This is a genomic window from Hyphomonas sp. KY3 (assembly GCF_017309975.1).
Classification (GTDB): Bacteria; Pseudomonadota; Alphaproteobacteria; order Caulobacterales; family Hyphomonadaceae; genus Hyphomonas.
In genome coordinates this window covers 2,954,136-3,009,529 of record NZ_CP022271.1, presented here as the reverse complement: position 1 = coordinate 3,009,529, position 55,394 = coordinate 2,954,136, and the positions used below count along the sequence as shown (strand labels likewise).

Here is a 55,394-nt window from a genome sequence, read left to right as displayed (position 1 = left end):
GAAAGTTCTGAGTGATCGCGGCATTCCGATGATCGGTACCCGCAGCGTTGCCGAAATCGTCGCGGGTCTGCGCGGAAAGGCGGCGGTGCATGCCGCAGGTGGTGTGCCGGAGGCGGCGCGGGCAGCGCTGTCTGACCTTGCCGGTGTGAACTGCCCTGCAGGGGAGGCGGCTGACGTGCTTGCCACCATCAGTGACAAACACGGGCTCGCGGCCATATCCTCCGTAATCGAACGGGTTGCCCGCCGAATGGAGGCGATCCTGTCTGCAGTGCCGGGCGTCGCCAGCGAGGCGCGCTTCCGGTCCGGCTTCGGTCGGCGGTTTACGTATTATGATGGCTTTGTCTTCGAATCGTTCGGTGAGAATTTGACCTCCCGCCAGCCGCTCGCCTCGGGCGGGCGCTATGATGGCCTGATCGAAGGCCTGTCCCGGTCCAGGGCCTCGGCGTCAGGTATTGGCGGCGTGGTCCGGCCAGATCGCATCCTGCGTGCAAAAGGAGAGGCGGCATGAGCGTTCTGTCACTTGCGATCCCCTCCAAGGGACGGTTGAAGGAGAAATCCGAGGAGTGGCTGAAAGCCCGTGGATTTGAAGTGCGCCAGATTGGTGGCGAGCGCGGCTACCAGGCGGAAATCTCGGGATTGGGCGAAGTCGATATGCGGCTTCTCTCCGCGCGCGAGATCGCACAGGGGCTGATCGATGGCAGTATCCATGCGGGCGTGACGGGTGAAGATTTGTTGCAGGACCTCGCGCCGACGGGGCCAGAGGATTTCCATGTGTTGGAACGACTCGGCTTTGGTGGTGCAGATGTGATCGTCGCCGTGCCGCAGGCCTGGATTGATGTGGACACGATGTCTGATCTGGAAGCTGCCGGGGCTGCATTCCGCAAGGCGCATCATCGCCGTCTCAGGGTAGCCACCAAATATATGCGGCTGACACGGCGCTTCTTCGCCGCCAAGTCCGTGGGTGAATATCGGCTCGTCGAAAGCGCGGGGGCAACCGAAGCAGCGCCGGCCACTGGCGCAGCGGACGTGATTGTCGACATCACTTCGACCGGCGCGACGCTCAAGGCGAACGGGCTCAAAATTGTTTCAGATGGAATAATATTGAAAAGCGAGGCCGTTCTGGCGGTGTCTGCAAATTCGTCATGGAGTCAGGCTGCTCTGAAGTCCCTGTCACTATTGGGCGGTGCAGCAAATGTTGAAGAATTGCTCATATTGAAAAATTTGAATTCACAATCTTGACACACGCAATAAAGCGCGGCCATATGACACGGCAAGTTTCTGGGAGGAAACGCTGCAAACGGTGGAAGGCGCGGAAGCTGGTGGAAGCTCTCCGCGCCTTTTTTCATTTCCGAAAAAATTCAGGTCCACCAGGACGGTCCGGAGCAACGGCTCAGGTGAGGTAGGGGGCGTTTTGGACATCACCCCGGTCCGTCTTGGCTTCCTGATTATCAATAAGGGATTATCGATAAACGTCAATCATAATTATCGTTTTTCGATTAAACTTTTTTCATGATGCGGATCAGTACAGCTTAATCGTCAGCTTGTAGCGGGCGTGCACCAGCCCGTGAGTTGACTTCGCCCATCGGCGCGGCCAAGCGTGGACCAAACAGGATTTTGCGCACGCAAGGAGTTATCATGAGCGATCCGCGCCAGCACATCATGCCGGTCTACAGGCCGCCAGAGCAGGTTTTCGAGAAGGGGGAGGGCGTCTGCCTCTTCACCGAGGACGGCACGCGATATCTCGATTTCATCGCCGGCATCGCCGTGAACGCGCTGGGCCACGCTCATCCCGCCATGGTCGAGGCCCTGCAGGAGCAGGCCGGCAAGCTGTGGCACACTTCCAACATGTTCCGCGTGCGCGGCGCCGAAGAACTGTCCGACAAGATCTGCCGCGATACATTCGCTGACCGCGTCTTCTTCACCAATTCCGGCACCGAAGCCGTCGAATGCGCCATCAAGTCCGCCCGCAAATACCACTGGGCGAATGGCAATGAAGCGCGCATCGACATCATTACGTTCACCGGTGCATTCCACGGTCGCTCGCTCGGCGCGATCAATGCCGGTGGCAATCCGAAATATCTCGAAGGCTTTGGTCCGAAATTGCCGGGCTTTGTGCACCTTGAATGGGGCGACCATGACGCTTTGAAGACGGCAGCGGCCCAGCCGACCACAGCTGCCATTTTCGTTGAGCCTGTCCAGGGTGAGGGTGGCGTACGTGCCATGCCCGACGCCTGTCTGATCGGGCTGCGTGAGCTTTGCGACGAGCACGGCATCCTGCTGATCTATGATGAAGTCCAGTGCGGCATGGGCCGGACAGGAAAACTGTTCGCTCACGAATGGGTTGAAGGCGCCGCGCCGGATATCCTGTGCTCGGCCAAGGGCATTGGCGGCGGTTTCCCTTTTGGCGCCTGCCTGACGACCGAAGCGGTCGGCGAACATATGCAGCCCGGCAGCCATGGATCGACCTATGGCGGCAACCCGCTCGCCATGGCGGTCGGCAATGTCGTCTGGGACATCATTTCCAGCGAAGACTTCCTGGCTGAAGTGCGCCGGGTCTCCGGCACACTGGCGCAGGGCCTGAAAAGCCTTGCTGACAGCCATCCGGACAAGGTCGAAGCGGTGACCGGCAAAGGGCTGCTCACCGGTCTCAAGATGAAGTCCGATCCGAAGAGCCTGCAAGGCGTCTGCCGTGACAAGAACCTCCTGGTCGGTGTGGCCGGGAACATGGTCCTGCGTCTCGCGCCGCCACTTGTCATCACGGATGATAATGTGCGTGAAGCCACCGGCATCATCGACGCTGCGCTGTCAGAATGGGAAGGCTGAAGCCAAAATATCTCCTGGCGGCCCTATTGGTGTCAGGGTGTACGCCCGATGCCCCTGTGACCGACCTGTCGCAGGAAACTCTGGCTGATGCAGCAGAGCTCTGTGAGCTCGTCCGTACCGACTATGCCTATTACCCGGACCGGCAGGAAAATTGGGAGGCCGCATGTGCAGGCTTCGCCGGCATGCTCGGCCCCGTCACGACTAAGCCGGAACAATTGCGCGCGCTCGAAACACTGGTCGATGCGCTTTACGATCCACATGCGACGTTCGGTACGCATTCCGGCATGTCGCCGCGTGTCGTGCCGTCAGGGTCCGACTATTGGCTCGAAGGTGACCGCGTCACGGCTGTGCGGCCGGGCAGCGCCGCGGCGCGAGCGGGTCTCGTAGTGGGTGACCAGATTGTCGCCATCAATGGTCGCCCACTGGCCGATGCGATAGTTACGCGCCTCCACCCCAAGAATGCTTCCTCTAGCGAGACCCAGAAGGCCTGGGCGCTGAACGCGGCGGCGGCGGGCTACCGCGATGAGCCCCGCTCGGTGACCATCTCGCGCATTTCCGAGTCTGAGACGCTGTCTCTTGATGGCTATGTCACTGACGCGCAGCAGGTGCCGCTGTCGTCCCGGATTCTGGACGGGAATGTCGCGTATATCCGCCTGCATGACTCGCTCGGGGATTCGCGGACGGTCGCCGCCTTCGATGCCGCGATGGACACGATGCGAGAGGCAAATTCATGGATCGTCGATCTGCGCGACACACCCGGCGGTGGCGACACGAACGTGGCAGAACCCATACTGGGCCGCTTCCTGTCGAAGGCGGCGGAATATCAACAAATCCGTCCGACGGACGCGCCGGAATGGGTGAAGACCGCAGAGCCCCATGGAGACTGGACGGCGAAAGGCCCGGTTGCTGTTCTGGTCGGTCGCTGGACAGGCAGCATGGGCGAAGGGCTGGCCATTGGCTTTGACGGCATCGAGCGGGGCGAGGTGTTTGGCAGCGACATGGCGCGCCTGGCTGGAGGCGTTGAAGATTACCGGCTCAGCCAGACCGGCTTCCCCATCCGCCTACCCGCTTACGACCTTGCCCATTTGAATGGTACGCCGCGCCATGAATGGTCTCCGCCCTATCAGGTTGTGGCCGATAATGGCGACGGACCTGACCTTGCGCTAGCAGCCGCACTCGACTGGTTCGGCAGGCTAGAGGATTGAGGCTGGCATGGCTGCGCGGCTGCGTTAGAATGAACATATGAGCAAAGTAAGAGTTGCCGGTGTCCAGATGCGGTCTGGGGTGGAGATCGCACCTAATATTGCTGCGGCTTCCGGCCTGATCCGCGATGCGGCGCGGCAGGGCGCGCAACTGGTGGCAACCCCGGAGATGACGAACCTGCTGGACATACGTCCCGGCAAGGCACGGCCAAAGATTGTTCCGGAGGCGGATGACCAGACGCTCGGGGCAATGCGCGGGCTGGCGGCTGAGCTTGGCATCTGGGTGCTGATCGGCTCGATCGCCGTGACTCTCGAAGGCGAGGACCGGCTGGCCAATCGGTCTGTCCTGATCGCGCCGGATGGCAGCGTCCGGGCCCGCTATGACAAGATCCACATGTTCGATGTCGAAGTGGGCGACGGGCAGAGCTATCGCGAAAGCCGCGCCTACCGGCCGGGCGAGCGCGCCGTGCTGGCGGAGACCGAGTTCGGCAAGCTGGGGATGACCATCTGCTATGATGTTCGCTTCCCGCATCTCTATCGCAAGCTTGCGCAGGCGGGCGCAGGCATCCTGACGATCCCGGCAGCGTTCACGCGCGTGACGGGCAAGGCGCACTGGCATGTCCTCGTCCGGGCGCGCGCCATCGAGACCGGCAGCTTCGTCATCGCCCCCGCGCAGGGCGGCAAGCATGAAGACGGCCGCGAGACCTTCGGCCACTCTCTGATCGTCTCCCCCTGGGGCGAGGTGTTGGCGGAGAAGGCGGATGATGAACCGGGTGTGATCCTTGCCGATCTGGATCTGGACGCTGTGGCGAAAGCGCGGCGCCGCATTCCCTCGCTCGGGAATGATCAGGACATTCGCTTCAAGGACTGACGATCAGCGTCCCAGACGCCGACGGAATTCCTCATAGCCGAAATCGGACAGGCTCTCGATGATGCCGTCTTCCCAGCGGACCGCCAGATTTGCCAGCGGCGTGCCGTTGAACGTGTTCGTCTTGACGAAGGAATAATGCATCTGGTCGGTGAAGATGATCGTGTCGCCAGGCTTCAGGGGCGCGTCAAAGGAGTATTCGCCGATCACGTCACCCGTCATGCAGGTCTTGCCGCCGAAACGATAGGTGTGTGCCTTCTGGCCGGGCTGGCCCGCGCCGATCACGTCCGGCCGGTAGGGCACTTCCAGCACGTCCGGCATATGGGTCGAGGCGGAGGCATCGAGAATCGCCAGATCCACCTCGTTCCAGTGCAGCGCCAGCACGGTCGCATACAGCTCGCCCGTGTTCACGACGAGGCCCGCGCCCGGCTCCAGCACGACTTCCACGCCAAAGCGCGTCTTGAACGCTTTGATGGCCGCGATCAGCGCGTCGACGTCATAGCCTTCCTTGTTCAGGAAATGGCCACCGCCGAAATTCACCGTGTTCACCTGCTCGATATACTGGCCGAAATTGTCGGCGACGAATTCGATCAGGCCGACCGAGCCCTCGTGCAGGCTCTCGCACAGGGCGTGGACATGGAAGATGTCGATGCCGGACCAGTCGACCTGGTCGAGCTTTGACGGCACTTCGCCAAACCGGCTGCCTGGTGCGCACGGATTGTAGAGGTCGCCGCCCACGGTTGCATTGGAATAGCCGGGATTGACGCGCAGGCCGATCTTGGCGCCGCCGTCACGGGCAATGTCGCCAAAGCGCTCCAGTTGTTCGAGGGAATTGAAATAGATGTGTTCGGCCACCTCGGTCAGGCGGCGCACTTCGGCTTCGGTATAGGCCGGGGAATAGACATGAACTTCCTTGCCGAAGCTTTCATGCCCCATAATGGCTTCCTGCTCGCCGCTGGCTGTGGTGCCGTCGAGATAATCGGTCATCAACGGGAAGGCCGCCGGCAGCGAGAAGGCCTTGGTCGCCAGCAAGATCTTGCACCCGACCGCCTCGCGCACGCGCTGGGCCGTTTCCAGATTTGCGCGCAGGCGCGCCGCGTCCAGCACGAAGACGGGCGTCGGGATATGATCGGGCAGGGCGGGTGGGGTCATGGTGTCTGGTCCTTGGGTGCCCGCTTATGCCTCATCAACGGGCCTTGAGCGAACATTATTAGCGGCGCGCACGTTCCGGCTTTTGCGGAGTGTGCAGCGCAGATAGGATGCGGGTCGAATGACGGTAACATCTTCCCTGTATATGCGAGTCGCCACGCTGGACGACATTCCGGCGATTGAGGCGCTGATGGCGGAGTCCATGGCGCGACTCCTGCCACACTTCCTTGATTCAAAACAGGTCGAGCGCTCCAGCGAGAGCATGGGTGTCGATACGCTGCTTGTCGCGGATGGCACCTATTTTCTCGTCTTCGAGGGCGACGCGCTGGCCGGATGCGGGGGCTGGTCGCGGCGGCGCACGCTTTATGGCGGCAACACGACCGCCGGCCGGGACGATTCCCCGGCGGACCCCAAGGCCGAGCCGGCCAAGATTCGCGCCATGTATACCCATCCGGATTTCGTCCGGCGCGGCATTGGCCGCATGTTGCTCGACGCCAGCGAAGCTGCCGCGCGGGCCGAAGGGTTCTCTGCCATGGAGATGGGCTCAACCGCGACCGGCGTGCCACTCTATGAGGCGTGCGGCTATCGGCTCGTCGAAGACCTCTCCAGGCCCAGCGAGGATGGCACCATCGTGCCGATCCTGCGCATGAGGAAAGAGCTGGCCTAGGTCTCCACCGCGAACAAGTCTTCCTGATCACCACCATCAACGTCGATGACATGCCAGGGCAGGCCGCGTTTGGCGACGTCTTCGAGGAAGGGCTTGGACGGGAATTGCTCGACATTGAATACGCCGTGGCCGGACCATTCCCCGCGGAAGAACATCGCCGCGCCTGAAACGGGCGGCACGCCGGTCGTATAGGAAACGGCCTGCGCGGAGACCTCTTCATTGGTCTTGGCATGGTCGGACACGTTGTAGATCATCTTTGCCTGTGGCTGGCCGTCCTTTGTGCCCCGCACGATCACGCCAATGCTGGTCTTGCCGGTATAGCCTTCGGCCAGGGATGACGGGACGGGCAGGAGGTCCTTCAGGAACTCCATCGGGATGATGTCCATGCCCTTGTGCTTGATCGGTTCGAGGCCGATCAGGCCGATCGATTTGAACACTTCGAGGTGCTTGATATAGGCTTCGCCAAAGGTCATCCAGAAACGGATCTGTTTCAGGCCCTTGATGTGCTTGACGAGGCTTTCCTCTTCCTCGTGATAGATCAGGTAGGAAGCTTTCGGGCCGACTTCCGGATAGTCGATCATCGTCTTGATCGACAGGGCAGGGATTTCCACCCACTCGCCGTCCTTCCAGTATTTGCCGTCCTGGGTCACTTCGCGGAGATTGATTTCCGGGTTGAAGTTCGTGGCGAAGGTCTTGCCATGATCGCCGGCATTGCAGTCGACAATGTCGATATACTCGATCTCGTCGAACAGGAATTCCTGCGCATAGGCGCAATAGATATTCGTCACGCCCGGATCGAAGCCGCAGCCGAGAATGGCCGTGATGCCCTTGTCCTTGAACTTGTCCTGATAGGCCCACTGCCAGGAATATTCGAACTTCGCGACATCGCGCGGCTCGTAGTTCGCCGTGTCCATATAATTGCAGCCCGTTTCCAGGCAGGCATCCATGATCGGCAGGTCCTGATAAGGCAGGGCCATGTTGATCAGCAGATCCGGCTTCACCTTGTTGATGAGCGCGACGACCTCCGCAACATTGTCGGCGTCGACCTGGCTGATCTCGATCGGTGTCTGGCACAGCTTGGCGACCTTCTCGCAGCTTTCCAGTCGGCGCGAGGCAAGGTGGATATGCTTGAACGTGTCGCGGTCCATGGCGCATTTCTGCGCGACGACGGATCCGGCGGCACCGGCACCGATGATGAGAACATTGTCCATGAGTGATGAAGCTCCCTGGCTGGATGGGCACTGATGTGCCCGTGACATAGGGCAATCACGTCATCTTCGCCAGTATCGATCTGCGGGGGAGTTTCGGAAAGGAATTGCCGCAACGCAGGTGAGCGTATGGGAGGAAACGAGGTGGGCAAAACCTCGCCCTGCGTTGCGGCAAAGGGGTATCAGGCAGCGCGCCGGGGCGTATCCAGGCGGGATATTTCTTCGCTCAACCATGTGTAGTGCTGCTCCACACGATTGATCATCGTGTCGGTAGTGTCCGGGCGGCAAGTCAGCTCGTTTCGCCAGGCTTCCAGAACCGTCATCTGGCTCTTCAGCCAGCAAAGCATAGCGGTATCATCAATTGGCAGACACATGGGGCGCTCCTGTTGATTTGCGACTCGTTCTCAACTTATGTATTTCATGCCTGTCGGATGTTTGCAAGTCATTCTCAATTAGAATTTATTCATCTTGTCCAAAAGCTGGTGCAATCGCCCGGCCTGACTGGAATAATTGTCTGAAACAGGCTATCTGCCCCGCTTTCCCGCCCGCCTCAGGAGTATCTCCGGATGACAAGCTCAACCGCCCCGCGCCATTTCATCGACCTCTGGCATCTGGAGTCCGCCGAACTGCGCGAGATCCTGGATATGGCTCATGTGATGAAGAAAGCACGTGCGGGTTGGCCAAAGGGACGGGTGGACACGGGGGCCCCGCTGGAAGGCCATACGCTGGCAATGGTCTTCGAGAAATCCTCAACCCGGACGCGCTTTTCCTTCGACATGGCGATGCGCCAGCTGGGCGGCTCGTCGATCACCGCGACATCAAATGACATGCAGCTGGGACGGGGTGAAACGGTGGAAGACACTGCGCGCGTCCTGTCGCGCTTCGTCGATGCGGTGATGATCCGCGCCAATGATCATTCCGATGTCGAGACCTTTGCCGAGCATGCCACCGTGCCGGTCATCAACGGCCTGACAGATCGTTCACATCCCTGCCAGATCATGGCGGACCTCCAGACACTGGAAGAGCATGGCTTCACACTTGAAGGTGCGCGGCTGGCCTGGGTTGGCGATGGCAACAACGTTTGCGCCAGCCTGATCCATGCCGCGCCGAAGTTTGGCTATTCTCTCGCCATTGGCACGCCTGCGCGCTTCGCGCCGGATGATGAGGATATTGAAATCGCCCGCGACCTGCAGGGCCGGATCGACCTCTATGAAACTGCGGAAGAAGCCGTGGCCGGCGCCGACGTCGTGATTGCCGACACATTTGTCTCCATGGGCGATGCAGACGCTGAACGCCGCCTTGAAATTCTTGAGCCATATGCGGTGACCGAAGAATTGATGGAGATGGCCGCTGGCGGTGCGAAATTCCTGCATTGTCTGCCAGCGCATCGGGGCGAAGAGGTCGACGCCGAAGTCATTGACGGGCCACAGAGCCTTGTCTTTGACGAGGCCGAGAACCGCATGCACGCCCAGAAGGCCATCCTGCGCTGGTGCCTCGATAAATAGGCGTCAGCGCTCCTGCACTTCCTCAAGACCCATGGCGACCGGAATGGCGAGCGCGCTCATAACGGCGAGCAAGCCGAGGACCGCTGCTTCTCCTGCCATGTGCGCAACGATGCTGAACCCGCCACCTAGAATGAGCAGCGTGCCGATGATCGTGTTGGAAAGGGCGGTATAGGCCGCACGGTTGTCCTGGCTCGCCATATCCACCAGATGCGTGGAACGACCAAGGCGCACGCCCTGATAGGCTATCATCAAAACGAACAGAACAAGCGGGAGTGCCCAGACATCCTGCAGTCGCCCCGCCGCATTCAGGCCGAGTGTCGTCAACAGGGCAAGCGTTGCTGCGGCCGCTGTCAGGATCAGCACTTTCCGGCTCGACCGGTCAGCAAGCCGGCCCCAGACATAGGAGCTGAGCAGGCCTGCGCCCGCAGATGCAATAACGAGCAAGCCGAGTCCCCCAAGCATTTGGTCAGCTTCTTTGTTCCTTGCGCCCATCGCGACCATGAAGGGCGGAGCAAGTGCAGTTGAGATCAACAGGCCACGGGCCAGGATGAAACGGCGCAACTGCTGGTCTTCAGCGAGCAGCTTGAAGTTGTCCCGGAAGGATTCGATGGGGTTGCCTCCGCCTTCGGTCGATCCCGGTTCTTCTTCCAATGTCATGAAAAGCGCTGCGCCCGTCATCCAGAGCCCACCCGCGAGCAACAGCCCGCCAATCACGAGGCTCATCCGGTCGACCCAACCGACGGCCAGGAGCGCGCCATAGATCAGGACCGCTGCAGCGCCGACCGTGCTGGCCGCGCCGGTTGCTGTTCCGCGTCGGGATTTGGAGACCGTCTTGCCCAGAACGTCCTTGTAGGTGACCGAGCAGACCGACCGCGCGAGCGCGAGAACCGCCAGCGCGCCAAGGATGGCGTAACCCGCCGCCTTACCCTCCAGGAAAAACGCTGCGAGCCCCATACTGGCCGCTGACAATCCCTGGACTGCCGAGCCGACTGACCAGGCCCACTTGCGCTGGGGCAGGCGGCGCAGCGCGGCGGCCGTGAACAATTGCGGCAACAGCGCTCCCGCCTCGCGTATGGGGACAAGCAGGCCGATCATCCAGCCCGGTGCGCCCAGCGTGGTCATCAACCAGCTCAATACAAGCTTGGGGTCGATCAGCCCATCCGAGATCTTGCTGGTCGACAGGCTGGCAACATGGGTGAAGAAATTGCCGGCCTCTTCGCGACAGGCGCTGTCGGGAATGTCTCTGCACACCCGGCCATCATCGCCTGAGGTGAGCATTTCGAACACTTGCTGCTGGGTGGTTTCAGACATGACGGCCAAACTAGCGCTCACGACGAGTACGGCAATCTTCACGTTAGGGTGTGCTGCTGCAAAACCGCTGGAAGCGCCGCCGGATCGCGCTAAACGTAGATGAATGGCCGATAGTGATTATACCCCGACGAAATTTTCTGACCCGAACGTGACGGCGAAGGGCGAGACCCGCGCCAGCGTCGGATGGACGGGCTTGAAGACGCTCTGGTTGAACACCGGAACGCTGTGCAACATTGAATGCACCAATTGCTACATTCAAAGTTCACCCCGCAATGACCGACTGGTTTATCTCAGCCGATCTGATGTGCGGCAGTTCCTCGACGAGATCGACCAGCCCATCGAGATCGGCATTACGGGCGGCGAGCCCTTCATGTGCCCGGATATTCTCCACATCATGGAAGACGTTTTGTCGGATGGGCATAGCCTGCTCCTGCTGACCAATGCCATGCGCCCGATGATGCGGCCGCGCATCCAGCAGGGTCTAGACCGGCTGGCGGCGCACTATGGCGAACGGATGGTGCTGCGTGTCTCGCTGGATTCCCATGATCCGGCCATTCATGACGCTGAACGCGGAGAAGGGGCCTTCGAAGAGGCCTGCAAGGGCCTGAAATGGTTGGGAGAACGCGCCGTACAGGTGGCCATTGCCGGACGTCAGGCCCTCAATGAGGATGATGCCGAGGCCCGCGCAGCTTATGGCGCGCTTGCTGGCGCACTGGGTCTGTCGATAGATCCCACCAATACAAAGCAACTCGTCCTGTTCCCTGAAATGATCGCCCGGGACGACCCACCAGAAATCACTACGGATTGCTGGGGCATTCTGAACAAGTCCCCTGACGACATCATGTGCGCCAACCAGCGCATGGTGATCCGCCGCAAGGGTGCCGGCAGGGCGACCGTGACAGCCTGCACGCTATTGGTGGACGATCCGACCTTCGAACTGGGCGCCACACTTGCCGAGGCGACAGCCAATCCGGTCAAGCTGAACCATCCCTGGTGCGCCAGCTTCTGCGTGCTCGGCGGAGGTAGCTGCTCGGCCTGATCCCCCGTCTAACAGGTGGCCCTCTTGCGATAGGCGCATGCCGCTGCCACATGGGGGCACCTAATCGAGGTATTCTCCCATGACCGACGCTGCTTACGCCGTCACCGACTTTGTCACGAATTTCCAGATCGTGGACCGTCCCATTCGCGGGCGTGCCGTTCGTATGGGCGAGGGCAGCCTGTCGGGCATCCTGCAACGGCATGACTATCCGAAGAATTTGGCGCGCATCCTTGGCGAAGCCGTGACGCTTGCGACGCTGGTAGGCGCGTCGCTGAAATTCGAGGGGCGTCTGCTGGTTCAGGCCGAAGGTGATGGTCCCGTGTCGATGCTGGTCGGTGAGTACCGCTCTGATGGCGGTGTGCGCGGCTATGCCAAATTTGATGCCGAAGCCTGGGCGCAACTGGACAAGGTGAACAAGGGCGACGCTCCGCACATGCCTCAACTGTTCGGCCCGAGCGGGCGTCTGGCCCTGATCATCATCCAGGACAATCCGGCGATCCAGCCCTATCAGGGAATCGTGCCTCTTTCGAAAGGGACTCTGAGTGAATGCGCTGAGGACTATTTCGAGATGTCGGAACAGGTGCCGACGCGCCTCAAACTGTCGGTCGCCGAACTGGACCGGAAAGACGGGCATCCGGTTTGGGTGTCTGGCGGCATGATGGTGCAGAGGATTGCGGCAGATGATGCGCGCGGAGAGACCGAAGAGCCTTGGTGTGAAGCCGAGGCCCTGTTTGCCACGCTGACCGATGCCGAACTGGCCGATCCGGACCTTCCAATGGAAGAACTGCTCTATCGCCTGTTCCACGAACAGGGTGTGACGATGGAAACGCCACAAGCGCTGGATGACCGGTGCACCTGTAATCAGGAGCGCCTCGTTGAGACTCTGAAACAGATGCCGGACGAGTCCCTGCGTGAGATGACCGAAGAAGATGGTACGCTGGGTATCGACTGCCAGTTCTGCAATCGCCATTACGACGTCGCGATCGAGGATGTAACCGGCGATACCAACTAATGAGACTTTCGCCTCTCAACCTGTAGGGCGGGGGGGAGGCGAGAGGCTCCACAGTTTCATGATTGCGCGGGCGCGCGGGCGCTGGCACAGGTGACAGCCATGAATTTCAAATGGCTCCCCAATGCGTTGACCATCGCCCGCTGTGTGTTTGCCGGGTTTGTGCTGGTCGGTTTCTGGCAGGCTATGCGCCTCAGCCCGTTGCCGAATGGACTTGATGCCGACGCCGTGTCCCGGCAGATCACGCTGCAACAGCTCTGGTTCCAGTTTGCCTTCCTTGCTTTCCTGGCCGGGGCAATCACGGATTTCCTGGATGGCTGGCTTGCCCGCAAGCTGGACGCGCACAGTCGGTTCGGGGTCTGGCTGGACCCCATCGCCGACAAGTTGCTGATCGCGGCGGCCCTGCTGGGTCTGGGGCTGAAATTCCAGACCTGGCTAATCTATGTGCCGGCGGCCATGATTATTGCACGCGATGTGTTTATGACCTGGTTCCGCGCCACGCCGCGCGGACGCTCTGCCATCGTGCCCTCTAATCTGGCGAAGTGGAAAACAGGGTTTGAGATGGCGGCGATCATCGGCCTTATGTTGCCGCTGGCTGTCTTGCGCCCGGATGCCGGGGGCGAAGTCTCCACGGGAACGTCAGTCTTGGCGATTGTGGCCACGGTCGCCGTTGTCGGACTGCTCTGGACGGCGGCGGTTCTGTCCTGGTGGACGGCCGGACAATATATGAGAGCAGCCGGCCGGGTGAAATAGAACGCTGGCCCCAAGGGGCAGAGCCAGCGTTCCGCATTTCAATTCGCGAGCGCAAGGATGAGGGGCAACCTTGGCGCCCGGAAGGGCCGTTCATGCGATGGGGCGTGTCTGCTTTCGTGTCCCACCACGCATTTACAATCATCCGCGATGGCAAAAGTTCCGTTAAAACTTGTGGCACCAATGGGGCAGCAAAATCACGAACTTTCCGGCGAATGGCCCGCATTGAGACTTAATGACGGCAGACAAGGAGTGGATGAGATCACGCACCACTCCCACGACCCGTCTGGTCATTGTCGCGCTGGCGGCGCTGATGTTCCTGTGCCTGCCAGCCTTCCTCGCAATGGCGGGTGCCTGAACTCAGCGTTTTAAGCCGGTCCAATACGGGCTGAGGGGTGCTTTCCCGTAGAATTCTACCAGTCTCTGGCGCGTCCCGTTGGTTGTTCCGTCAGGCAAGTCATCCGGCGAGCACCATCGCGTTTCGGCAATCTCGGCGACTGCCGTTGCCTTGCCTTGCGTCCATATTCCCGAAGGAATGTGATAGAGCAGGACATGGTCATTCGGGAAAGATGCGTGATTGGAGAACATCCCGACCAGGCTCGGGGTCCCGTTCAGCAGAATGCCGCCTTCTTCCTCCACTTCCCGGCGGAGCGACTCGATGCAGGGCTCGCCCCGCTCCACACCGCCGCCGGGCATGTGCCAGCCTGCAATATACGTGTGACGTACCAGCAGGATCTTTCCGTCTGGATTCTCGACGAGGCCGCGCACGCCCAGAGTCATGGGACGGCGAAGGCGGGCATAGATGTGGAACAACCTGGTTCTGAGGGAAGGCATGCGGTGTCCTGACACTATGGGAGGAGCGCGTCCAATATGAAAAATTACGCAAAGAGAGGCCAAACTTCCTGCCGTTTGAGGCTCGCCAAGCCGTGCAACGCACGCTATTAGCGGTGCAAAGCATGGAAATGCTCAAGAAAACAACAGCGAGACGGCACCATGATCCATCCTTCTCTGATCGCCATTGCCTCCATAGTGGTCGTGTTCGGCATCCTGAATTTCATTGAATACAAGCGCCTCGACTAGAAGCGAGCCTGGCGAATGCCTGAATTAACCCTGATCGCCGCCCTGATCGGGGGGCTTGTTATTATGGCGTTTGCGGGGGATTTCCTGGTAAACGGCGCGGTTGCCGTTGCCCGACGCCTTGGCGTTTCTCCCCTGATTGCCGGTATCTTCATTGTCGGTTTCGGCACGTCGGCCCCTGAAATGGTCGTTTCGCTGAATGCGGCTCTGGAAGACCGGGCCGGTCTCGCGTTGGGCAATATTGTCGGCTCCAACATTGCCAACATCTTTCTCGTCCTGGGGATTCCGGCGCTGATCATGCCGTTCGTGGCCGGTGGTCACGGGCAGGGCCGCGCGCTGACGGCGATGCTCGTTGCCACAGCCGTCTGGATCCTGCTGACCGGAATGGGCCCCCTGACTGTATTAGGCGGTATTCTGTTCCTGGCCATTCTGATCGCTTATTGTGTTGTCACTTTCTACATGGCGCGCAAGGCCGTTGCGACGGGCGAAGATCCCGGCGTGGAACTGGAAGAGGCGCCAAAACTCAGCCTGCCGCGCTCTCTGGCCTATATCGTTCTCGGCATTGGTGGCCTCGTGCTGGGTGCGCACCTGATCATTGCCGGCGGCGTTGGAATCGCCGAGTTCTACCACGTGCCGCAGGAATGGATCGGCCTGACCTTGCTGGCGATCGGGACCTCCCTGCCGGAGATCGGCGCGGCCATTGCCGCCGCCCTGCGCCGCCATGGCGAGGTCGCTATCGGCAACGTACTAGGCTCCAATGTTTTCAACATCCTCGGGGCGGGCGGCATCATCTCGCTCTTCGGGCCGATTGAGATTGCACCGACTTTCACCCATTATGACCACTGGGTCATGGCCTTTGCCGCGCTGTTGATTGGTGGGTTCATCCTGACCCGCGCGCGGCTTGGTCGCCTGATGGGGATATTGATGCTGCTGATCTATGCGGTCTACATCTACGGACTGGTGAACGGGTTCGACATATTGGGCCTGTTCCTGACCCCTCCGGCATGAGGCCGGGCGCGGCGCTTGTCACCGGCGCGGGCGCGCGAGTGGGGCGGGCCATGGCCGAAGCGCTGGGCGCAGATGGCTGGCAGGTCATCGTCCATTACAATTCCTCCGCTGATGGCGCCGAAGAGACCGCCAAGGCCATTCGTGCGGCAGGTGGCGCGGCGATCACGCTTCAGGCCGACCTCTCGGATGAGACTGCAACTGGCGATCTGATCCTGCACGCCGCGGAGAAGCTCGGCCAGCCGGTGACATTGCTGGTCAATTCCGCCTCCGTTTTCGATGAAGACACGGTTTCCAGCCATACGCGCGAGAGCTGGGACACGCACATGAACGCAAATCTGCGCGCGCCGGTCCACCTGGCGCAGGCCTTTGCCGATGCGCTGCCGAAAGGGGAGAAGGGGCTGGTCGTGAACATGATTGACCAGCGGGTCTGGAAACTGACACCGAACTTCTTCACCTACACGCTTTCCAAGGCCGCGCTCTGGCAGGCAACGCAGACCTTGGCGCAAGCTCTCGCGCCGGATATTCGCGTCAATGGCATCGGGCCAGGGCCGACGCTGCGGTCTAAACACCAAAGCGAAGAAGAGTTCGCTGCCGAGAAAGCCGCGACTTTGACCCAGGAAGGCTCCAGCCCGGAAGAGATCATCAAGGCTTTGCGCTATTTCATTTCCGCCAACAGCGTGACCGGCCAGATGATCGCCAGTGATGGTGGCCAGCATCTGATGTGGCAGACTCCGGACACGCAAATCTGATGAATTTCTCTTCCGACACATCCGCGCCAGCCCATCCGAATGTGCTGAAGGCGCTCGCCGCCGCGAATACGGGACTGGAGGCGAGTTACGGGAATGACGCCGTCACGCAGCGTTTGCGTCCCATACTGGCGGATGTGTTCAGTACGGATGATTTCGACTATTGGCTGACCGCCTCCGGCACAGCGTCGAACGCCTTGGCACTGTCCTGCTTTTGTCCGCCTACCGGCGCTGTGCTTTGCCATGCCGGGGCGCATATCGCCGTGGACGAGCGCGGCGCGCCGGAATTTTTCTCTGGCGGTGGTAAGTTGCATTTGTTGCGGGGGCCAGATGGAAAGATCGGCGCGGCGCAACTGGACGAGGCACTGGCTCGCATCAATCATGATTTCGTGCATGAGACGCCGGCGCATGTCCTTTCACTGACGAATTTAACGGAGAACGGCACAGCTTACAGCGTCGCGGAAGTTTCAGACTATGCCGCAAAGGCGCATGCGACGGGTTTGGTGGTTCATCTGGACGGCGCGCGGCTGGGAAATGCGTTGGTCGCGACCGGGGCCAGTGCAGCCGAGATAAGCTGGAAGGCAGGCGTCGATGTGCTCACCTTCGGCTTGACCAAGACCGGCGCGATGGGCTGTGAGGTCATTCTGCTGTTCGGCGAGGCGCGGCAGAAGAAACGTGAACTCGAAGCGCGCGCCAAGCGCTCCGGCCACATGCCGCCCAAGATGCGTTATCTGGCTGCGCAGGCCGAAGCGATGCTGGCGGATCGGCTGTGGCTAGACCTTGCGACGCATGCGAACGAGATGGCGCGGCGCATGGCTGAGGGCTTGCGGCGGCAAGGCGTGGACTTGGCTTTCGAGCCACAAGGCAACGAAGTCTTCGCGCTGCTAAGCGAGGCGCAAGTCTCGGTACTCCACAATGCAGGTGCGGTGTTTTATCCCTGGATGGGCGGCAGCCAGCGGCTGGTCTGTTCCTGGGCCACAACGCCTGAGGAAGTTGATGCCTTCCTTGGTGTGCTGAAGGGCTGAAGGCGGACCTGTTCATAGCCCGCCTTCGCCAGATGGTAACTCAGATTGGGGTCAGTTGCCCCAAAGCTTTTGCCACCAGTTCTTTTTCTCTTTCGGCTCGACGCTGACATTGTTCAGGATCGCGTCGGAATAGCCGAGCGATGCCATTTTGGTCTTGATGGCATCGAAGTCGCGGCCGGTCAGCTTGGCGAGCTGATTTGCTTCGTCGTCCCAGCGCTCGACCAGATTTACGGCATAGTCGCCGGCTGCTTCACACTCACCATAGTCGCCGCGCCAAGGGTGACGCAGGACGTAGCGACCTTGGTAATTGGAGCGGTCGCCGGTAACCTGGAATTCCAGATCTTCCGGGAATGTCTCGGCGTCATAGCGCACATGAAGGCGAGTCACGAATGCATCGACCGGCTGGGGACCGAAGCCGGGGCGCATGTCATCATCGGTGTCTTCGTCCAGCCACATCACGCCGAGTTCGCGCAGTTCCGAGCGAGAGAGCGGCTCGGCCGCACACGGATCGCACCAGGACATGTCCCAGGCATATTCCATGAACACGGCCTTGCCGTTTTGCTTTTCGACCTGATGGGCGAACATGTCCTTATAGAAATCGGCAAACTCGTCCTTGATATAGATCGGCACATCCATGTCAGAGGGTAGTTTCACGGTGCGGTAGTTCTTGGTTTCCACACGGCCTTCGCGAGTCAGGGCGAAGACGAACAATTCCTGCTTGCCTTCAGCGTTCACTGTGCCGAGACGGATCGGCAACATGAAGTCCTCATCCTCATAGGCAACCTGAAGCGGACGCAGCATGGACGAGCCGTCATGGCGTTCGAGGTTTACCTTGGCGACGAAGAATTTCATTCCGCGCTTGAGGTAGGCACCTACGGTTTCTTCTGCGCCATCCGGAATCTTGTAGCCATTATTGTTCAACCAGGTGATCAGTCCATCGGACTCCTCTGCTGACAGGATCAAGATATCATATTCGCCAACCTCGTACTCGGCTTCAATGGTGACACCGAGCTCTTCGGCCTCTTCCATCATGCCGGCGGCGGTTGGCGCAGGCATCATTGCCATGTCTTCCATCATCTTCTGGCGACGCGCGATCTCGCAGGGGTTCTCGTCGTAATATTCGACAAGACGCGGGGCAGTGTAGGCGTCGATATGGTCGATCAAGGCCGGGTTGGCGACGTGGATCTGTTCTTCGGTCGGAATATCGACCACGGGCACGACCATCGCGAATTCGGAAACATCACCGCGAAAGTCGGACGCCATCGTGATGACAGTGCGTTTGCCGTCACGGGCGAGCACGACCTTGGAGGCGTCGTTGAAGAGGTCGGTATCCGCCTTGGCGACATAGAAGCCGCAAAAGGCCGAAGCCGGCGCTGCGAAGGCGAGGCCGAGCGCGGGCAACGCCAAGGCTGCGGCTAGCGATTTGAGTCTCATGGGTGTGTCTCCTTTGTCCCCTGAAGTGGCATGAGCGAATAGTTCAACTGTTTGGGCGAAGCGGCCGACCGTGGCTGGCTCCACTGGAAGCGGTGGGCGGGCAGAAACCGGTCCAGAACCGGTGTGGACCAGGCGAGGGCGGCCAGCGCCATCAGCGGGGCGCCGCGCACATTCGGGCCGATTGTGAACCAGGCGGCGAGGCCGGCGACCATCAGCGCGAAGAGAATGCGGCCAAGGCGGCTGTCTGGGGTGGAGCGCGGATCAGTGATCATGAAAAAGGCAAAGATCAGCAAAGCGCCGGAACTCATCTGGTGCATCGGGATCACCATCGGGTCGCCGAGCCAGGCCGCGCGGACAAACAGGATTGCGGCAAACCCGAGCAGGAAGCCGAGGGCGATATCGAGTCGTTTGGCGCTGGACAGGGTCAGTGCGGCCAGCGCCATCGCATAGCCGGCGACCAGGGGTGCCTGACCCCATTGACCGGGCGAGACCCACGCCTTGTTGCCGAGCAGAAGCATCATGATGACGATGCCGATGCAGCCGGGATTGAAAATGTGCTTGCCATCAATGCGCACGAGAAATTTCAGGGCAATGCCGACAAAGCCCGCCGCGAACCAGATCCACGGATCGGCCGCACGTAGTAGGAGTGTGATTCCAAGTGCTGTGATCAGGGCAGACTTCCATTCGAAGCGATACAGGAAGGGATTGCCGTCTCGGGCATTCGATAATGTGGTGCCGAGCAGTTGCGCGATCATGGCTCCGGTAAATGAGAGGCACAGGGTCGGCAGGGTGACGCCGAAATCGCTGGTCATCCAACTGAGCGTGAAAAGTCCGCCCAAGGCCGCGACCTGCCAATGGCGCGGATCGGCGTCCATCTGTCGGTAGAGGCGGAAGGGAAATCGAGCCACGGCGTCCATAGGATTCAGAACATACAGCAAATGCGATCACATTACGGCAGGGTCATGAAACCTTTTTGCCCGCGCAACTGGACGGATCGGGCGACGCACGGCAAACAGGGGCGATTGAATTCACGGGGAAGGGGTTTCGTGTCCATCATGTCCAGTCGTCTACACGCTGCAATGCTCGCAGCAGCTCTCGCCACGTCCACACTATCTGCTTGCTCGACCGCCTATTACGGCGCGATGGAGCAGTTCGGATACCAGAAGCGAGATTTGCTCGTGTCCAGGGTCAATGATGCAGCGGATGCCCAGGCGGATGCAAAGACGGAGTTTTCCAATGCGCTGGAAGCCTTCCGGTCGGTTGTGGCGTTTGATGCTGGCGAACTGGAAGCGTCTTACGACTCCCTGAATCGCGCCTATGAACGGTCCGAGGAGAAGGCGGATCGCGTGCGCGAACGCATCAAGGACATGAAACAAGTCTCCCGCGACCTGTTTGTGGAATGGCGCAAGGAACTGGAAGAATATTCCGATCCGGGCCTGCGCCGTGCCTCGGCCGAGCAATTGGAGGCGACACGCGACCGCTATGCCGTGCTGGTCGAAAAGATGGACCGGGCTGCCGCGTCGATGGATCCGGTGCTGGCCGTGTTCAAGGACCGGGTCCTGTTTCTCAAACACAATCTGAATGCGCGCGCGATCGCGGCGCTGGGCGATGAGACACGTAATATCGAGACCGATGTCGCGGCCCTGATTGCCGAGATGGAGCGTTCCATCGCCGATGCGGATGCCTTCATCCAGGAAATGCAGGCCGGTTCGGTCTAGCGCATTTTCAACGGGAAACTTGTTCAGACAATGGGGCCAGATGGCCCCATTGTTGTATCGTGCTTTGAATGCTGCACAAATGACGCCGGAAAAGGCGCTTTTTTTGGGAACCTAATTGTGGGGCGCGAGTTCTGTTCAGGTCTCTGGCAGGGGCAAGCTCACCGAAGTCTGCTCATTCCGGTCTCGGCCGGAATCTGGAATTGAGGGGACACATATTTCAATTCCAGGCCTCGAATGCGTTCGGGGTGAGCAGATACCGCCCCGCTCGGGTTCAAATCCTGACATGGCTGCAAGAAATGCCCGCGAAGGCGCAAAGCTGAGCGGGTCAGCTTTGGCTGTGCCCGGCATATCACCAATGACCGCGATATGGACCGCGCCGGACGACGTGATTTGCACCAGCATCTGCCGCGCATCCCTGCGAACATGGCGCACAAAGAAAGTCAGCACCACAATCTGCACCCATATCCAGAACCGATGGGTCTGGAGATGGGGCGGCAGATTTCGCAATGTGGCGAAGGCGTCAGTCATGTGCGCAGTGTAGGCACGGCCATGGGTGCGTCGGATAAGTTTCTGGTCAGATCAATGGCGACACAGGGGCCGGACTCGGCATGTGTGGGATAATTCCTCTGGGCAAGGTAGGATAAGGCGGGCTCCGGCAGGTTGCCGGGCAAGAGGGAGAAATAGCTGATGACTTATGTCGATTGTTTCATGGCGGCCGTGCCGGAGGCGAACAAGGCGGCCTACCTGGCGCAGGCGAAGATGATGGCCGGCCTGATGAAGGAATACGGCGCGCTGAGCGTCACCGAATGCTGGGGCGTGGATGTGCCGGAGGGCAAGAAGACATCCATGCATCTGGCGGTCATGCGCGAAGCGGACGAAGGGATCGTGTTTTCCTGGGTGACCTGGCCGTCAAAGACGGTGCGTGATGCGGCCTGGGCGAAGCTGGAGAGTGATGAACGGATGCAGGGCATGGAGATGCCGTTCGATGGTGCGCGCCTGATCTTTGGCGGGTTCGAGACGATGCTGGAGGCTTAGGCAGCGTCTCAGGGGCATTTCATATCTTTTCATGGGGTTTCATATGCGGGGGGCAGTGCGTGCACATTGCGTCTCGCTTCCCGGCCATTGATTCTCGGGCAGGAGACCAGCCCTTGCTTGCGCTGCGGGCCTCTTCTTCCTTCATTCGATCTTCGATCAAATGCTGCCGTATGGCGGCACCGGGAAGTAAGACCAGACGGCCTGTAAGCCGGGTTCTGTTCGCCGTGTTGCCACGGTCTGGCAGCCATTCCTCTGGGATGCCTGTTGCCAGGCACCTCACGCGACACACCCGGGGCACGGGCGTGAAACAGCCCATATGTGCCCCCTATTCGGTCTTGCTCCGGGCGGGGTTTACCGTGCCAGTCCTGTCGCCAGGCCTGCGGTGGGCTCTTACCCCACCCTTTCACCCTTACCTCTCCCGAAGGGGAGGCGGTTTGCTTTCTGTGGCACTTTCCCTCGGCTCACGCCGGGCGGCCGTTAGCCGTCGCCCTGTTTCCCTGGAGCCCGGACTTTCCTCCAGTACGCAGTTGCCCGCGCACCAGCGGCTGCCCGGCCGTCTGGTCTAGAGGGGGATATAGGCGGAAAACCTGCTCGGCGCCAGTCATGCTTCAGTCGCCCGAGAAGTCGGGGGTGCGCTTTTCGAGGAAGGCGCGGATTGCTTCGGCCTGGTCATTCGACTGGCTGGCGAGCAGGAATTGATCGCGGTCCATGTAACTGGTGGCAAAGGCAAGGGGCTGGGCGGCGGTGTCGATGGCCTGCTTGGTCATGCGCAGCGCGATCGGGGGCAGGGCCGCATAGTCGCGGGCGAGACGGGTGGCAGCTGTGAGCGTCTTGCCGGACGCGGCAATCTCGTCGACGAGGCCCCAGTCCAGCGCCGTCTGGGCGTTCAGTTTCCGGCCCAGCATGATGAGTTGCTTGGCGCGCGATGGCCCCATCAGGGCGACGAGCCGGGGGACCGAGCGCCAGCTCATATTCATGCCGAGCGGGACTTCCGGCAGGCGAAATTCCGCCGTGTCCGAACAGACCCGGTGGTCACAGGATGCGACGAGCGCCAGACCGCCGCCTATGCAGAAGCCTTCAATGGCGGCGATGGTGACCTGTTCAAGATCGGCCCAGGCCTGGCACATGTCCGGGCCGAGCCGGACGGCGCTGCGTTGCTGCAGCAGGGTCATCTCGTCACGGCCCTTGCGGTCGGGATCCTTCAGGTCTGCCCCGGCGGAGAAGACAGATGTGCCGGTCAGGACAATAATGGAACTGGAATCATCGTCTGCCAGTGCCCGCGCCACATCCCGCAGTTCGGTCATGCCCCGGATGGAGAGCGCATTCAGCCCGTCGCCGCGATCATACGTGACGGTGACGAGGCGGCCTGCGCGTTCCAGCGAAACGAAGTCGCCAAAGCGCTCTGTCGTGGTTGTGTCCGGCATAAACCCTCCCGTCCGGCTGGCCGCCTTTCCGGCGTGCTCCCTGTCAGCGTCACGATCAGGGTGCAGGCGGTGGGAAGTCAACTGCGAACCGGACGTCAAGCTGGCTGGCCATCAAGTCCGAGAGGAGAGCGTCGCGCTCTTGGGGGGACAAGGCACTGAAGTTCAACGGACGTTCGGCCCGGCCCGAGACGATGAGATCGGCCAGCCCGTGCGCCATGGCCCAGGAGGCCATGACGTGTTTCATCGCGCCGGGATCATCGGGGGGATTGTTTCCGACGACGCTGCGTACGCCCGACATCAGTTTCTCATAGGCAGCGATGGAGGCCGCTCCGAGATCTGCCACGGTTCGGTCAGGCTTTTCCGAGCTGAACATCAGGCGAAACAGGGCCGGGTTCTCCAGCGCGAAATCGATATAGCCAAGCCCCACCGCAATCTGTTGTGAGCGCACATCGCGCTCGGCCGCGTCCTGACGGGCTTCCTGTGTGGCGACCAATCGCCGGAAGCCGGACGCCGCCAGCGCGGTGAGCAGGCCGCGGGCATCCCTGAAATGGTGGGCAGGGGCCCCGTGGCTGACGCCCGCGCGCTTGGCGACCGCGCGCAGGGAAAAGGATTCAATACCGTTTTCGGAAAGTTCCCTCTCGGCCGCGCGCAACAGTTCACTGGCGAGATCGCCATGATGGTAAGTTTTCCGGGAAGACTTTTCAGTTGAGGCCATCCGTCTTGATAGCACGTCTCTTGACACTGTCTAGATGCGCAGGCAAAGACAATGTAGACGGTGACTAGATGGAGGCTGGCGAAATGAGAAAATGGATTGTCAGGATCGTGTTGGGCGTTGCGGCCGTCATGATGGTCGGCGCGGTATCTTCCTACCTGTTCATCGATCGTGAGCTGACGAGAATGTATGGCGGCCTGACCGAAGTGGCCGATCCTGCATTGTCGAAAGAGGGTATGGACAGTTATGCCATCTTCCATGTGAACGTGCTTGCGCCGGAAGGAGATCGCTTTCTGCCGGACCAGATCGTGACGATCAGGGACGGGGAAATCCGATCCGTTGGCAATTCGACGACAATTCCCAGAGGCATCCCCTCGCTTGTCGGGCGCGACATGTATCTCGTGCCGGGTTTTACAGACTCGCACGTCCATCTCTGGGAAAGCGAGAATGATCTTCTGCTCTATGTGGCCAATGGTGTGACGCAGGTGCGGGACATGAACAGCCTGCCGGTCAATCTGCGCTGGAGGGACGAGATCGAGGGCAGCAGGATCGGACCGGACATTTTTGCGGTCGCGCCACAATTTGCGACCTTTGGACCGATGGAGGGCGCATTTGTCGGCTGGGTGCAGCACAAGACCATCGTGCGGACAGCAGAGCAGGTCGACAAGGCGGTCCAGGACTATGTCGCCAAAGGGTATGACGCGCTGAAAGCCAGCAGCTATCTGGATCGCGAAGGTTACATCGCCCTCAGCGCAGCGGCGGCCAAGCATGATATTCCGCTGGTCGGGCATTTGCCGGTGGCGACCGGTCTGGAGGATTTGTGGGCATCCCATCAGAGCGAAGTCGCCCATGTCGAAGAATTCGTCAAAGCGCTGGACCGCGAGTTTGGCGGTTATGGTGCCGACACAGCGGAAGACTTCCTGACCTTCGTCCGGGAACGGAGCGAGGATGTCGCGGATCAGATGATCGCGCACGACATTTCCGTGACCTCCACGCTGGAACTGATCGACAGTTTCCAGAGGCAGAAGTCGGACCTCCAAACGGAATTGGGCGCCGCAAAGCTGGTCTATGAAAATCCCGGCATCGCGGAAGGCACCGTGATCACGTCACGCGGTATGGGGTGGCTGCCGGATGTGAACATTTACCGCTGGCCAGACCAGTGGAATGATGATCGCAAGGCGCGCAGCCGCCTCTATTGGCAAACCTATGCCGAAGCCCAGCACATCCTGTTCGAGGCGTTCATGGCGCGCGGCGTGGCGATCATGACCGGGACAGACGCAAACGTGCACGTCCGGGTGCCGGGCTTTTCCCTTCATGAAGAAATGGCAGCTTTGCAGGCGGCTGGCATGAGCCCGGCGCAGATCCTTGCCTCGGCCACGTCAGTTCCCGGTGATTTCATGGGTACGTCCACGGGCCAGGTCCGTCCTGGCCAGAAGGCAAATCTCGTCTTGTTGCGGGAAAATCCGCTGGAGGATATTGGCGCGACGGACGCCATTGAAATGGTCATTATTGGCGGCAGTGTTTTCAACCGAAAAGACCTGGATCAAATGCTGGATACGGTGAAGGCCGCAAATGATGCGAGCCGGACCGTGCCGATACCGGTCGCTGAAGGCGGGTGATCGCCCGTCTGCCCGCCATCGCGCCACGTCAGGACTGGGCAAGGGAAGGCAGGCTGGGGTAGCGTGAGCCATGACCGAGATCACGACTTACGAGACCTTGCAGGCGGCGCTCAATGCACTCGCCCCGGAATTGGCCGACCGGGCGGCCGAGATGGACGACGCGCGGCGGCTGCCTGCCGACCTTGCCGGGAAGATGGCGGCGGCGGGCGCGTTCCGCATGATGACGCCAAAGACCTATGGCGGGCTGGAGTTGACGGCGCGAGAATTCATCGAGGGCGTTGAACAGATCGCGCGTGCCAATGCCAGCGCCGGGTGGTGCTGCATGATTGCCTGCACGACCTCCATGAACGCCGCCTATATGGCGCCGGACATGGCGACGGAAATCTATGCTGACCCGTTGACGATCACAGGCGGCGTGTTTGCGCCGATGGGCCGGGCTGACGTGGAAGGCGATGGCTATCGTGTCAGCGGGCGCTGGCAATGGGGCTCCGGCTCAGCCAATTGCAGCTGGCTGGCGGGTGGCTGCATGGTGTTCGAGGATGGCGAGCTGAAACGCCTGCCATCCGGCGCGCCAGATCAACGCATGATGGTGTTCCCGGCCAGCGAGGCGACCCTGCACGACACATGGCATGTGATGGGCCTGAAAGGGACTGGTAGCGGCGATCTGTCGGTGGATAATATCTTCGTGCCGGTGGCGCGGTCTGTTTCTCTGATTACGGATGTTCCCCGCGAAACGGGGCCGCTCTATACGTTTCCGGCCTTTGGCCTGTTGTCGTTGGGCGTATCGGCCGTGGCGATGGGCAATGCGCGGGCGAGCCTCGATGCTTTCAAGGATCTCGCCAGCGCCAAGAAGAGCCAGGGCAGCAGGAAAACGCTGGCCGAGCGCCAGACCATTCAGGCGAGCTTTGCCGAGGCCGAGGCCCAGTGGCGCGCAGCCCGCGCCTATATGATGGCGGAGTTGGACGAGACCTGGGCCGTCGCGCGTGGCGTGAAGCCGGGTGAAGGCATTCCGGTCGAGCGCCGCGCAGCCTTGCGCATGGCGTGTACGCACATGACGCGGACCGGCGCAGACATCTGCCGTACCCTGTATGACCTTGGCGGCGGCGCGTCCCTGTTCGAATCCTCTGATCTGCAGCGCCGCTTTCGCGACGCGCACGCGATGACGCAGCATATCGTGACCGCCCCCGCGACATGGGAACTGACCGGGCGATTGCTGCTGGACCTGCCGACGGATGGGGGCATGGTCTGACGGGTCAACTGTTTCCAAAAATCAGAGGCTCTGCTGCTGTGCGGATCAGTGCGACCAGATCGGTGTCCATGAATTTGTAGTCGTCCGGAATGTCGAGCACGTGCAGGCGTTTGAACCGGATATCCTGACGGAAATCGGCCTTGAGGCGTGCGGCATGCTTTTCCTCCATCACGAGGATAAGGTCAGCCCAACGAATGTCTTCCAGCGAGACCTGCCGCCGTGCGCTGCGGGCGGTGCCGGCAGAGCGTGTCGCAATGCCGTCGGCTTTGGCGAAGATCGCCTCGCCAGTGGGGCTGCGCCACTGGTTTTTCGAGCAGACGAACAACACGTTTACGGGGGCGGCCTCGGCCATCAGTTTCTCCCATTCGCGGCGGGGCCACAGCTTTCCGAGCTGTTGCGCGCGGCGAAGTTTCACGCTTCGCCCATAAAGGTGTTTCCATTGCTTCTCAACGCCATAGCGGTCGATCCGCTGGCTGCGGGAAAGGTATGTGTCCGGGCGCTGGCGATTGATGCGCCGACGCGCCCCACGATCCTGTGGGTGTGTCATGGTGGTGATCCTCATACTGTGCGGGTCAGCAGCCGCGGCAATACGAGGAATGCGGGGGTCATAGCGTAATGTGTCCCTGTCCGGCAAGGGGCCGGAAAGGACCAGATAGGGAAAAGGTGGGACGGGGACGCGAATTGCTCCATATGGAAGGTCTCACCAATGGAGGCTGTATGCTGAAGTGGATCAAGAAGCTGCCTGTGCCCCAGCCGGTCCGCCACTGGGTGATCTCGCCGCTCTGGTGCGCCATTGTCCGCCTGTCGAAGCCGGAAGTGCGGATCGTGACCGGTGGGATCAGCTTCTATGCCTTGTTCTCCATCTTTCCGATTGTCTATCTGACCCTGACCTTGCTGTTTGCGCTGCTACCGGCAGATCTCAGCCGCCAACTGGGCGATACGGTCGATCAGGTGTTGGTCTCAGCCGTGGCCCCGCTCAGCAAGGCCGACCTTGATGTGATCCATGAGTCCACGCCGCAGGGCGTTACCTTTCGCGCGCTATTGGCGGTGATTGTGGTGTTCTACACCGCAAGCTCAGGCGCGAAGGCTGCGATTACCGGCATCCGCATGGTGGCAGGCAGTGAACGCCGCACACGGATTATCCGCTTTCAGGGCGTATCGATCCTGATGACGGCGCTGCTTATCCTGTCGGTCTGGATCCTGGGCGCGCTGCAACTGATCCTGTCGCTGATCACCGAGCGGGAAGGCTATATTGCGTTCGAACTGGCGCAGACCGTATCGGACATTGCCTCCACCCTGTGGCTGGGGAAGGGGATCGCCTGTTTTGCGGTGTTCTATCTGATTATTGCCCTGTCCCTGCACGGGCGGGTGAAGGGGCACCGGGCCAAGGCAATGGGGGCTGCGGCTGGCGCACTGGCCTGGCTGGTCGCGACCTGGGGCTATCACCTCTACCTCAAATTCAGTGCGCTCGACACATTCTATGGTGCGCTGGCTTCGGTGATCCTTGGCTTCATCTGGTTGTCAGTGTCGGTTTCGGCGCTTCTGTTTGGCGCAGCGCTGGCGGTCGAATGGGCCGCACGTATGCAGCGGGAAGAGGTGATTGCGGAAGATGAGGATGAAGAGATCGAAGCGGTTGAGGCTCAGGCCGTAAACAGCGCGTGAATGACGCCGATACGGCGCAGCGTGTTGAGGTCGGCTTGCCCGGTGACATGCTCTGGCAGCCAGCGGCGCTGGAAGGCGGTGATCACCTTCTCGCAGGTCTCGCCATAGATGTCGGTCACGTCGAAGCCATAGCCGATTTCTGACAGCATGGTCTGGAGACGCCAGACGCTGGAGCCGGAGGTGCCGCGTTCGAGCCCTTTGCCGATGATCTCTTTCGTCGTGCCGTCGAATTCCGGCCACAGGCTGATGCCGGCGCGGGCGAGCCGTTCCCACGGGAAATGCTCTCCGGGGTCCTGCTTGCGCAGGGGCGCGATGTCGGAATGACCGAGGATGCGCGTGGCTGAAATATCGTGGCGACCGAGAATGTCGTGGACGAGATCCAGCAGGGCATGGATTTGCGGGCGCGGATAGGGTGGCAGGCCGCCATCGGGCAAGGGGAAGTCATGCCCGCCATTGACGATCTCGATGCCGATGGAGCGGGAGTTGATATCCTGCTGTCCCTTCCAGCTGGCGACGCCTGCATGCCAGGCGCGCTTGTCCTCATCGACCAGCTGGGTGATGCGGCCATCCTCCCAGACCATGTAATGGGCAGAGACTTCGGCGGCCGGGTCGCACATGCGCTCCAGGGCCTCTTCGCCGGTCGCCATTCCGGTATAGTGCAGGACCAGCATGTCGAGCTTGTGCTTGCGCATGTTGAAGTTCGGACTCGGCGTTTGCGTGATGTCCATCAGCTGCCTCCGGATCCCATCTTCTTGACGATGGCCGCATCCGGCAGGGTCTTGTTCTGGCGCACGGCGATGACAAACACGCCAGACAGCGAGATGACCGAACCGAGTATCAGGCGTGCCGTGATGGGTTCGTTCAGCAGGACGATGCCGAACACGACGCCCCAGACGGGCGTCATCAGGGTGAGCGGCGAGAGCAGCGAGATGTCATATTTCTTGATCAGCGTATAAAAACCGCCATGGCCAAAAATGGACACGCCGACCACGGCGAACAGCCAGGCCACGGCCAGCTGCCATCCGCCGCGTGACAAGGCCTCCAACTGGCCTGTCTCGATCATGCTGGACGTGATCAGGAGCGGGGCGAAGCTGAACAGGCCGACCCAGGCCTGCAGGCGCAATGCCTTGATCGGGGCCATACGCTTCATCAGGATGCCGCCCACCGAGCCGACAAAGGCAGCGATGGTGATGTAGACCAGTCCGATGGAGATGGTGAAACTGGCCGGGTCGAATGCGATCAGCACAACGCCGGCAAAGGACAGCATGATGCCGAGACCGCGCCGCCAGCCGATGGTTTCGCCGAGAAATGCCATGCTCATCAATGTCGAGAAGGGCGCGCCCAGTTGGCCGGTGATCGAGGCCGCGGACGCTTCGGCATTCTGCAATCCCATGAAGAGGAGAGAGAAGTGTACCGCGCCAATGAACATGGCGATCAGGAACAGCATTTTCAGGTCTTCGGGCTTTGGCCGCAGGAATGCGAGCAGCAGCAGGGCGACTCCGGCAAAGCGGATGCCCGCGAAGAAAATCGGCGGCACGCCGATATCGGCAACAACCCATCGCGTGACGACGATGTTGAGGCCCCAGACAAGGCACACGGCGAACAGGAGAATGAAATCGCGAAAGGACATGCTTTGGCGGTTAGCAGGATTTATCCGGGCTGGGCAGGGGGCTTTGGACTTTCTCTTGCTGGCCGGGCAGCTGTAGAGCAGATTGGTATATTCAGCTTGCAGTCAGGTGCGGCTTGCGAGGGAACTGACGGCTGCGGGATGCGCTAAACAATCGTTAAGAAGATGTTATAGTCATTGGCAGGTGGAAGGCGGGGCCAATCCGGACCTGTTATCAGGAGGTGTGGTGTATGGGACTGATCTGGTGGATTTTGCCAGCAATTGCGGCCGTGATCGGTCTGATGTTGCTGTTTGCAGGTTTTGGAAAACTGGCACGCCTGAAAGCAGGTTCCGGTGCCGTTCGCCTGACCTTTGGCGCCGGAATGCTTGCTTTGGCGGGGGTCGTGGCCTTTGCCGGGCTCAACCTGCAGACCTACAAGCGCCTGACAAAGGAACGCTACGCCGCCAATATCAAGTTTGAAGCGGTCGAAGGCGAAGCTAACGCCTACACACTGGATCTGACATTTTCCGATGGTCGCAAACTGGTCGAGGCCAATGGGGCCCAGCCAGTGCTGCGCGGCAACGAATTCGAGATCGGTGCGCAGGTCATCAAGTTCAAGCCGATGGCCAATATGCTGGGATATGACTCGATATACCGGCTCGACTTCATCGAAGGCCGCATGTCGCGCCGCTTCACACCGGATTCAGTGACCGAGGCGACAACCAATGGGATCGCCCTGGCAACCAATCCGGGGCTGGATGTGCATCGCCTAGCCGAGGAGCAGGGCGGGCGGTTCGGCATTGACGCGCAGTACGGCTCGGCCACTTACCAGCCCATGGGCGACCGGTTTGAGTATGTTGTGAACATCTCTCAGGACGCGCTCATTGCGCGCCCATCCGAGGCGACCAAGACGCTGATCCAGAAACAGCGCTTCCCGGGCTATTCCTCCACTGAGGAGCCGGGTCAGTGAACCCGTGGGATCGCTACGTTGTCCCGCACATTGTAGCGTGTGCCTGCAGCACCAAGCCGATCATGAAACAGCGCGAGAAAGTCGTGCCGAAGGCCACCGGCCAGGTGCTGGAAATCGGTGCAGGATCGGGTACGAATTTCGCGCTCTATGATGGCAACAAGGTCGACCATCTCTATGCGCTGGAGCCTTCCGAATTGATGGTCAACAAGGCTCGCCGCGAAGCGGGACGCCTCGGCATTGGCCACCATATCGATTTTCTTCAGACCGGAGCAGAATCCATTCCGCTCGAAGATGATTCCATCGACACGGTCGTCATAACCTTCGTCCTGTGCACAATTCCGGACTGGGAGGCGTCGCTGAAGGAAGTGCGACGTGTTCTGAAACCCGGCGGCAAGATCCTGTTCTCCGAACATGGCCTTGCGCCCGATGAAGGCGTGTCGAAGTGGCAGCGACGGATCGAACCTGTGTGGAAGCCGCTTGCGGGCGGTTGCCACCTGACGCGCGATACCGAAGCCATGTTTGCCTCGGCCGGGTTCCGGCTGGAAAATGCTGAGACGATGTATCTGCCATCAACGCCCAAAGTGGCTGGCTTCGTCAGCTGGGGCACAGCGGTTCCGGTCTGACACCAAGGCATGCGTGCACCACCCTATCTGCCTTTTCTGGACGGGCCACCCAGCATTGCGCCGGGACTGAAGCCGATTGCCCCCGAAGCCTGGTTGTGGCCGGACACCGAGGCCGCGGTGTGGCTTACCCCCAAACGTGAATTGATGCGAACGCGCCGATCAGACGTCTTTGCAGCCCATACCGCAGACGCCGAAATGACAGAGGCTGCGACGACTATACTGGCAGCAACCGGTCCGGCAGTTGGCGACTGGTCCACCCCGCTGGAAGCGGCTTCCGCAATGGTTTCGGATGATCTCTGCATCATGATGCGTGACGCTGAGGGGCTATGGAGACTGAAGGCCGCGAGCCTCTGCACGCCAACCTATTGGAGCCTCGCCGAGAAGTTTGGCAAGCCGCTTGGCGGACTTCACGCGCCGGTGCCGGGTGGTGACCCAGGCCTTGCGGCGCGTATCTCTCGCATCTTTGATGGGCTTAGGCCGGGCCTCGTGCTGGAACGGTGCAATTGGTCGGTCCAGCCAGGGGATGAGCGGTTCACGCCCAGCTCTGCGCCCCTGAAAGTACGTGCGCAGGCAATGCAAGAGGCAGACGCGCTGGACCAGCTGCACCTGCGCGTGGAACGCCAGACGATCCGGAAGTTGCCGGAGACGGGCGCGTTGCTTTTTACCATCCGTATCGTGATTGATCCGCTGCGCGCAGCGATCTCGACGTCGCACCATGCAGAGGCTTTTGCATCGGCCTGGCAGAGTGTTGATCCGGCCATGGCACGCTATAAAGGCTGGGCAATCTATGATCGTCTGGTTCGGGCTGCACTGGACGCCAGCCTGAATCCGGTTACTTCCAAACGCAGCAGAAAAGACGAGGCAGGATAAATGAAATACTGGCTGTTCAAATCCGAACCCGACGCGTGGAGCTGGGACGAGCAAAAGGCCAAGGGCGATGAGGGCGAGGAATGGTCCGGCATCCGCAATTATCAGGCCCGCAATTTCATGCGCGACATGAAGATTGGCGACCGGGCCTTCTTCTATCACTCCAACAAGGGACTGGAAGTCGTGGGCGTGGTGGAAGTTTCTGCCGAGAGTGCACCCGATTCCACGACAGATGATGAGCGTTGGGACTGTGTGTATCTGCGCGCGCTGGCCGACATGCCCAAGCCCGTGAAGCTGAAAGACGTGAAGGCCAATCCGAAGCTGGAAGACATGAGTCTAGTCACGTCATTTCGCCTGTCGGTTCAGCCTGTGAAACCGAATGAATGGAAGGAAGTCTGCCGGATGGGCGGGCTTGATCCGAAGACGTTAAAGCCGGTCTGACCGCAGGTAAAAAAGCCAAAAAAAGCGTCTGGCGTAAAAAATGTTAGCGTGCAACAATACGCCCCATAAGGGGGTGTATGCGCATGGTCGCCGCCCCTGAGAAACGTCACAGGGAGACCGGCATGGCTATGCAGCGGCATAAAATTCTGAATAAATTCAATCTTCTGGGGGCCGCGGCATCCATCGCGCTGTTGACCGGGTGCGCCAGTCTGGACGCACGGGAGACGCCTGCTGAGCTGGTGGAGACCACGGCCGAGACGGCGCCGGTAATCTTGCCCTATATGGACGCGTCCCTGAGCCCGGAAGCCCGCGCCAGGGATCTCGTTAGCCGCATGACGCTGGAAGAGAAAGCCGCCCAAATGTATGACAAGGCTGCCGGCATTCCGCGCCTTGGTCTGCACGAATACAATTGGTGGAACGAGGCCCTGCACGGGGTCGCGCGCGCAGGGCACGCAACCGTCTTCCCGCAGGCAATTGGCCTGGCCTCGACCTGGGATGAGGACTTGATGCTGGAGATCGCCACGACGATCTCCGACGAGGGCCGCGCCAAACACCACTATTATGCCTCTGAAGATGTGTACGCCATGTATGGCGGGCTGACCTTCTGGTCGCCGAACATCAACATCTTCCGGGACCCGCGCTGGGGCAGGGGTCAGGAAACCTATGGCGAAGACCCGTTCCTGACGGGCCGCATGGCTGTGAATTTCGTCAACGGCATCCAGGGCGATGACGACAAATACCTGAAAGCCATTGCGACAGTGAAACATTACGCCGTCCATTCCGGTCCCGAGCCGTCGCGCCACCGCGATGACTATCATGCCTCCGATGCCGACCTCTGGGAAACCTATCTGCCGGCCTTCAAGATGGCGTTCGACGAGACAGATGTCGGCTCGGTCATGTGCGCCTATAACGCCGTCTGGGGTGCGCCAGCCTGTGGCAGCGAACGGCTGATGGTGGATTTGTTGCGCGATGAATTGAAGTTCGACGGCTATGTGGTTTCCGACTGCGGCGCGATTGGCGACTTCTATTATGACGAAGCGAAACATGAGGCTGGCGAAGCGCCCTATGCGGCGCATGACTATGTTGATACGCGCGCCGAAGCAGCAGCCCTGTCGGTGAAGATGGGAACCGACCTCAATTGCGGGGATGGCGAAGGCAACAAGATGGATGCCCTGCCAGACGCCGTGGCGCAGGGCCTGATCGATGAGGCCACCATCGACCAGTCGGTTGAGCGGCTCTACACCGCACTGTTCCGCCTTGGCATGTACGATGATCCCGCATTGGTGCCGTGGGCCGATACGCCGCTCGATATCGTGGCGAGTGACCAACACATTGCCCTGTCTGAGCAGGCAGCGCGCCAGTCCCTTGTCCTGTTGAAGAATGACGGCATCTTGCCGCTGGCGCCCGAGACCAAGGTTGCCGTGATCGGTCCAAATGCCGACAATTGGTGGACGCTGGTGGCAAACTATTATGGCCGCCCAACCCAGCCCGTTACGGCGCTGGAAGGCGTGAAGGAAAAGATCGGTGCCGAGAACGTCACCTATGCAGTCGGCTCGACCATCGCGGGCGACAATTACTCCAACTACAAGCCTGTGCCTGCATCCGCTCTGTTCCATGAGGATGCCGACGGCAATCTCGTGCCGGGCGTGAAGGCTGCCTACTATCCCAACAAGACGCTCGAAGGCGAGCCGACGCTGGAACAGGTCGAAGAGAAGATCGACTTCTACTGGGACCGCACCCCCAGCACAGGCGGTTTGAATGACGAATTCAGCGCGACGTGGGACGGCGTGATCGTACCCGAAGCTGATGGCGTCTATCGTTTCCAGCCTTCGCGCTGGAGTGAGGTCGAGATCAATGGGGAAGCCGTCGGTGAGATGGACGGCGTCGAAATGCAGGCAGGTGAAGCCTATTCGGTCCGTATGGTGCTGAAATTCGACAGTGGCTGGCCGCGCGACCAGCTGGACAAATACGCTTATCTCAACTGGACAGATGTTTCGCGTGACCTGAAAGCCGAAGCCATGGCGGCGGCAGAAGATGCAGACGTGATCCTGTTCTTCGGCGGCATTGATGCCAATCTCGAAGGCGAGGAAATGGGCGTCGAGCTCGATGGCTTCCTTGGCGGTGACCGCACGCATATCAAGCTGCCGGAAAGCCAGGAGACTTTGCTGAAAGCGCTGCACGCCACGGGCAAGCCTGTCGTGATGGTGAACTTCTCCGGCTCGGCGATGGGCCTGAATTGGGAGAACGAGAATTTGCCGGCCATCGTGCAGGCCTTCTATCCGGGCGAGCAGGCGGGCAAGGCCATTGCAGACCTGCTCTGGGGTGAATTCAGCCCGTCGGGCCGGCTGCCGGTGACCTTCTACAAGTCAGTCGATGATCTGCCGGACTTTGGCGACTATTCGATGGCGAACCGGACGTATAAATATTACGAGGGCGAGCCGCTCTATCCATTCGGCCACGGCCTCTCTTATACCAGCTTCGACTATAGCGGCCTGTCGGTGCCGGAGACGCATGACGCTTCAGAGCCTCTGCCGGTCAGCGTGACTGTGACAAATACGGGCGACATGCCCGGCCGGGAAGTGGTGCAGGCCTATATCCAGCATCAAGACCGGGCGCACGCCGCCATTCCCCAGGTCGAGCTGGTGGCGTTCGAGGTCGTGGAACTTGCCCCTGGAGAAAGCCAAACTGTCAGCCTTACGCTATCGGCAGAGCGCATTGGCTACTACGCGATCGATGGGAAGTTCGTCACACCGCAGGGCACCGAAGCCATCCTCAGTTTGGGCAGTGGTCAGCCCGGCTTTGTTAAGGATAGTGCCATCAAAACCAGTTCTGTTCGCTTTGAGCGGAACGAGTAGTTCTACCTCACAAGTTGATGGATAGTTGAGACGGGCCTGCCTCCAAGCAGGCCCGTCGCCTTTTACATGACAGGTGGACGCCAGTCCTTGCAAACGACTTGCAAAACCCTTTCGATCCTGTAGTGTTTATTACAGATTGTGCGGGGGGATGATTGCCGGAAGTGACGACCTGTGCCGACAAGTGGAAAGACGGTTACGGCGTCAGGCAGTCTGCCCGTTTCCGTAACCGTCCCGCGTCCCACTTTGGCAATGCAGTATCGGAATGCCACCCAGCCTGGTGTCTAGTTGGTGGTACCTTATCGGGAACGAACCGTTCTCGAGCCTCCACATTGGTAATTTTACATACCACTGGTATGTTAGATCGACAACCGAAAAGCTAAACATGTCCAACCGTCGATCCAAAAAGGCCAGTGAGACACGCTCAGCCATTCTGAGCGCGGCGCGGCAACGTTTTACCGATGAAGGATTTGAAGCGAGTCTCTCAAGTATTGTGGAAGATGCGGGGATCACCAAGGGTGCCCTGTTCCATCATTTCGAGAACAAGCAGGCGCTCTATTATGAGGTCTGGCGAACCTTGCAACAGGAAATGAACCGGGACACGCAGGCGGCCGCCGCGGAGGGCCGGTCTTCGGGCGATCCATATTCGGCAATGCTCGCTGGTGCGCGCCGGTATCTGGAGTGGGCCGCGCGGCCCGACTATCAGAGGATTGTGCTGATCGATGGTCGTGCGGCACTGGGACGGGACTGGTATGAGGCCGATTTTGATCTCAGCCAAAAAAGTGTGCGGGTTGGCGTCCAATACCTTGTCCAACAGGGAGCTATAGCGACCGAAAATGCGGCATCTTCTGCAGTCATCCTGCAGGGGGCGTTGAACGGAGCGGGCGTCGCGCTCAGCCGGCAAGTGCCGGGTGTGACAGTCGAGTCGATCTACAACACGATTGAACACCTATTGCGGAAAATGTCCTGATTCAGTTGGCCGTCGCTCAGTCCAGCGGGATCGCGAGCCCATTCATCGCGGGATTTACGCGCCACCACCCTGCAATGGCATAGCGCAGACGCGCTGTTGGCTCGACGGCATGCGGGATTGTCTCCGACAGCATGAACACCACCCCGCCGCCTTCCGGGACAATGCAGGCAACGGGAGAGGCTTCATCGGTCGCGCCTTCCGGCCAGACCAGCAGCGCGCCACCATCGTCTACGCTCCAAGCCTCGTTCAGGTAGACCACGATCGACACGATCCGATTTTTCGCGCCTTCGAAACTATCGAGATGGCGATCATAGAAGCCCCCTTCCGGATAGACGGCGTAGCAGGCTTCGAACTCGAACAGGCCAAGCAGAAGGGTGCGGTTGAGAAACTCCCGCCAGTGTTCAGCCCATTCGGCAAAGGCCAATTGGGCGGCGCTGGAGCCATCAAGCCATGTGATGCGTGTCTTGCGGATGGAGCGGTCGACCTGAAAGTCATCATCGCGCCCGATTCCGGCCGGGGCCAGTGTGGCGTCTGCGTCCAGTCTCTGAATCTCTGCGCGCATGGCGGCCAGCAAGGTATCTGGCAGCAAGCCCGGCTGCCATGACCAGCCCTGGCTTGCGAGGTCTGCGGCGACGCAGCCGAGACGGTTGTCACCCGGTAGGGGAAGGGGAGCGTCCATGCTGGGCCGGAATGTCGGGCGCGGTGGCCGGTATCAGGACTTGTGCGCGGCCATCAGGTCCGCAAAGCGCTGGAACAGGTAGAAGCTGTCCTGGGGGCCGGGACTGGCTTCCGGATGATGCTGTACGGAAATGATTGGGCGGTTTTTCACGGCGAGGCCAGAATTGGTGCCATCAAAGAGTGAGCGATGGCTCTCCTCGACCCCCTCAGGCAGCGTGGACGGGTCTACTGTGAAGCCATGATTCATCGACACAATCTCGACCTTGCCGGTGACCAGGTCTTTTACCGGGTGGTTTGCGCCATGGTGACCCTGAGCCATCTTCATGGTCTTGGCGCCAAGTGCGAGGGCGAGCAGTTGGTGGCCAAGGCAAATGCCGAGAATTGGCAGGCCCTTGTTGATGACTGCGCGGATCATGTCGCCGGAACGGGCAATCGTCGCGGCGGGGTCGCCGGGACCGTTGGAAAAGACCACACCATCGGGATTAAGGGCGAAAATCTCGTCCGCGGTGGCATCGCCATTCACGACACTGGTGCGGATGCCAGTCTGGGCCAGATTGCGCAGGATGTTCTTCTTCACGCCGAAATCAACAACGACGACATGGTGTTTGGCGTCGGCCATGTCGCTATAGCCGCCGGAAACCTGCCAGAGGCGCTGAGCATTCTCGAAGGGCGCATCTGTATCTACATCTGCGGCAAGGTCAGCAGTTTCCAGGCCGTTCCAGGCGCGGGCAGCCTCAATGAGCGCATCAAGGTCGATATTACCGTCCTGCTTGTGGCAAATTGCAGCTTTCTGCATGCCTTGCTCGCGCACGATGCGCGTGATGGCGCGGGTGTCAACGCCTGACAGGGCAACAATATTGCGGCGGGTCAGCCAGTCGCCGAATTCCTCGCCAGACCGCCAGTTGGACGCCGCTGTGATCGGCTCGCGGAAAATCGTGCCGCAGGCCCCATTCGCGCCGGGAATCGAGGATTCCTCGTGATCATCAGCATTTGCGCCGACATTGCCCACATGCGGGAAGGTGAAGAGCACGATCTGCGATGAGTAGGAGGGGTCTGTCAGGATCTCCTGATAGCCTGTGATGGCTGTGTTGAAACAGAGTTCACCGACGTGTACGCCCTCGGCACCTGCACCTTTTCCCAAGAAAATAGTGCCGTCAGACAAGGCGATAGCTCCCGTGGCGGTTGAGCTGGCTTGCTTTTTGCTTTGTTCGGACATATTTGGCTGGCCTTCCGGGATCGTTGTCAGACGGTTAACTCTCTCCGCCGACATTTTTCCGGGTAATGGGACTGAGTCCCTGCAACGTCAAGCATAGACGAACGTTGCTGGTGTGAAAGGCGTATTTTGAATGGGCCACGAAGATAAATCTGACATGATGACGCTTAAAGCGCGCGTTGCGCAGGCATTGCATGCCGAGCGCGAAAAGGACGGTGGCTGTACCACCCGCCTGTCGACGCTGCGCCTGATTGATGCGGCCATTCGTGACCGTGATGTGTGCGCCCGTGGGCGTGGCGACAGCGAAGGCTGTCCGGATGCCGACGTGCGTAACGTGCTCGAAATCATGATCGCCCAGCGCGAAACAGCAGCCGACGAGCATGATGATGCCGGCCGTATCGAAGATGCCATTCGTGAGCGCGAAGAAATCGAGATTATCCGCAAATTCCTGCCTGAGCCGCTCTGTACGAAGGCGCTTGAAGAGGCTGTTGAAGAAGTGGTTGAAGACCTCGGCGCCAGCAAACTGAAGGATATCGGTCGGTGCATGTCGGCGCTGAAACAGCGCTATCCCGGAAAGATCGAATCCGGCACCGCCGGCAAGGTCATGCGCAAGGCGCTGACATCGAACAAGGCGTCGGCAAAATAGCCGGCGGCCCTGCTGGTTAATTCTGCGAAAGGTTGGAACAAAGGTCGCTTGAGGTCCGTTGGTTGTGCATTGATCACAACGAAAGGACTTTGAAATGAAACGGCTTTTTCTGACTACGAGTGCGGCTGCCCTGATGATGGGTGTTGTGGCCTGTTCGGGCGCTGATACCCACACACAGACCGCTGAGACCGATACAACGGCGATGACCGAGACCGCGACCTATGATGGCGAGTTCGACACCGAAAATGATGTTTACGGTGACGCGACGACCGAGACCAATATGGCCGAGGCTGACCGCGACGACTACGTGCTGACATCCGGCGAATTCCTCACATCTGAGCTGATCGGCGAAGAAGTCATGGACTCCAATGGCGAGGAAGTTGGCGAAGTTGAAGACGTCATGCTGGCGTCGGGTACGATGGAACCGATGCTGATCATTCGTGATGGTTTTGCCGGTGATCTGCACGCCGTGTCATTCGAGCAAGCCTCAATCTGGTTCGACGAGGAAGGTGAACCTGCTGCGCGTATGGATCTGACCGAGGAAATGCTGGATGACCTTCAGGAGTTCGAGCAGAATGGCATGAACGACTATCGTCTTGCGTCAGAGCTGACTGGCACGAACATCAATCTGGCTTTCAATGACAAGGATGTGCGCGTCACAGACCTGATCATGAAGACAGACGGCCAGGCCAAGTATGCTGTTGTGTCTGATGGCATCGTCGAAGCTGTGACGGACAAACGCTTCCTGATCGATCCATCGAAAATCATGGTTGCCCAAGGCGACAGCGATGGCGAGATCGTCATCGACCTGAGCGAACAGGAATTCAACAGTGCTTTGGGTTTCACGGCTGACATCGACTAAGCCATTTCCTTTGGCATCAAGATCAGGCCCCGCTCGCGCGGGGCCTTTTTTGTGCAATTCCGGTTCCTCAGCAGGCAGGGGAGCGTTCCCCCAATTCCCCATTGAGGCTACACTGCGCCGCTATGAGTTCCCCTGTCCGCATTCCTGATGGCTTCGTCGATGAACTGAAGGCCCGTATCCGGCCTTCGGATGTGATCGGCCGCAAGGTGAAGCTGACCAAGAAGGGCAAGGAATGGGTCGGGCTGTCGCCGTTCACGGCCGAGAAGACACCGAGCTTCTACGTCAACGACCAGAAGCGCATCTTCAAATGCTTTTCGTCCGGCATGGGTGGTGATGTCATCAGTTTCGTAATGGAGACCGAGCGGCTCTCCTTCATGGAAGCGGTTGAGAAGCTGGCCGAAGAGGCCGGCATGGAATTGCCGAAGTCCGATCCGCGTGCCGCCGAAGCCTATGACCATCGCAAACGGTTGCAGGAAGTCTGCGAAGCAGCCGCGTCGTATTTCGAAGAACGACTGCAATCGTCCGAAGGCGCCGCGGCGCGCGAATACCTTGAGGGCAGGGGATTGAAGCCCGCGGCCTGGAAGCGCCACAGGCTGGGCTATGCGCCGGATGATTGGCGCAAGACGAGCGCGCACCTGAAGGCCGAAGGGTTTACCGCCGCCGAGATTCTGGAAGCTGGCCTGACCAAGGAAAGCGACAAGGGCGGGGAGCCCTATGATGCGTTCCGGGGCCGACTCATGTTTCCGATTCCTGACAGCCGGGGCGGAATCATCGCCTTTGGCGGTCGCGGGCTGACGCCGGACGCGAAGCCGAAATACCTCAATTCCGGCGACACGCCGCTATTTCACAAATCTCGCGTGCTCTATCGCTACAAGGCGGCCCGTGAAGCACTGGGGCATGGCGAAGGCGGCGGCCTGATTGTCTGCGAAGGCTATATGGACGCCATCGCACTGACCGAAGCCGGTTTCGGACAGGCGGTTGCCCCTCTTGGCACGGCGCTGACCGAGGAGCAGATCAGCCTGCTCTGGCGCGCTGGTCCGGAGCCGGTATTGTGTTTCGATGGTGACCGGGCTGGTCTTGGCGCCGCCTATCGCGCCGTTGACCGCGCGCTGCCGCATGTGGAGCCAGGCCGGTCCTTGTTCTTCGTGCTGTTGCCAGACGGCATGGATCCGGATGACCTGATCCGCGAGCGTGGACCGATGGCGATGGGCGAAGCACTGGACGGGCGAATCGCCCTGTCGGAACTGCTCTGGCTGCGCGAGCGCGATGCCGAACCGCTGGATACGCCGGAACGTCAGGCCGGATTGGAGGCGCGGCTGATGCAGGCTGCAGCCCAGATCAAGCATCCCGGCGTCAAGGCCGCCTATGAGCGTGACTTGCGCGCGCGCATGAAGGATCATTTCTGGCAGATCCGTCAGGCCAAACGGCAGAGTTCCTTTACCAAGGGCAAGCCCGGAGGACGGGGGCAGGGCGGCGCGTCCCCCTATGGAGGCAGCCCATCGACGGGTCCGCAAACCGGCGGCAAACAGAGCCCCGGTGTGCTGTTGCTGATGCAGGCCATTGCCAGTCCTGCAATCTTGTCTGGGATGGAAGAGACGCTGATCGCGGCGGATTTCCGCAATGTAATGTCCAACCGGTTGCGCGACCTGCTCGTTGATTTCCTGATCGAAAACAGGGAGCTGACTTTCGACGCCGTATTGGAATTGCTGGCGCGGGAGGGGCATGAGCGGGAAGTCTCCCAGATCGACATGACGCAGGTGTCGCGGATCAATGTTGACGATCCGGCCTACCGGTCCTGGAAAGCTGCGATCGAGGTGTTCATCCCGGTCGATACCGCCCCATCTGCGGATGACGAAGTGCGGCGTCTCAAATTGAAACGTCGACTGGTGGCCGAGAAGCGCAAGGCCTATGAGGAGCGTGTTCTGGTCGATCAGCAGGAAAAGGCGATGGGCAAGGCGAATATCGGCGATTTCTGGAAACAGTTCGAAGAGAAGAACCCCTGGTTCAAGCCAGATGGCTCCAGCAATTAGGCATCGCGGCTTCAAACGCAGGAAAACCTATTGACCGCAACGCAATCCATGCCCATTTACTGTAAGCAGGGAACATGCGCGCTGACAAACTGCTCAAACACTATCCTCATCTGCCTCTGAACGCGGTTTTTGAACCCGAGGCAAAGGACTGGCCAACGGCCATCGAGCAATTTCTGGAAGACGGACGTTCACACGAGCCTGCTCTTGACCGTGGCATGGATGCTGCGTGCAAGGGATCGACCCTGCCGTCATGTATATGGCACAGGCGTCTTCAGCTCGTTGAGAACCGAACGGTCCTGCGGGACCGCATGTACGAGGCAGCAGGAACAGTCAGCGAAAGCTAACAGGCAGGTATTATTTTGGGAGAGTTCTCGGCAAGCGCAGTCGGGGTCCTCACAGGAGAGATTTGAATGGCAACAGCCACCAAGAAAAAGAACGTCTCCGGCGATGGCGACCGTGATGACGACAAGGACAATGAAAACGGCCTGGTCGATTTCAATGCGACCGACGTCAAGAAAGTCCTGAAGCGCGCTCAGAAGCGCGGCTTCATCACGCATGACGAAATCAACGCTCTGCTTCCCAATGACGAAATGACCTCCGACCAGATCGAGGACGTGATGTCCCAGATTTCCGAGCAGGGCATTGCAGTGGTCGAGAGCGAAGAAGAAGCCGAAGCCGAAGGCAAGGCGCTCACCAAGATTGAAGACAAGAAAGTCGTTGCCAAGAAGGGCAATGCGCGCGGTTCTGACCGCACCGATGATCCGGTCCGCATGTACCTGCGCGAAATGGGCGCTGTTGAGCTGCTGTCGCGTGAAGGTGAGATCGCGATTGCCAAGCGCATCGAGGCTGGACGTGATGCGATGATCCGCGGCCTGTGCGAAAGCCCGCTGACCTTCGAAGCCATGATGGTCTGGCGCGACGAGCTTGTGAACGAGCGCATCCTGCTGCGTGACCTGATCGACCTTGAGGCCACCTATGGCGCGGAAAACCCGCCGCCTGAGCCAAAGCCCAAGGAAGAAGAAGACGAAGCGGACGAGGCGAAAGCCGAAGGCGAAGAATCCTCAGACGATGATGACGACGAGGACGAGGATGATGCTGCGGCAATGTCCATGTCCGCCATGGAAGCCGAACTGCGCGATGGCGTTCTGGCCAAGCTGGACGAGATCGCCGACGATTTTGCGAAATACCGCAAGCTGCAGGACAAGCTCGTCAACCGTCGCCTCGAAGGCAAGGACCTGACGCCGAAGGCTCAGGAAGAGTATGACTCGCTATCAAACTCGATCGTCGAAAACCTGAAGACGATCCACATCAACAATGCCCGGATCGAAGCGCTGGTCGAACAGCTCTATGCCATCAACAAGAAGCTGATGGGCATGGAAGGCAAGCTGATGCGCATGGGCGATGCCTATGGCGTGCCGCGCAAGGAATTCCTCGAGAACTATTTCGGCCGCGAGCTGGAGCCGGACTGGATCGAGGCTGTTAAAGGCCAGTCGGCCAAGTGGAAGCGCTTTGCCGAAGGCAAGGAAGCCGAGATCACCGAGTCCCGCGACAACATTTCTGAAATCGCGCAGGAAATCGGTATTCCGATCGATGATTTCCGCCGCATCGTGCAGACGGTGCAGAAGGGCGAACGCGAAGCGCGCATCGCCAAGAAGGAAATGGTCGAGGCCAACCTGCGCCTCGTGATCTCCATCGCGAAGAAATACACAAATCGTGGCCTGCAATTCCTGGATCTGATCCAGGAAGGCAATATCGGCCTGATGAAGGCGGTCGATAAATTCGAATACCGTCGCGGTTACAAATTCTCGACCTATGCAACCTGGTGGATCCGTCAGGCGATTACCCGGTCCATCGCGGACCAGGCCCGCACGATCCGTATTCCGGTGCACATGATCGAGACGATCAACAAGATCATCCGTACCCAGCGCCAGATGCTGCACGAGATCGGCCGCGAGCCGACCCCCGAAGAACTGGCCGAAAAGCTGGGTCTGCCGCTGGAAAAGATCCGCAAGGTTCTGAAGATTGCGAAAGAGCCAATTTCGCTGGAAACGCCGATTGGCGACGACGAGGATTCAAACCTCGGCGACTTCATCGAGGACAAGATGGCGCTTCTGCCCGTCGACGCCGCGATCCAGTCGAACCTGCGCGAAACGACGACGCGCGTGCTCGCCTCGCTCACGCCGCGTGAGGAACGCGTGCTGCGCATGCGCTTCGGCATCGGTATGAACACGGATCACACACTGGAAGAAGTCGGCCAGCAATTCTCGGTGACCCGCGAACGAATCCGCCAGATCGAAGCCAAGGCGCTCCGCAAACTGAAGCATCCGAGCCGCAGCCGCAAACTGCGGAGCTTCCTGGATACATAAGGCGCAAGCGCCGATCCAAGTTTGAAAAAGGCGGCCCGTCGAGGCCGCCTTTTTTTGTTTTTGTTTTTGTTTTTGGATTTGTCGAAGCGTGACTAGCCTGCCGCGTTTAGCGCCTGATCCAGATCTGCGATCAGGTCGTCGGCGTCTTCGATGCCGATGGAGAGGCGGACCGTGTTGGGCGCGGCGCCAGCGGCGATCTGCTGTTCTTCGGTTAATTGGCGGTGCGTGGTGGAGGCCGGGTGGATGACCAGGCTGCGCGCGTCACCGAGGTTCGCGACATGGCTGAACAGGTTCAGGCCGCCGACAAATTTCGTGCAGGCTTCATAGCCGCCCTTCAATTGGACCGTGAACAGCGCGCCCGCACCCTTCGGGCAGATCTTCGGAATACGGTCCTTGTAGGGGGAGGACTCAAGCCCGGCATAGGTAACGCCGGCAACCGCGTCATGACCTTCCAGCCACGCGGCAATTTTCTTGGCGTTTGCAATGTGTTTCTCCATCCGCATGGAGAGCGTCTCGATGCCCATCAGCGTATAATGCGCCGCCTGCGGGTTGAGCGTCATACCGAGGTCGCGCAGGCCGATGGCAATGCCGTGGAAGGTGAACGCGGCGGGGCCGAATGTCTCGTGGAAATTCAGGCCGTGATAGGCCGGCTCTGGCTGGGAGAGGGACGGGAACTTGTCAGAGGCGGACCAGTCGAATTTTCCGGAATCGACAATCGCGCCGCCGGTCACCGTGCCATTGCCGGTCATGTATTTCGTCAGCGAATGGACGACGAGGGTCGCGCCATGCTCGATCGGGCGGCAGAGATACGGTGTGGCCGTCGTATTATCGACGATCAGCGGGATGCCCGCGCCATCGGCAATTTCGGCGATCGCGTCGAGGTCCGTGATATAGCCGCCCGGATTGGCGATGGTCTCGCAGAAGATGGCGCGCGTGTCGTCGTCAATCGCGGCCTTCACGGCGTCGAGATCGTCAAAGTCCACGAAGGTGGCCGACCAGCCGAAGCGTTTGAAGGTCTGGCTGAACTGGGTGATCGTGCCGCCATAGAGGCGCGTGGAGGCGACGATGTTGCGGCCGGGGGCCATCAACGGGAACAGCGCCATGATCTGGGCCGCATGACCGGACGAACAGCAGACAGTGCCCGCGCCGCCTTCCAGCGCGGTGATCCGGTCGCCAAGGGCGGCCACGGTCGGATTGGTCAGGCGGGAATAGATATAGCCGACTTCCTGCAGGCCGAAGAGCGCGGCGGCGTGGTCTGCGTCGCGGAAGACATAGGCCGTTGTCTGGTAAATCGGCACCTGACGCGCGCCAGTGGCGGGGTCCGGGTTTGCGCCCGCATGAATTTGCAGGGTGTCGAACCCCATTGGCTTGCCGTCGGTCATGTCGGCTCTCCCTCTTTGAATGGTGTTGTTTCCCCCCGTTCGGGCAGGGGCTCAGTTGAACGTATCACACTGGCGGGGGTCGCCGCTCTCATAACCCCGGGTCAGCCATTCCATGCGTTGTTCGGCCGAGCCATGCGTGAAGCCTTCGGGCGAGACGCGACCGGTCGAGCGCTTTTGCAGCATGTCGTCGCCAATGGCATTGGCGGTCTTCAGTCCCTCTGCCATGTCACCGCGTTCGAGTGCGACCTGGCCATTGGAGGCCTCTGCAGCGCGGGCGGCCCATACGCCGGCATAGCAATCGGCCTGCAGTTCGAGCGCGACCGAATACTTGTTGGCTTCGGCCTGATTACGAGCCTGTTGCTGTGCCTTGCGAACCTGTTGTGAGGCGCCGGTCAGCGTCTGCACATGATGGCCGAACTCGTGTGCGATGACGTAAGCGCGGGCGAAATCTGCGCCGGACGCGCCCAGCTGGGTTTCCATCTGCTGCCAGAAGGAGAGGTCGAGATAGATGGTCTGGTCGGCCGGGCAATAAAAAGGCCCCATCGCGGCCTGGCCATAGCCGCAGCCCGTGCCCGTGCCTTGCGTGTAGATGACGGTATTCGGCTTCTTATAGCCGTCGAGCAGCTCGGCCCAGACATCGTTGACGTTCGTCCCGACAACATCGACGAACTGGCCGGCCTCATCCTCTGGGGTGCCGACTTCGCCGGATTGCTGTTGCTGGCCGGATGACATGCCGCTGCCGGCCTCAAGCAGGGGCTGGGGGTCAATGCCCAGGAAATAGGACACGACCAGCGCGATCAGGACAAAGCCGATGCCGCCGCCCGCAAGCTTGCCGCCGCTCATGCCGCGCCTGTCCTCGACGTTTCCGCCTCTGCGTCCACCTTTCCAGCGCATGTCCCACTCCGTGCAATTGGTTAATCCAGGTAAATATTTGGATACAGGGCGCAGCGTGAGCCGTCACCCCGCAAAGTCATCTGCCGATTGCCCGGCGCAAGATGGACAGGTATTCGGAAGCGATGCAGACCCAACTCACGATTTCGACGCGCGGTTCCGGCCTTTATGAGTTCACCCGCGATGCGGCAGCCTTCGTGGCCGGAGAGGGCGATGGCCTGCTGACCCTGTTCTGCCAGCACACCTCCTGTTCGCTGCTGGTGCAGGAGAATGCCGATCCGGACGTGCAGCGGGATTTGCAGGCCTTCTTCCGGCGCCTTGTGCCGCCCGCCAATGACCCTTCCATGGACTATCTGGTGCATCGCACCGAGGGGCCGGACGACATGCCTGCCCATATCAAGGCCGTCCTCACGCAGACCTCGCTCTCTATTCCGGTGTCGGGCGGGCGCATGGCGCTTGGCACATGGCAGGGCATATATTTGTTCGAGCATCGCGACGCCCCGCATACCCGGCGCGTGGTTGCTTATTTCCTCACATCAGGCTGAGGATTGCTGGGCGGGCAAGCCAAACGCGCTTCGCAAATGCGCATCGAAGCGTTCGAAGTCTGCCGCGATTGTGGGCGCCTTGGAAACATCATATGCCGCAAAGCTCGGCAGGGCCTGCATACCGAAAAATCGGAAATTCAAATGCACCGGCCAGAGCAGGTCTTCGACGGAGCGACCTTCAAAGAAATTCTGGTTCGGATCGCCAAATGCCATTCGCGGCGCATTGAGTGTGAGCGACAGCATGTATTGCGTTTCGGTCAGGTGACCGCCGCTGCCATATTGGCGGGACGGGTCCTTGCGGCTGCGCCCGTCTCCCTTTGACAGGCGGCCATCCATACCGGCGGTGTATACCTCATCGAGATAACGCTTCAGAGGCCAGGGCAAGCCCATGGAGTTCAGGGGGAACTGAAAAAGTATCTGACCGGCCCAGAGTTGATTGGCGACCTCTTCTTCCGTGTCCCATCCATCTGCAACATGAGTGGTGCGAATGTTCCAATCGGCCGCCTCGAATATACGCCGAGCGCGTTCGACAAAGGCAGAGTTCAGTGTACCGGGAGAGGTTGGAAAGGGCTGGTGACCATTGACGATGAGGACATTTGTCATCCTCTCCTTCTGGCCGGGCCATTAAAGGACCGCAACTGCATGGGGCCATAAGTGCTGCTAACAGGGGAGGGTTATGGTCGCGTGAGCGAATCAGCCGCCCAGTGCTTTCCAGCGTATCATGGCCTCGCATGTGTTTTCGCCCTGGAAGGCAGACTTGGCGGCGCCATTGAATTGATCGGAGACGGATGCGGCCCAGACCGCAGCGGCCGCGTCATAGGATGTGAATCCGATCTCGGAAAGGCCACGCTCAATCCGGTTGCAGATCAGGCCGGCAACGTCCGGGTCAGCCGAGCTGTTGAGGTAGGAGATGCGATCTGACAGGTCGAGCCGTGAGAAGATGTAATCATACACGGTCAGGTCTTCACCAACATCAAAAGCCAGGATGTCGCCTGAAGTGACGCCGGTAAAGTCCGGGTATCCGGTATCCGAAACACCTGCTGTGAAAATGGACGGGATCGGCTGGTCCAGATACACGGCCCATTGACCGATGGCGCCTTTGCCGCGCGTGTCCTTGATATCATTCGTGTCCGGCAATTGTGCGGAGACAACGAGGATCGGCTTGTCGCTCCATGCCTTCACGGAAAACGCGCTGACCGATTGCTCCGTGATCGACTGACCGAACAGGGTGCTGGTGGAGTTATTCAGGAAGTTGGAAGCCTCCATCATCAGGGGCGCATTGAAATAGGTGACCAGTGTGGAAGTCGGTGCGATCAGATTGGCGGCGGTGGTCAGCGCCCCCATCACATTGGCGCTGGCTGAAGATTCCTTTTCATCCGACAACTGCAGGCGAAAGCGTGCCTCAATGGTCGTGTTGGGTCCGACCTTGAAGTAAGGCGTGGCATAGACCGAGATGCTTTCGTTCGTCGTCCAGGATTCGCCCTCGCGGTTATTCGAGGAGAAGGTGGAGGAGAAGAGCGCGTTGGTTGCGGTGATGTCCGGCTTGGCCACATCGAATTCGGCGATCAGGGTGCGGGTAATGCTGCGCGAAGACATCATGCGAGAGAACCAGCCCCGGCTCTCCTCGTCATAATTGCGAGCCTCAACTTCCTGACTGCGCACGCCGGACGTCACGCCTTCCATGTCATAAGCGTCGGGTTTCAGCGTGACGATCTGGATGCGCGTGTAACGGTCCTGCAGCATGTCTCCGAACTCGGAATAGACGGCTGCCTCGTCAATCGCGACATCGATATAGGGGAGGTAGTCCTTGGCGGGCACGGCGCCGCCGCTGGCGCGGCCGGTATGGCGCCGCACGGTGGGGGTTGGCGCGCCGAGAAAGTCATCATCACCGGGATTGGGTATGCCGCGCACGGGTCCGTTGGGTGCCTGCCCGTCTGCGGGCGGCGGAGACGCGGGTGCGGGGTCCGGGCTGGACGCGCAGCCGGCGACGATCATTGCGATGGCGATGGCGCTTGCTGACACCTGTTTCATGTCGTTCTTCCCCTGTATTATTCCCCAGCCTTACAGATTGTTAACAGACGAAATCCTGCAAGGCGACCCATTTTGATACGGAATTCGCGAGATAGGGGTATGGGAGCGAGGGTATGTCATGACCTCGCGTGAAGGTGAGGCCCAAGCGCCCAATATCGTCTTTACTCACATTTGCTGCGATGCAATAAGCGCCTTGCGCAAGGCCGCAGGCCTTCCTATATGCTCACTATGAGCATAATGACGCGCTCATAATAATCCGGGAGGATCCATCCTTGTTGCTCAATATGCTGAAAGCGAAACTGCATTCTGCGACCGTCACGCAGTGCGACCTTCACTATGAAGGCTCGGTCTCGATTGACCAGGACCTGCTCGACGCTTCGGGCATCTTGCCGAATGAGCGCGTGGATATCTGGAACGTCACCAATGGCGCTCGCATTCAGACCTATGCTTTGGAAGCTCCTCGCGGTTCGAAGACGATCGGTGTGAACGGCGCGGCGGCCCGCCACTTTGCGGCCGGTGACAAAGTCATCATTGCGGCCTTTGCCGGGATCGATGCCGACAAGGCCCGCCAGCATGCGCCGACCGTTGTGCTGCTGGACGACCACAACGAGATCAAGCGCCCCGTCTAGCCGGGGCGGTCATCAAACGACAATTCAGTCTTTCAGGACGTTCGCGATGATTTCGAACGAGCGTAGGCGCTTGTCGACATCATACATGTCGGAGACGATCATCAGCTCGTCGGCCTGTGTGCGGGCGAGCAGGGCCTCGACGCCGCGTTTCACCGTATCCGCGTCCCCGATGATGCTGAAATTCAGCATGTGTGACGCGCGCATTTTCTCTTCCGGGGTCCAATAGGTGTCGATGTCGTCAATCGGCGGCTGGGTCAGCTTGCGGTCGCCGCGCACGAGATTTGCGAACGACATCTGCTGGGAGGTGGCGAGATATTCCGCTTCCTCATTCGTCTCGGCAGCGATGATGTTCACGCCGATCAGGGCATAGGGGGTCTTCTGCTGATCTGATGGCTGGAAGTTGGCGCGATAGGTAGCCAGCGCATCATCCAGCGCCTGCGGGGCGAAATGGGAGGCAAAGCCATAGGGCAGGCCATAGGCGGCCGCGACCTGCGCGCCGAACAGGCTGGAGCCGAGGATCCAGAGCGGGACATTCGAATTGGAGCCGGGCACAGCCTCGATCTTCTGGCCGGGCTCGACCGGGCCGAGAAAGGCCTGCAGTTCCAGAACATCCTGTGGGAAACGGTCGGCGCTGGTCGGGTCACGCCGCAGGGCGCGGAGGGTCATCTGGTCCGTGCCGGGGGCGCGGCCAAGGCCGAGGTCGATGCGGCCCGGATAGAGCGCCTCCAGCGTGCCGAACTGTTCGGCGATGATATAGGGCGCGTGATTGGGCAACATGATGCCGCCAGCGCCCACGCGGAGGGTCTTCGTGCCAGCCGCAATGTGCGAAACGACGAGCGAGGTGGCCGCCGTCGTGACGGCTTTCATATTGTGGTGCTCGGCGACCCAGAGCCGCTTATAGCCAAGGGCCTCGGCGTGCTGGCCGAGGCGTCGGGCATCGTTCAGCGCGTCGGCGCGGGTAAAGCCCTCGCGCACGCGTCCGAGTTCCAGGATCGAAAGTTCAGCCACATCAAGGCCCCTTGCATTGCATCCCTGAGACATGGGGACTGCGCCGCCAAAGCCAAGCCCGGCTTGCGCAGCGGAAGGGTGGAGTTGGTCGGAATCGGGCGGTTTCGGTGTTGCCTCGCCTTTCCATCCAAAATAGCCTGAACGCAGTTATTGGGGAGATCCTGTATGAGAGTATTGGTCCTCGCCGTTCTGGCGGCATGGCTCGGCTTTGGCTTCAACACGGCCAGCGCCGAGGTCACCCATCCGCCGCTGGAAGCCTATGGCGACCTGCCCTCAATCCGGTACATGGCCCTGTCTCCGGATGGATCGATCGTTGCCTTTGCCGAGCGCCGGGAACGGGCGGACTATCTGGTCACGTTTGACTTCGCGACGCGACAGAAGACCTATCACGTGAAGATCGACGACGTTGCCACGCGTGACATCTGGTTCGCCGATGAGGAGAACATCGTCATCCTTGCTTCGGAAACGAAGTTCGTGATCGGGTTTCGGGGGGAGTTTGAATATTCGGGCGCTTTCTCTTTCAGTCTGAAGACTAAGAAACTGACATTCCTGTTGAGGGGTACGGACAACATCTATCCTGCCCAGGGCCGTCTTGGGCGGATTGTCGGTGACGATGCCGACCCCGGCTACATCTTCATGCCGGCTTATGTCGGAGATCGCTATTCTCATCCGAATTACAGCCTGCTGCGCGTCAATTTGAAGACCGGCAAAGGAAGACGGTTCAAGAGCGGTGTCGACAATACGGTTGATTGGTTCGTGGACAAGGATGGGACGGTACTTGCGCGGGAGGACTATAATAACACCACGGATACCTACAGGGTTTATACCTATGTGAACGGGAAGCGTGAGCTCATCTATGAACTCGAAACATCGCAACTGCCCCCCGGTGTCACGGGTATCAAGGCTGACCGGTCCGCCTTGCTGTTTTCCGACGGTAGTGATGCCGATGATTCCGGAAACGTTTATGAGCTCGATTTCTCGGGGCAGTTGACGCCTGCATCGCTCGGCGGGAAGGGCGGTACGATCGAGCGGATCATCAAGGATGGGAACCGGTTCGTTCTCGGTGTCGAATATTCCGGCGCAGTGCCCTCGTACAAGTTTTATGATCCGGATGTGGACGCGGCCGTCTCGGGCATGGTGAACCAGTTTTCCACGGCCTCCGTAAATCTCGTATCCTGGACCGATGACTGGTCGAAGCTACTCTACCTGATCTATGGCAGCGACACGCCCGGCAGCTATGTCCTGCAGGATCGGGAAACCGGCCAAATGATGCTCGTCGCGGATGAGCGTGACAACATACCCCCAGACGCCGTCGGCCAGATGGTTTCTGTCAATTATAAAGCCCGGGATGGGCTCAACATTCCGTCGATCCTGACCTGGCCGGCAGGCGTGGATATTGAAACGGCCAGCAAGCTGCCTCTGGTCGTGATGCCACATGGCGGACCAGAATCGTATGACGCGGTGGGGTTCGATTGGATGGCGCAGTATTTCGCCAATCGGGGCTACCTCGTGCTTCAGCCGAATTTCCGGGGGTCGTCAGGCTACGGAACTGAGCACCGGATTCTCGGCAAGAGGGAGTGGGGCGGCAAGATGCAGGATGACATCACTGATGGCGTGCAGACGCTGGTGGAGCAGGGCCTGGCAGACCCGACACGTGTCTGCATTGTCGGGGCCAGCTATGGCGGCTATGCGGCGCTCGCGGGCGGTGCGTTCACACCTGACCTGTACAAATGCGTCGTGGCGATTGCACCCGTGTCGGACATTCGACCCCTCCTCGTGGATGTGAAGTGGGATAATGGGCGCAAGCATTGGGCGCTGGACTACTGGCAGGAAAACATAGGCGATCTTGATGAAGAGCGCGAGAAGCTGGATGCTATCTCGCCAGCCAGAGCCGCAGACAAGTTCACGGCACCCGTACTGCTGATCCATGGCAATGACGACACCGTCGTGCCGATCAAGCAGAGCGAGATCATGGAACGGGCTCTCGAAAAAGCCGGCAAGGATGTGACCTTCCTCGAACTGGAAGGTGAGGATCACTGGATGTCGGATGGCGATACGCGAATTGACGCATTAAGCGCTATGGCGACATTCATAGACCAGCATATCGGCGCTGAAGCCGAGTAGGGGCGCCTAGAACCCAACCGGCGCGGGAAGGCCCGTGCTCGACAGGCAGATCGCCTTGAAGCGGCTGCCCATGTCTTTCGGGTCGATCAGCCGCTGGGCATTGTTGAAGATCGCGTCGGCATGGTCGGGATTGGCCTCGACCAGCTGGTTGAGCCGTGCCTGCGCCCCGAGCCCCATCAGGAACATGCCCTGCGGTGTCGGCCCGGCCACATCCAGTCCCATGCGCGCGGCAAGCCGTTTCAGGCGTCCGAAATCCACGTCCACGGTCAAATCGGTTTCGCCCGGCTGGGCGAGGGGGGAGACCTGCTCGCCCTGGCTGAAGGCGCGGAGGCTGTCGCCCGGCGTGGCATCGGCGGGGCCGTAATCGATGAACAGCGCGCGCATCGGCGCGGGGCGGGTGAGGAGGTCTGCAATCAACAGGTCGAAGCCGATCTGGACCTCGACCGCCTCTGATGTTTCGGCGGCGCCATCGGGGGCGCGCTGCTCGTCGGCGGCGAGGCCGAAGGCCAGCGCCCCGTCCGCATCCAGCCCGACCACGCATTCGCGCCACTGGCCATCCGCCTTGCGGAACTGGCGGGCGGGCAGGCAGTCGAGATATTCATTCGCGACCAGGATCATCGGCCCGGCGGACACATTGCCGAGCGTGTCGGCAAAAGACGGCGTATAATCGTTGAGACGCTCTGCCTGCACCTTGCGCAATTCCGGGCTCGGCTCGACGAGGGTGAGTTTGGCGGCATCGGCAAATTCGCGGCCGCCCGCGACATAGGCGAGGCGCAGCGCATCCGCCATCAGCGTGCCGCGACCGGGACCAATCTCGACCAGATGAAACGAGTCCGGCGCGCCCATGGCCCGCCATTCATTCACGACCCACAGGCCGATCAGTTCGCCGAAGACCTGGCTGACTTCCGGCGCCGTGATGAAATCCGTGCCAAGGCCGGGGCGCGTGGCATAATAGCCTTGGGCCGAGTCATGCAGGGCAAGCTGCATATAGGTCGAAACCGGGATGGGGCCGCCGGTCTCGATCAGGCGGATGATGCGATCCTTGAGGGTCATGGGCAGATCAGTCCGCGGCTACAGGCTTTGTCTTCAGCGCATTCCAGACCAGCCAGGCGCCGCCGATCCACATCGGGATGGAGAGCAGCTGGCCCATCGTGATCCAGTCCGGCAGGCCCTCGACGAAACTGTCGGGCAGGCGGAAATTCTCCACGATGGTACGGCCGGTCGCATAGATCAGCAGGAACAGGCCGGCGATAAGGCCGGGCCGCTTCAGCGCACCAAAGCGCCAGATCAGGATCGATCCCACAATCAGCGGTAACCAACCCTCCAGTACGCTTTCATACAGCTGGCTCGGATGGCGTGCGGTCTCGAAGTCTGTATAGGCCCATTCGCCTGTATCCCAATTATAGGCCGGCGGCGTCGAGCCGCGCACATAACCTTCCGGGAACACCATGCCGATGGGCGCATCCGTGTGGCGACCATAGAGTTCGGCGTTCACGAAATTGGCGAGTCGGACGAGGCCGATGCCAATAGGCGCGACGACGCCGGCAATATCGCCAATCGAGAGCAGAGACACTTTGCGACGGCGCGCGAACAGGATAAGCGCGATGGTAACGCCCAGAATGCCGCCATGAAATGCCATGCCCCCATCCCAGATCTTGAAAATGGTCAGCGGGTTCGCCGCGATCACGTCGAACTGGTAGGGCACCATGTAGAACAGGACATAGCCGAACCGTCCGCCGAGAATGATGCCGACAATGATCCAGAACATGATGTCGTCGAGCTGGTCCTTGGTCAGCGGGCTGGTGCCGCCAAACAGGCGCGGACGCCGGATCATCGCGCTGGCATACCACCAGGCAAGCGCGATTCCGGCCATGTAGCCGAGCGCGTACCAGCGCAAATGGAAGGTGCCGAGGCCAAGAAAGCCGAGATCAATGGAGACCAGCGCCGGACTGACATCCGGGAAGGTCAGCGCCGCAGCGGGCAGGAGGGTTGCAGCGAAGCTCATCATATCCAGCATGCAGCGTCTTTTCCCTGTATGGATAAGGACCTATCTGTTAGGGGACCGAGAACTTGTCCGCCCGATGCCGCGAAGGAGTAGCCGCATGGCCACAACAAATCCACTGCTAGATGACATTGCAGGTCTGATGACCGGCGCAATGGGTGCTGCACGGGCCGCAAGCGAAGAGGCGAAGACCGCAGCCCAGGCCCGCGTGAAGGGCCTGATCGCCGATATGGACCTGGCGGGCCGCGACGAAGTCGAGGCACTGAAGACGCTCGCCACGGCGGCGCTGGAGCGTGTCGAAGCGCTGGAAGCGCGTGTGGCAGAGCTCGAAACGGCCGCAAAATCCAAATAGCGCAACCCACAGACTTTATATGCCTACCTGTTGTTCGGGGTGGACGCAGACCCTGCGCCGCGTTT

General features: G+C 60.2%; 56 protein-coding genes and 1 other RNA gene (1 of these 57 only partly in view). 34 read left to right on the top strand and 23 right to left on the bottom strand.

The genetic code is table 11. The features are described from left to right. From CFA77_RS14495 to CFA77_RS14475, 5 genes are all read left to right on the top strand, one after another. Positions 1-508 carry the 3' portion of an ATP phosphoribosyltransferase regulatory subunit gene (locus CFA77_RS14495; protein WP_206991297.1) on the top strand. The gene continues 623 nt to the left of window position 1, outside the view, so the window shows 508 of its 1,131 coding nt (coding positions 624-1,131); its start codon lies beyond the left edge, outside the window; its stop codon occupies positions 506-508. Beyond that, positions 505-1,239: an ATP phosphoribosyltransferase gene (hisG, locus tag CFA77_RS14490; protein WP_051607414.1), complete on the top strand. Its 735-nt coding sequence runs from the start codon at positions 505-507 to the stop codon at positions 1,237-1,239. The genes CFA77_RS14495 and hisG overlap by 4 nt, the downstream gene beginning before the upstream one ends. A 396-nt stretch (positions 1,240-1,635) precedes the next feature. Further along, positions 1,636-2,823, top strand: a complete 1,188-nt coding sequence (locus tag CFA77_RS14485; RefSeq protein WP_206991296.1) for an aspartate aminotransferase family protein — start codon at positions 1,636-1,638, stop codon at positions 2,821-2,823. Continuing rightward, on the top strand, positions 2,811-4,028 hold the full coding sequence (locus CFA77_RS14480) for a S41 family peptidase (RefSeq protein WP_206991295.1): 1,218 nt from the start codon (positions 2,811-2,813) through the stop codon (positions 4,026-4,028). The genes CFA77_RS14485 and CFA77_RS14480 overlap by 13 nt, the downstream gene beginning before the upstream one ends. Positions 4,029-4,065: 37 nt before the next feature. Beyond that, positions 4,066-4,896, top strand: coding sequence for a carbon-nitrogen hydrolase family protein (locus CFA77_RS14475; RefSeq protein ID WP_206991294.1), 831 nt, complete (start codon positions 4,066-4,068; stop codon positions 4,894-4,896). 3 nt (positions 4,897-4,899) lie between these two features. Here the strand turns inward: CFA77_RS14475 and nspC are convergent, their stop codons facing one another. Continuing rightward, positions 4,900-6,045 (bottom strand): carboxynorspermidine decarboxylase, encoded by a 1,146-nt coding sequence (nspC, locus tag CFA77_RS14470; RefSeq protein WP_206991293.1) that lies wholly within the window; start codon positions 6,043-6,045, stop codon positions 4,900-4,902. Between the two features lie 118 nt (positions 6,046-6,163). On the opposite strand from nspC, the gene CFA77_RS14465 reads away from it, so the two are divergent. Continuing rightward, the gene (locus tag CFA77_RS14465) at positions 6,164-6,709 is read left to right on the top strand and encodes a GNAT family N-acetyltransferase (RefSeq protein ID WP_206991292.1); all 546 of its coding nucleotides are present in this window, start codon (positions 6,164-6,166) and stop codon (positions 6,707-6,709) included. Here CFA77_RS14465 and CFA77_RS14460 read toward each other — a convergent pair. Continuing rightward, complete coding sequence (locus tag CFA77_RS14460; protein WP_206991291.1) at positions 6,706-7,920, bottom strand: saccharopine dehydrogenase family protein; 1,215 nt, start codon at positions 7,918-7,920, stop codon at positions 6,706-6,708. The genes CFA77_RS14465 and CFA77_RS14460 overlap by 4 nt on opposite strands. 179 nt (positions 7,921-8,099) lie before the next feature. Next, on the bottom strand, positions 8,100-8,291 hold the full coding sequence (locus tag CFA77_RS14455) for a hypothetical protein (RefSeq protein WP_034810573.1): 192 nt from the start codon (positions 8,289-8,291) through the stop codon (positions 8,100-8,102). A gap of 192 nt (positions 8,292-8,483) precedes the next feature. Between CFA77_RS14455 and argF the strand changes: the two genes are divergently transcribed. Next, positions 8,484-9,422 (top strand): ornithine carbamoyltransferase, encoded by a 939-nt coding sequence (gene argF, locus CFA77_RS14450; RefSeq protein ID WP_206991290.1) that lies wholly within the window; start codon positions 8,484-8,486, stop codon positions 9,420-9,422. A 3-nt stretch (positions 9,423-9,425) separates the two neighbouring features. On the opposite strand, the gene CFA77_RS14445 is transcribed toward argF, so the two are convergent. Continuing rightward, positions 9,426-10,733, bottom strand: coding sequence for an MFS transporter (locus tag CFA77_RS14445; protein ID WP_206991289.1), 1,308 nt, complete (start codon positions 10,731-10,733; stop codon positions 9,426-9,428). 103 nt (positions 10,734-10,836) lie between these two features. On the opposite strand from CFA77_RS14445, the gene CFA77_RS14440 reads away from it, so the two are divergent. The 4 genes from CFA77_RS14440 (at position 10,837) to CFA77_RS17225 (ending at position 13,889) form a co-directional block, all read left to right on the top strand. Then, entirely contained in the window at positions 10,837-11,772 is a 936-nt protein-coding gene (locus tag CFA77_RS14440) for a radical SAM protein (protein ID WP_206991288.1), read from the top strand. A gap of 79 nt (positions 11,773-11,851) precedes the next feature. After that, positions 11,852-12,784 (top strand): Hsp33 family molecular chaperone HslO, encoded by a 933-nt coding sequence (locus CFA77_RS14435; RefSeq protein WP_206991287.1) that lies wholly within the window; start codon positions 11,852-11,854, stop codon positions 12,782-12,784. A 99-nt stretch (positions 12,785-12,883) separates the two neighbouring features. Then, entirely contained in the window at positions 12,884-13,534 is a 651-nt protein-coding gene (locus CFA77_RS14430) for a CDP-alcohol phosphatidyltransferase family protein (protein ID WP_206991286.1), read from the top strand. 232 nt (positions 13,535-13,766) lie between these two features. Beyond that, positions 13,767-13,889, top strand: coding sequence for a hypothetical protein (locus CFA77_RS17225; RefSeq protein ID WP_256434935.1), 123 nt, complete (start codon positions 13,767-13,769; stop codon positions 13,887-13,889). A gap of 2 nt (positions 13,890-13,891) precedes the next feature. On the opposite strand, the gene CFA77_RS14425 is transcribed toward CFA77_RS17225, so the two are convergent. Continuing rightward, positions 13,892-14,365, bottom strand: a complete 474-nt coding sequence (locus tag CFA77_RS14425; protein ID WP_206991285.1) for an NUDIX domain-containing protein — start codon at positions 14,363-14,365, stop codon at positions 13,892-13,894. Between the two features lie 261 nt (positions 14,366-14,626). Here CFA77_RS14425 and CFA77_RS14420 point away from each other — a divergent pair, with 261 nt between their 5' ends. From CFA77_RS14420 to CFA77_RS14410, 3 genes are read left to right on the top strand one after another with little or no spacing between them, the layout of a single operon-like run. Further along, positions 14,627-15,616, top strand: coding sequence for a calcium/sodium antiporter (locus CFA77_RS14420; RefSeq protein WP_206991284.1), 990 nt, complete (start codon positions 14,627-14,629; stop codon positions 15,614-15,616). Next, positions 15,613-16,365 carry an SDR family oxidoreductase gene (locus CFA77_RS14415; RefSeq protein ID WP_206991283.1) on the top strand — a complete coding sequence of 251 codons (753 nt, stop codon included), beginning with the start codon at positions 15,613-15,615 and terminating at the stop codon, positions 16,363-16,365. Before CFA77_RS14420 ends, CFA77_RS14415 begins: the two co-directional genes overlap by 4 nt. Beyond that, the gene (locus CFA77_RS14410; RefSeq protein ID WP_206991282.1) at positions 16,365-17,387 is read left to right on the top strand and encodes a low specificity L-threonine aldolase; all 1,023 of its coding nucleotides are present in this window, start codon (positions 16,365-16,367) and stop codon (positions 17,385-17,387) included. Before CFA77_RS14415 ends, CFA77_RS14410 begins: the two co-directional genes overlap by 1 nt. A gap of 51 nt (positions 17,388-17,438) precedes the next feature. Here the strand turns inward: CFA77_RS14410 and CFA77_RS14405 are convergent, their stop codons facing one another. Further along, positions 17,439-18,821: a DUF2330 domain-containing protein gene (locus tag CFA77_RS14405; protein ID WP_206991281.1), complete on the bottom strand. Its 1,383-nt coding sequence runs from the start codon at positions 18,819-18,821 to the stop codon at positions 17,439-17,441. Beyond that, complete coding sequence (locus CFA77_RS14400; RefSeq protein WP_206991280.1) at positions 18,818-19,729, bottom strand: RnfABCDGE type electron transport complex subunit D; 912 nt, start codon at positions 19,727-19,729, stop codon at positions 18,818-18,820. Before CFA77_RS14400 ends, CFA77_RS14405 begins: the two co-directional genes overlap by 4 nt. Positions 19,730-19,876: 147 nt before the next feature. Here CFA77_RS14400 and CFA77_RS14395 point away from each other — a divergent pair, with 147 nt between their 5' ends. Further along, positions 19,877-20,539, top strand: coding sequence for a DUF2959 family protein (locus CFA77_RS14395; protein ID WP_206991279.1), 663 nt, complete (start codon positions 19,877-19,879; stop codon positions 20,537-20,539). A 135-nt stretch (positions 20,540-20,674) separates the two neighbouring features. On the opposite strand, the gene CFA77_RS14390 is transcribed toward CFA77_RS14395, so the two are convergent. Beyond that, positions 20,675-21,067: a hypothetical protein gene (locus tag CFA77_RS14390; protein WP_206991278.1), complete on the bottom strand. Its 393-nt coding sequence runs from the start codon at positions 21,065-21,067 to the stop codon at positions 20,675-20,677. Positions 21,068-21,226: 159 nt separating this feature from the next. Here CFA77_RS14390 and CFA77_RS14385 point away from each other — a divergent pair, with 159 nt between their 5' ends. Then, on the top strand, positions 21,227-21,574 hold the full coding sequence (locus CFA77_RS14385) for a DUF1428 domain-containing protein (protein ID WP_206991277.1): 348 nt from the start codon (positions 21,227-21,229) through the stop codon (positions 21,572-21,574). A 188-nt stretch (positions 21,575-21,762) separates the two neighbouring features. On the opposite strand, the gene rnpB is transcribed toward CFA77_RS14385, so the two are convergent. The 3 genes from rnpB to CFA77_RS14370 all read right to left on the bottom strand — a co-directional run bounded on the left by rnpB (position 21,763) and on the right by CFA77_RS14370 (position 23,713). Beyond that, positions 21,763-22,135, bottom strand: an RNA gene (gene rnpB, locus CFA77_RS14380) — RNase P RNA component class A. A 47-nt stretch (positions 22,136-22,182) separates the two neighbouring features. After that, positions 22,183-22,998: an enoyl-CoA hydratase/isomerase family protein gene (locus CFA77_RS14375; protein ID WP_206991276.1), complete on the bottom strand. Its 816-nt coding sequence runs from the start codon at positions 22,996-22,998 to the stop codon at positions 22,183-22,185. Positions 22,999-23,053: 55 nt separating this feature from the next. Further along, complete coding sequence (locus CFA77_RS14370; RefSeq protein ID WP_206991275.1) at positions 23,054-23,713, bottom strand: TetR/AcrR family transcriptional regulator; 660 nt, start codon at positions 23,711-23,713, stop codon at positions 23,054-23,056. A gap of 83 nt (positions 23,714-23,796) precedes the next feature. Between CFA77_RS14370 and CFA77_RS14365 the strand changes: the two genes are divergently transcribed. Together CFA77_RS14365 and CFA77_RS14360 are read left to right on the top strand one after the other, a co-directional pair. Beyond that, positions 23,797-25,329 carry an amidohydrolase family protein gene (locus CFA77_RS14365; RefSeq protein ID WP_206991274.1) on the top strand — a complete coding sequence of 511 codons (1,533 nt, stop codon included), beginning with the start codon at positions 23,797-23,799 and terminating at the stop codon, positions 25,327-25,329. A gap of 70 nt (positions 25,330-25,399) precedes the next feature. Then, complete coding sequence (locus tag CFA77_RS14360) at positions 25,400-26,578, top strand: acyl-CoA dehydrogenase family protein (protein WP_206991273.1); 1,179 nt, start codon at positions 25,400-25,402, stop codon at positions 26,576-26,578. 4 nt (positions 26,579-26,582) lie between these two features. On the opposite strand, the gene CFA77_RS17145 is transcribed toward CFA77_RS14360, so the two are convergent. Beyond that, positions 26,583-27,125: a low molecular weight protein tyrosine phosphatase family protein gene (locus tag CFA77_RS17145; RefSeq protein WP_242517387.1), complete on the bottom strand. Its 543-nt coding sequence runs from the start codon at positions 27,123-27,125 to the stop codon at positions 26,583-26,585. 170 nt (positions 27,126-27,295) lie between these two features. Here CFA77_RS17145 and CFA77_RS14350 point away from each other — a divergent pair, with 170 nt between their 5' ends. Continuing rightward, positions 27,296-28,240, top strand: a complete 945-nt coding sequence (locus tag CFA77_RS14350) for a YhjD/YihY/BrkB family envelope integrity protein (protein WP_206991272.1) — start codon at positions 27,296-27,298, stop codon at positions 28,238-28,240. Here the strand turns inward: CFA77_RS14350 and CFA77_RS14345 are convergent. Together CFA77_RS14345 and CFA77_RS14340 are read right to left on the bottom strand one after the other, a co-directional pair. After that, positions 28,219-28,968, bottom strand: coding sequence for an N-acetylmuramoyl-L-alanine amidase (locus tag CFA77_RS14345; protein WP_206991271.1), 750 nt, complete (start codon positions 28,966-28,968; stop codon positions 28,219-28,221). The genes CFA77_RS14350 and CFA77_RS14345 overlap by 22 nt on opposite strands. Beyond that, positions 28,968-29,870 carry a DMT family transporter gene (locus CFA77_RS14340; RefSeq protein WP_206991270.1) on the bottom strand — a complete coding sequence of 301 codons (903 nt, stop codon included), beginning with the start codon at positions 29,868-29,870 and terminating at the stop codon, positions 28,968-28,970. The genes CFA77_RS14345 and CFA77_RS14340 overlap by 1 nt, the downstream gene beginning before the upstream one ends. 227 nt (positions 29,871-30,097) lie before the next feature. Between CFA77_RS14340 and CFA77_RS14335 the strand changes: the two genes are divergently transcribed. The 6 genes from CFA77_RS14335 to CFA77_RS14310 all read left to right on the top strand — a co-directional run bounded on the left by CFA77_RS14335 (position 30,098) and on the right by CFA77_RS14310 (position 36,570). After that, entirely contained in the window at positions 30,098-30,817 is a 720-nt protein-coding gene (locus CFA77_RS14335) for a hypothetical protein (RefSeq protein WP_206991269.1), read from the top strand. A 62-nt stretch (positions 30,818-30,879) separates the two neighbouring features. Next, positions 30,880-31,440, top strand: coding sequence for a class I SAM-dependent methyltransferase (locus tag CFA77_RS14330; protein WP_242517386.1), 561 nt, complete (start codon positions 30,880-30,882; stop codon positions 31,438-31,440). A 9-nt stretch (positions 31,441-31,449) separates the two neighbouring features. Continuing rightward, complete coding sequence (locus CFA77_RS14325; RefSeq protein ID WP_206991267.1) at positions 31,450-32,310, top strand: DUF3445 domain-containing protein; 861 nt, start codon at positions 31,450-31,452, stop codon at positions 32,308-32,310. After that, the gene (locus CFA77_RS14320) at positions 32,311-32,748 is read left to right on the top strand and encodes an EVE domain-containing protein (protein ID WP_206991266.1); all 438 of its coding nucleotides are present in this window, start codon (positions 32,311-32,313) and stop codon (positions 32,746-32,748) included. It abuts the gene before it with no gap. A gap of 122 nt (positions 32,749-32,870) precedes the next feature. Continuing rightward, positions 32,871-35,603, top strand: a complete 2,733-nt coding sequence (locus tag CFA77_RS14315) for a beta-glucosidase (RefSeq protein ID WP_242517385.1) — start codon at positions 32,871-32,873, stop codon at positions 35,601-35,603. A 382-nt stretch (positions 35,604-35,985) separates the two neighbouring features. After that, a complete protein-coding gene (locus CFA77_RS14310; RefSeq protein ID WP_206991265.1) occupies positions 35,986-36,570 on the top strand; it encodes a TetR/AcrR family transcriptional regulator in 585 nt (194 codons plus the stop codon). Between the two features lie 16 nt (positions 36,571-36,586). Here the strand turns inward: CFA77_RS14310 and CFA77_RS14305 are convergent, their stop codons facing one another. Together CFA77_RS14305 and carA are read right to left on the bottom strand one after the other, a co-directional pair. Next, positions 36,587-37,249, bottom strand: coding sequence for a 2OG-Fe(II) oxygenase (locus CFA77_RS14305; RefSeq protein WP_206991264.1), 663 nt, complete (start codon positions 37,247-37,249; stop codon positions 36,587-36,589). Positions 37,250-37,282: 33 nt separating this feature from the next. Beyond that, positions 37,283-38,464, bottom strand: a complete 1,182-nt coding sequence (gene carA, locus CFA77_RS14300; RefSeq protein ID WP_206991263.1) for a glutamine-hydrolyzing carbamoyl-phosphate synthase small subunit — start codon at positions 38,462-38,464, stop codon at positions 37,283-37,285. 154 nt (positions 38,465-38,618) lie between these two features. On the opposite strand from carA, the gene CFA77_RS14295 reads away from it, so the two are divergent. The 5 genes from CFA77_RS14295 (at position 38,619) to rpoD (ending at position 44,365) form a co-directional block, all read left to right on the top strand. Beyond that, a complete protein-coding gene (locus CFA77_RS14295; protein WP_242517384.1) occupies positions 38,619-39,107 on the top strand; it encodes a GatB/YqeY domain-containing protein in 489 nt (162 codons plus the stop codon). A gap of 94 nt (positions 39,108-39,201) precedes the next feature. Further along, positions 39,202-39,969 (top strand): PRC-barrel domain-containing protein, encoded by a 768-nt coding sequence (locus tag CFA77_RS14290; RefSeq protein WP_206991262.1) that lies wholly within the window; start codon positions 39,202-39,204, stop codon positions 39,967-39,969. A 122-nt stretch (positions 39,970-40,091) separates the two neighbouring features. Beyond that, on the top strand, positions 40,092-41,999 hold the full coding sequence (gene dnaG, locus CFA77_RS14285) for a DNA primase (RefSeq protein ID WP_084332938.1): 1,908 nt from the start codon (positions 40,092-40,094) through the stop codon (positions 41,997-41,999). A 74-nt stretch (positions 42,000-42,073) separates the two neighbouring features. Further along, positions 42,074-42,343 (top strand): hypothetical protein, encoded by a 270-nt coding sequence (locus CFA77_RS14280; RefSeq protein ID WP_034810610.1) that lies wholly within the window; start codon positions 42,074-42,076, stop codon positions 42,341-42,343. Between the two features lie 66 nt (positions 42,344-42,409). Beyond that, entirely contained in the window at positions 42,410-44,365 is a 1,956-nt protein-coding gene (gene rpoD / locus CFA77_RS14275) for an RNA polymerase sigma factor RpoD (RefSeq protein WP_206991261.1), read from the top strand. Between the two features lie 92 nt (positions 44,366-44,457). On the opposite strand, the gene CFA77_RS14270 is transcribed toward rpoD, so the two are convergent. Next, positions 44,458-45,747, bottom strand: a complete 1,290-nt coding sequence (locus CFA77_RS14270) for an O-acetylhomoserine aminocarboxypropyltransferase/cysteine synthase family protein (RefSeq protein ID WP_206991260.1) — start codon at positions 45,745-45,747, stop codon at positions 44,458-44,460. 51 nt (positions 45,748-45,798) lie between these two features. Next, complete coding sequence (locus CFA77_RS14265; RefSeq protein ID WP_206991259.1) at positions 45,799-46,641, bottom strand: neutral zinc metallopeptidase; 843 nt, start codon at positions 46,639-46,641, stop codon at positions 45,799-45,801. Positions 46,642-46,763: 122 nt separating this feature from the next. Here CFA77_RS14265 and CFA77_RS14260 point away from each other — a divergent pair, with 122 nt between their 5' ends. Next, positions 46,764-47,183, top strand: a complete 420-nt coding sequence (locus CFA77_RS14260) for a secondary thiamine-phosphate synthase enzyme YjbQ (RefSeq protein WP_206991258.1) — start codon at positions 46,764-46,766, stop codon at positions 47,181-47,183. On the opposite strand, the gene CFA77_RS14255 is transcribed toward CFA77_RS14260, so the two are convergent. Both CFA77_RS14255 and CFA77_RS14250 read right to left on the bottom strand, forming a co-directional pair. Further along, positions 47,175-47,786, bottom strand: a complete 612-nt coding sequence (locus CFA77_RS14255; protein ID WP_206991257.1) for an NAD(P)H-dependent oxidoreductase — start codon at positions 47,784-47,786, stop codon at positions 47,175-47,177. The genes CFA77_RS14260 and CFA77_RS14255 overlap by 9 nt on opposite strands. A gap of 90 nt (positions 47,787-47,876) precedes the next feature. After that, positions 47,877-49,214: a hypothetical protein gene (locus CFA77_RS14250; protein ID WP_206991256.1), complete on the bottom strand. Its 1,338-nt coding sequence runs from the start codon at positions 49,212-49,214 to the stop codon at positions 47,877-47,879. A gap of 272 nt (positions 49,215-49,486) precedes the next feature. Here CFA77_RS14250 and panD point away from each other — a divergent pair, with 272 nt between their 5' ends. Beyond that, complete coding sequence (gene panD / locus CFA77_RS14245; protein WP_206991255.1) at positions 49,487-49,843, top strand: aspartate 1-decarboxylase; 357 nt, start codon at positions 49,487-49,489, stop codon at positions 49,841-49,843. Between the two features lie 24 nt (positions 49,844-49,867). Here the strand turns inward: panD and CFA77_RS14240 are convergent, their stop codons facing one another. After that, the gene (locus CFA77_RS14240; RefSeq protein WP_206991254.1) at positions 49,868-50,851 is read right to left on the bottom strand and encodes an LLM class flavin-dependent oxidoreductase; all 984 of its coding nucleotides are present in this window, start codon (positions 50,849-50,851) and stop codon (positions 49,868-49,870) included. Positions 50,852-51,016: 165 nt separating this feature from the next. Here CFA77_RS14240 and CFA77_RS14235 point away from each other — a divergent pair, with 165 nt between their 5' ends. After that, positions 51,017-52,975: a S9 family peptidase gene (locus tag CFA77_RS14235; protein ID WP_206991253.1), complete on the top strand. Its 1,959-nt coding sequence runs from the start codon at positions 51,017-51,019 to the stop codon at positions 52,973-52,975. A gap of 6 nt (positions 52,976-52,981) precedes the next feature. Here the strand turns inward: CFA77_RS14235 and CFA77_RS14230 are convergent, their stop codons facing one another. Further along, positions 52,982-54,028, bottom strand: a complete 1,047-nt coding sequence (locus tag CFA77_RS14230) for a class I SAM-dependent methyltransferase (RefSeq protein WP_206991252.1) — start codon at positions 54,026-54,028, stop codon at positions 52,982-52,984. Between the two features lie 7 nt (positions 54,029-54,035). Then, on the bottom strand, positions 54,036-54,992 hold the full coding sequence (gene lgt, locus CFA77_RS14225; RefSeq protein ID WP_242517383.1) for a prolipoprotein diacylglyceryl transferase: 957 nt from the start codon (positions 54,990-54,992) through the stop codon (positions 54,036-54,038). 85 nt (positions 54,993-55,077) lie between these two features. Between lgt and CFA77_RS14220 the strand changes: the two genes are divergently transcribed. Further along, positions 55,078-55,329 carry an accessory factor UbiK family protein gene (locus tag CFA77_RS14220; protein ID WP_206991251.1) on the top strand — a complete coding sequence of 84 codons (252 nt, stop codon included), beginning with the start codon at positions 55,078-55,080 and terminating at the stop codon, positions 55,327-55,329. Positions 55,330-55,394 lie beyond the last annotated feature (65 nt).

Bases quoted from the DNA above. Each gene is read 5' to 3' on its own strand.
- hisG (WP_051607414.1), top strand. From the start codon at position 505: ATGAGCGTTCTGTCACTTGCGATCCCCTCCAAGGGACGGTTGAAGGAG.
- CFA77_RS14485 (WP_206991296.1), top strand. From the start codon at position 1,636: ATGAGCGATCCGCGCCAGCACATCATGCCGGTCTACAGGCCGCCAGAG.
- CFA77_RS14480 (WP_206991295.1), top strand. From the start codon at position 2,811: ATGGGAAGGCTGAAGCCAAAATATCTCCTGGCGGCCCTATTGGTGTCA.
- CFA77_RS14475 (WP_206991294.1), top strand. From the start codon at position 4,066: ATGAGCAAAGTAAGAGTTGCCGGTGTCCAGATGCGGTCTGGGGTGGAG.
- nspC (WP_206991293.1), bottom strand. From the start codon at position 6,045: ATGACCCCACCCGCCCTGCCCGATCATATCCCGACGCCCGTCTTCGTG.
- CFA77_RS14465 (WP_206991292.1), top strand. From the start codon at position 6,164: ATGACGGTAACATCTTCCCTGTATATGCGAGTCGCCACGCTGGACGAC.
- CFA77_RS14460 (WP_206991291.1), bottom strand. From the start codon at position 7,920: ATGGACAATGTTCTCATCATCGGTGCCGGTGCCGCCGGATCCGTCGTC.
- CFA77_RS14455 (WP_034810573.1), bottom strand. From the start codon at position 8,291: ATGTGTCTGCCAATTGATGATACCGCTATGCTTTGCTGGCTGAAGAGC.
- argF (WP_206991290.1), top strand. From the start codon at position 8,484: ATGACAAGCTCAACCGCCCCGCGCCATTTCATCGACCTCTGGCATCTG.
- CFA77_RS14445 (WP_206991289.1), bottom strand. From the start codon at position 10,733: ATGTCTGAAACCACCCAGCAGCAAGTGTTCGAAATGCTCACCTCAGGC.
- CFA77_RS14440 (WP_206991288.1), top strand. From the start codon at position 10,837: ATGGCCGATAGTGATTATACCCCGACGAAATTTTCTGACCCGAACGTG.
- CFA77_RS14435 (WP_206991287.1), top strand. From the start codon at position 11,852: ATGACCGACGCTGCTTACGCCGTCACCGACTTTGTCACGAATTTCCAG.
- CFA77_RS14430 (WP_206991286.1), top strand. From the start codon at position 12,884: ATGAATTTCAAATGGCTCCCCAATGCGTTGACCATCGCCCGCTGTGTG.
- CFA77_RS17225 (WP_256434935.1), top strand. From the start codon at position 13,767: ATGACGGCAGACAAGGAGTGGATGAGATCACGCACCACTCCCACGACC.
- CFA77_RS14425 (WP_206991285.1), bottom strand. From the start codon at position 14,365: ATGCCTTCCCTCAGAACCAGGTTGTTCCACATCTATGCCCGCCTTCGC.
- CFA77_RS14420 (WP_206991284.1), top strand. From the start codon at position 14,627: ATGCCTGAATTAACCCTGATCGCCGCCCTGATCGGGGGGCTTGTTATT.
- CFA77_RS14415 (WP_206991283.1), top strand. From the start codon at position 15,613: ATGAGGCCGGGCGCGGCGCTTGTCACCGGCGCGGGCGCGCGAGTGGGG.
- CFA77_RS14410 (WP_206991282.1), top strand. From the start codon at position 16,365: ATGAATTTCTCTTCCGACACATCCGCGCCAGCCCATCCGAATGTGCTG.
- CFA77_RS14405 (WP_206991281.1), bottom strand. From the start codon at position 18,821: ATGAGACTCAAATCGCTAGCCGCAGCCTTGGCGTTGCCCGCGCTCGGC.
- CFA77_RS14395 (WP_206991279.1), top strand. From the start codon at position 19,877: ATGTCCAGTCGTCTACACGCTGCAATGCTCGCAGCAGCTCTCGCCACG.
- CFA77_RS14390 (WP_206991278.1), bottom strand. From the start codon at position 21,067: ATGACTGACGCCTTCGCCACATTGCGAAATCTGCCGCCCCATCTCCAG.
- CFA77_RS14385 (WP_206991277.1), top strand. From the start codon at position 21,227: ATGACTTATGTCGATTGTTTCATGGCGGCCGTGCCGGAGGCGAACAAG.
- CFA77_RS14375 (WP_206991276.1), bottom strand. From the start codon at position 22,998: ATGCCGGACACAACCACGACAGAGCGCTTTGGCGACTTCGTTTCGCTG.
- CFA77_RS14370 (WP_206991275.1), bottom strand. From the start codon at position 23,713: ATGGCCTCAACTGAAAAGTCTTCCCGGAAAACTTACCATCATGGCGAT.
- CFA77_RS14365 (WP_206991274.1), top strand. From the start codon at position 23,797: ATGAGAAAATGGATTGTCAGGATCGTGTTGGGCGTTGCGGCCGTCATG.
- CFA77_RS14360 (WP_206991273.1), top strand. From the start codon at position 25,400: ATGACCGAGATCACGACTTACGAGACCTTGCAGGCGGCGCTCAATGCA.
- CFA77_RS17145 (WP_242517387.1), bottom strand. From the start codon at position 27,125: ATGACACACCCACAGGATCGTGGGGCGCGTCGGCGCATCAATCGCCAG.
- CFA77_RS14350 (WP_206991272.1), top strand. From the start codon at position 27,296: ATGCTGAAGTGGATCAAGAAGCTGCCTGTGCCCCAGCCGGTCCGCCAC.
- CFA77_RS14345 (WP_206991271.1), bottom strand. From the start codon at position 28,968: ATGGACATCACGCAAACGCCGAGTCCGAACTTCAACATGCGCAAGCAC.
- CFA77_RS14340 (WP_206991270.1), bottom strand. From the start codon at position 29,870: ATGTCCTTTCGCGATTTCATTCTCCTGTTCGCCGTGTGCCTTGTCTGG.
- CFA77_RS14335 (WP_206991269.1), top strand. From the start codon at position 30,098: ATGGGACTGATCTGGTGGATTTTGCCAGCAATTGCGGCCGTGATCGGT.
- CFA77_RS14330 (WP_242517386.1), top strand. From the start codon at position 30,880: ATGAAACAGCGCGAGAAAGTCGTGCCGAAGGCCACCGGCCAGGTGCTG.
- CFA77_RS14325 (WP_206991267.1), top strand. From the start codon at position 31,450: ATGCGTGCACCACCCTATCTGCCTTTTCTGGACGGGCCACCCAGCATT.
- CFA77_RS14320 (WP_206991266.1), top strand. From the start codon at position 32,311: ATGAAATACTGGCTGTTCAAATCCGAACCCGACGCGTGGAGCTGGGAC.
- CFA77_RS14315 (WP_242517385.1), top strand. From the start codon at position 32,871: ATGGCTATGCAGCGGCATAAAATTCTGAATAAATTCAATCTTCTGGGG.
- CFA77_RS14310 (WP_206991265.1), top strand. From the start codon at position 35,986: ATGTCCAACCGTCGATCCAAAAAGGCCAGTGAGACACGCTCAGCCATT.
- CFA77_RS14305 (WP_206991264.1), bottom strand. From the start codon at position 37,249: ATGGACGCTCCCCTTCCCCTACCGGGTGACAACCGTCTCGGCTGCGTC.
- carA (WP_206991263.1), bottom strand. From the start codon at position 38,464: ATGTCCGAACAAAGCAAAAAGCAAGCCAGCTCAACCGCCACGGGAGCT.
- CFA77_RS14295 (WP_242517384.1), top strand. From the start codon at position 38,619: ATGATGACGCTTAAAGCGCGCGTTGCGCAGGCATTGCATGCCGAGCGC.
- CFA77_RS14290 (WP_206991262.1), top strand. From the start codon at position 39,202: ATGAAACGGCTTTTTCTGACTACGAGTGCGGCTGCCCTGATGATGGGT.
- dnaG (WP_084332938.1), top strand. From the start codon at position 40,092: ATGAGTTCCCCTGTCCGCATTCCTGATGGCTTCGTCGATGAACTGAAG.
- CFA77_RS14280 (WP_034810610.1), top strand. From the start codon at position 42,074: ATGCGCGCTGACAAACTGCTCAAACACTATCCTCATCTGCCTCTGAAC.
- rpoD (WP_206991261.1), top strand. From the start codon at position 42,410: ATGGCAACAGCCACCAAGAAAAAGAACGTCTCCGGCGATGGCGACCGT.
- CFA77_RS14270 (WP_206991260.1), bottom strand. From the start codon at position 45,747: ATGACCGACGGCAAGCCAATGGGGTTCGACACCCTGCAAATTCATGCG.
- CFA77_RS14265 (WP_206991259.1), bottom strand. From the start codon at position 46,641: ATGCGCTGGAAAGGTGGACGCAGAGGCGGAAACGTCGAGGACAGGCGC.
- CFA77_RS14260 (WP_206991258.1), top strand. From the start codon at position 46,764: ATGCAGACCCAACTCACGATTTCGACGCGCGGTTCCGGCCTTTATGAG.
- CFA77_RS14255 (WP_206991257.1), bottom strand. From the start codon at position 47,786: ATGACAAATGTCCTCATCGTCAATGGTCACCAGCCCTTTCCAACCTCT.
- CFA77_RS14250 (WP_206991256.1), bottom strand. From the start codon at position 49,214: ATGAAACAGGTGTCAGCAAGCGCCATCGCCATCGCAATGATCGTCGCC.
- CFA77_RS14235 (WP_206991253.1), top strand. From the start codon at position 51,017: ATGAGAGTATTGGTCCTCGCCGTTCTGGCGGCATGGCTCGGCTTTGGC.
- CFA77_RS14230 (WP_206991252.1), bottom strand. From the start codon at position 54,028: ATGACCCTCAAGGATCGCATCATCCGCCTGATCGAGACCGGCGGCCCC.
- lgt (WP_242517383.1), bottom strand. From the start codon at position 54,992: ATGCTGGATATGATGAGCTTCGCTGCAACCCTCCTGCCCGCTGCGGCG.
- CFA77_RS14220 (WP_206991251.1), top strand. From the start codon at position 55,078: ATGGCCACAACAAATCCACTGCTAGATGACATTGCAGGTCTGATGACC.